The 57,513-nt window shown below is 67.4% G+C and carries 50 protein-coding genes and 1 pseudogene (1 of these 51 only partly in view); 32 read left to right on the forward strand and 19 right to left on the reverse strand.

Annotated features, from left to right (window positions below):
- Together RJ03_RS05065 and RJ03_RS35785 are read left to right on the forward strand one after the other, a co-directional pair.
- Positions 1-742 (forward strand): DUF5753 domain-containing protein (locus RJ03_RS05065; protein ID WP_036498375.1); only part of this gene is annotated, 742 nt, incomplete at its 5' end.
- Positions 742-945 (forward strand): DUF397 domain-containing protein, encoded by a 204-nt coding sequence (locus RJ03_RS35785; protein ID WP_083870603.1) that lies wholly within the window; start codon positions 742-744, stop codon positions 943-945. The genes RJ03_RS05065 and RJ03_RS35785, both read left to right, overlap by 1 nt.
- A gap of 40 nt (positions 946-985) precedes the next feature.
- On the opposite strand, the gene RJ03_RS05070 is transcribed toward RJ03_RS35785, so the two are convergent.
- Entirely contained in the window at positions 986-1,981 is a 996-nt protein-coding gene (locus RJ03_RS05070; protein ID WP_083870604.1) for an NAD(P)-dependent oxidoreductase, read from the reverse strand.
- 247 nt (positions 1,982-2,228) lie between these two features.
- Here RJ03_RS05070 and RJ03_RS05075 point away from each other — a divergent pair, with 247 nt between their 5' ends.
- From RJ03_RS05075 to RJ03_RS05150, 10 genes and pseudogenes are all read left to right on the forward strand, one after another.
- Positions 2,229-2,540: a hypothetical protein gene (locus tag RJ03_RS05075; RefSeq protein WP_157121685.1), complete on the forward strand. Its 312-nt coding sequence runs from the start codon at positions 2,229-2,231 to the stop codon at positions 2,538-2,540.
- The gene (locus tag RJ03_RS05080) at positions 2,537-4,696 is read left to right on the forward strand and encodes a hypothetical protein (protein ID WP_036498377.1); all 2,160 of its coding nucleotides are present in this window, start codon (positions 2,537-2,539) and stop codon (positions 4,694-4,696) included. Before RJ03_RS05075 ends, RJ03_RS05080 begins: the two co-directional genes overlap by 4 nt.
- Entirely contained in the window at positions 4,693-5,067 is a 375-nt protein-coding gene (locus RJ03_RS05085; RefSeq protein ID WP_036498378.1) for a hypothetical protein, read from the forward strand. Before RJ03_RS05080 ends, RJ03_RS05085 begins: the two co-directional genes overlap by 4 nt.
- Before the next feature lie 92 nt (positions 5,068-5,159).
- On the forward strand, positions 5,160-5,810 hold the full coding sequence (locus tag RJ03_RS05090) for a hypothetical protein (protein WP_157121689.1): 651 nt from the start codon (positions 5,160-5,162) through the stop codon (positions 5,808-5,810).
- Entirely contained in the window at positions 5,803-6,237 is a 435-nt protein-coding gene (locus RJ03_RS05095) for a YbaB/EbfC family nucleoid-associated protein (RefSeq protein ID WP_036498380.1), read from the forward strand. The genes RJ03_RS05090 and RJ03_RS05095 overlap by 8 nt, the downstream gene beginning before the upstream one ends.
- Positions 6,238-6,328: 91 nt before the next feature.
- The gene (locus RJ03_RS05100; RefSeq protein WP_036498381.1) at positions 6,329-6,649 is read left to right on the forward strand and encodes a WXG100 family type VII secretion target; all 321 of its coding nucleotides are present in this window, start codon (positions 6,329-6,331) and stop codon (positions 6,647-6,649) included.
- 11 nt (positions 6,650-6,660) lie between these two features.
- Positions 6,661-12,519, forward strand: a pseudogene (locus tag RJ03_RS35790) (toxin glutamine deamidase domain-containing protein); the annotation flags it as partial.
- A 100-nt stretch (positions 12,520-12,619) separates the two neighbouring features.
- Complete coding sequence (locus RJ03_RS39235; protein WP_036498387.1) at positions 12,620-13,147, forward strand: SUKH-4 family immunity protein; 528 nt, start codon at positions 12,620-12,622, stop codon at positions 13,145-13,147.
- A 1,552-nt stretch (positions 13,148-14,699) separates the two neighbouring features.
- The gene (locus RJ03_RS36960) at positions 14,700-15,092 is read left to right on the forward strand and encodes a hypothetical protein (RefSeq protein WP_157121693.1); all 393 of its coding nucleotides are present in this window, start codon (positions 14,700-14,702) and stop codon (positions 15,090-15,092) included.
- 93 nt (positions 15,093-15,185) lie between these two features.
- Positions 15,186-15,581, forward strand: a complete 396-nt coding sequence (locus RJ03_RS05150) for a hypothetical protein (protein WP_036498391.1) — start codon at positions 15,186-15,188, stop codon at positions 15,579-15,581.
- A gap of 101 nt (positions 15,582-15,682) precedes the next feature.
- Here RJ03_RS05150 and RJ03_RS05155 read toward each other — a convergent pair whose 3' ends face one another.
- On the reverse strand, positions 15,683-16,996 hold the full coding sequence (locus tag RJ03_RS05155) for a D-alanyl-D-alanine carboxypeptidase family protein (RefSeq protein ID WP_051024338.1): 1,314 nt from the start codon (positions 16,994-16,996) through the stop codon (positions 15,683-15,685).
- Between the two features lie 301 nt (positions 16,997-17,297).
- Between RJ03_RS05155 and RJ03_RS05160 the strand changes: the two genes are divergently transcribed.
- Together RJ03_RS05160 and RJ03_RS05165 are read left to right on the forward strand one after the other, a co-directional pair.
- Positions 17,298-18,758: an MFS transporter gene (locus RJ03_RS05160; protein WP_036498444.1), complete on the forward strand. Its 1,461-nt coding sequence runs from the start codon at positions 17,298-17,300 to the stop codon at positions 18,756-18,758.
- 49 nt (positions 18,759-18,807) lie between these two features.
- Positions 18,808-19,392 (forward strand): acyl-CoA-like ligand-binding transcription factor, encoded by a 585-nt coding sequence (locus tag RJ03_RS05165; RefSeq protein WP_036498392.1) that lies wholly within the window; start codon positions 18,808-18,810, stop codon positions 19,390-19,392.
- 13 nt (positions 19,393-19,405) lie between these two features.
- Here the strand turns inward: RJ03_RS05165 and RJ03_RS05170 are convergent, their stop codons facing one another.
- The 5 genes from RJ03_RS05170 to sdhC form a co-directional block, all read right to left on the reverse strand.
- On the reverse strand, positions 19,406-20,290 hold the full coding sequence (locus tag RJ03_RS05170; protein WP_036498393.1) for a phenylalanine 4-monooxygenase: 885 nt from the start codon (positions 20,288-20,290) through the stop codon (positions 19,406-19,408).
- A gap of 123 nt (positions 20,291-20,413) precedes the next feature.
- Positions 20,414-21,190, reverse strand: a complete 777-nt coding sequence (locus RJ03_RS05175) for a succinate dehydrogenase iron-sulfur subunit (protein WP_036498394.1) — start codon at positions 21,188-21,190, stop codon at positions 20,414-20,416.
- Complete coding sequence (gene sdhA / locus RJ03_RS05180; protein WP_051024340.1) at positions 21,190-23,004, reverse strand: succinate dehydrogenase flavoprotein subunit; 1,815 nt, start codon at positions 23,002-23,004, stop codon at positions 21,190-21,192. The genes RJ03_RS05175 and sdhA overlap by 1 nt, the downstream gene beginning before the upstream one ends.
- A 13-nt stretch (positions 23,005-23,017) precedes the next feature.
- Complete coding sequence (locus RJ03_RS05185) at positions 23,018-23,449, reverse strand: succinate dehydrogenase hydrophobic membrane anchor subunit (protein WP_030513572.1); 432 nt, start codon at positions 23,447-23,449, stop codon at positions 23,018-23,020.
- Position 23,450: 1 nt separating this feature from the next.
- Entirely contained in the window at positions 23,451-23,852 is a 402-nt protein-coding gene (gene sdhC, locus RJ03_RS05190; RefSeq protein WP_051024341.1) for a succinate dehydrogenase, cytochrome b556 subunit, read from the reverse strand.
- A gap of 329 nt (positions 23,853-24,181) precedes the next feature.
- Here sdhC and RJ03_RS05195 point away from each other — a divergent pair, with 329 nt between their 5' ends.
- From RJ03_RS05195 to RJ03_RS05215, 5 genes are all read left to right on the forward strand, one after another.
- Positions 24,182-24,583: a cytidine deaminase gene (locus RJ03_RS05195; protein ID WP_036498395.1), complete on the forward strand. Its 402-nt coding sequence runs from the start codon at positions 24,182-24,184 to the stop codon at positions 24,581-24,583.
- A gap of 44 nt (positions 24,584-24,627) precedes the next feature.
- On the forward strand, positions 24,628-25,914 hold the full coding sequence (locus RJ03_RS05200) for a thymidine phosphorylase (RefSeq protein ID WP_036498396.1): 1,287 nt from the start codon (positions 24,628-24,630) through the stop codon (positions 25,912-25,914).
- A gap of 147 nt (positions 25,915-26,061) precedes the next feature.
- Positions 26,062-26,586: a DMT family transporter gene (locus RJ03_RS05205; RefSeq protein WP_157163351.1), complete on the forward strand. Its 525-nt coding sequence runs from the start codon at positions 26,062-26,064 to the stop codon at positions 26,584-26,586.
- Positions 26,583-27,086 (forward strand): DMT family transporter, encoded by a 504-nt coding sequence (locus RJ03_RS34815; RefSeq protein ID WP_051024342.1) that lies wholly within the window; start codon positions 26,583-26,585, stop codon positions 27,084-27,086. The genes RJ03_RS05205 and RJ03_RS34815 overlap by 4 nt, the downstream gene beginning before the upstream one ends.
- 110 nt (positions 27,087-27,196) lie before the next feature.
- Positions 27,197-28,291, forward strand: coding sequence for an adenosine deaminase (locus RJ03_RS05215; RefSeq protein ID WP_036498398.1), 1,095 nt, complete (start codon positions 27,197-27,199; stop codon positions 28,289-28,291).
- Between the two features lie 21 nt (positions 28,292-28,312).
- On the opposite strand, the gene RJ03_RS05220 is transcribed toward RJ03_RS05215, so the two are convergent.
- From RJ03_RS05220 to RJ03_RS05240, 5 genes are read right to left on the reverse strand one after another with little or no spacing between them, the layout of a single operon-like run.
- Positions 28,313-29,575 carry a SatS C-terminal domain-containing protein gene (locus RJ03_RS05220; protein ID WP_036498399.1) on the reverse strand — a complete coding sequence of 421 codons (1,263 nt, stop codon included), beginning with the start codon at positions 29,573-29,575 and terminating at the stop codon, positions 28,313-28,315.
- A 33-nt stretch (positions 29,576-29,608) separates the two neighbouring features.
- Entirely contained in the window at positions 29,609-29,941 is a 333-nt protein-coding gene (locus RJ03_RS05225; RefSeq protein WP_030513580.1) for a YbaB/EbfC family nucleoid-associated protein, read from the reverse strand.
- A gap of 31 nt (positions 29,942-29,972) precedes the next feature.
- Positions 29,973-30,320, reverse strand: coding sequence for a hypothetical protein (locus RJ03_RS05230; RefSeq protein WP_036498400.1), 348 nt, complete (start codon positions 30,318-30,320; stop codon positions 29,973-29,975).
- Positions 30,317-31,459, reverse strand: a complete 1,143-nt coding sequence (locus tag RJ03_RS05235; RefSeq protein ID WP_036498401.1) for an NlpC/P60 family protein — start codon at positions 31,457-31,459, stop codon at positions 30,317-30,319. Before RJ03_RS05235 ends, RJ03_RS05230 begins: the two co-directional genes overlap by 4 nt.
- A complete protein-coding gene (locus RJ03_RS05240) occupies positions 31,456-31,776 on the reverse strand; it encodes a type VII secretion target (protein WP_036498448.1) in 321 nt (106 codons plus the stop codon). The genes RJ03_RS05235 and RJ03_RS05240 overlap by 4 nt, the downstream gene beginning before the upstream one ends.
- Positions 31,777-31,922: 146 nt before the next feature.
- Between RJ03_RS05240 and upp the strand changes: the two genes are divergently transcribed.
- The gene (gene upp / locus RJ03_RS05245; RefSeq protein WP_036498402.1) at positions 31,923-32,552 is read left to right on the forward strand and encodes a uracil phosphoribosyltransferase; all 630 of its coding nucleotides are present in this window, start codon (positions 31,923-31,925) and stop codon (positions 32,550-32,552) included.
- Positions 32,553-32,702: 150 nt separating this feature from the next.
- Here the strand turns inward: upp and RJ03_RS05250 are convergent, their stop codons facing one another.
- Complete coding sequence (locus tag RJ03_RS05250) at positions 32,703-34,319, reverse strand: phospho-sugar mutase (protein ID WP_051024343.1); 1,617 nt, start codon at positions 34,317-34,319, stop codon at positions 32,703-32,705.
- A gap of 9 nt (positions 34,320-34,328) precedes the next feature.
- Complete coding sequence (locus tag RJ03_RS05255) at positions 34,329-35,108, reverse strand: purine-nucleoside phosphorylase (protein ID WP_036498403.1); 780 nt, start codon at positions 35,106-35,108, stop codon at positions 34,329-34,331.
- 101 nt (positions 35,109-35,209) lie between these two features.
- On the opposite strand from RJ03_RS05255, the gene RJ03_RS05260 reads away from it, so the two are divergent.
- The 4 genes from RJ03_RS05260 (at position 35,210) to RJ03_RS05275 (ending at position 39,670) form a co-directional block, all read left to right on the forward strand.
- Positions 35,210-36,118 carry a ribonuclease Z gene (locus RJ03_RS05260; protein WP_036498404.1) on the forward strand — a complete coding sequence of 303 codons (909 nt, stop codon included), beginning with the start codon at positions 35,210-35,212 and terminating at the stop codon, positions 36,116-36,118.
- A gap of 88 nt (positions 36,119-36,206) precedes the next feature.
- Positions 36,207-36,908, forward strand: a complete 702-nt coding sequence (locus RJ03_RS05265) for an enoyl-CoA hydratase-related protein (RefSeq protein ID WP_036498405.1) — start codon at positions 36,207-36,209, stop codon at positions 36,906-36,908.
- 204 nt (positions 36,909-37,112) lie between these two features.
- Complete coding sequence (locus RJ03_RS05270) at positions 37,113-38,288, forward strand: M20 family metallopeptidase (RefSeq protein ID WP_036498450.1); 1,176 nt, start codon at positions 37,113-37,115, stop codon at positions 38,286-38,288.
- A gap of 218 nt (positions 38,289-38,506) precedes the next feature.
- Complete coding sequence (locus RJ03_RS05275; RefSeq protein WP_036498451.1) at positions 38,507-39,670, forward strand: M20 family metallopeptidase; 1,164 nt, start codon at positions 38,507-38,509, stop codon at positions 39,668-39,670.
- A 52-nt stretch (positions 39,671-39,722) separates the two neighbouring features.
- Here the strand turns inward: RJ03_RS05275 and RJ03_RS05280 are convergent, their stop codons facing one another.
- Complete coding sequence (locus RJ03_RS05280) at positions 39,723-40,205, reverse strand: gamma-glutamylcyclotransferase family protein (protein ID WP_036498406.1); 483 nt, start codon at positions 40,203-40,205, stop codon at positions 39,723-39,725.
- A gap of 201 nt (positions 40,206-40,406) precedes the next feature.
- Here RJ03_RS05280 and RJ03_RS05285 point away from each other — a divergent pair, with 201 nt between their 5' ends.
- The 4 genes from RJ03_RS05285 (at position 40,407) to RJ03_RS05300 (ending at position 45,822) form a co-directional block, all read left to right on the forward strand.
- Entirely contained in the window at positions 40,407-41,825 is a 1,419-nt protein-coding gene (locus RJ03_RS05285) for an NAD(P)H-quinone dehydrogenase (RefSeq protein ID WP_223273405.1), read from the forward strand.
- A gap of 355 nt (positions 41,826-42,180) precedes the next feature.
- A complete protein-coding gene (locus tag RJ03_RS05290) occupies positions 42,181-43,308 on the forward strand; it encodes a hypothetical protein (protein ID WP_245552188.1) in 1,128 nt (375 codons plus the stop codon).
- 73 nt (positions 43,309-43,381) lie between these two features.
- Positions 43,382-44,527, forward strand: a complete 1,146-nt coding sequence (locus RJ03_RS34820) for a DUF8176 domain-containing protein (RefSeq protein WP_051024344.1) — start codon at positions 43,382-43,384, stop codon at positions 44,525-44,527.
- A 110-nt stretch (positions 44,528-44,637) separates the two neighbouring features.
- Entirely contained in the window at positions 44,638-45,822 is a 1,185-nt protein-coding gene (locus RJ03_RS05300; protein ID WP_036498408.1) for an aminotransferase-like domain-containing protein, read from the forward strand.
- Between the two features lie 10 nt (positions 45,823-45,832).
- Here RJ03_RS05300 and glpK read toward each other — a convergent pair whose 3' ends face one another.
- Positions 45,833-47,332: a glycerol kinase GlpK gene (gene glpK, locus RJ03_RS05305; RefSeq protein WP_036498409.1), complete on the reverse strand. Its 1,500-nt coding sequence runs from the start codon at positions 47,330-47,332 to the stop codon at positions 45,833-45,835.
- 132 nt (positions 47,333-47,464) lie between these two features.
- On the opposite strand from glpK, the gene glpD reads away from it, so the two are divergent.
- Positions 47,465-49,213: a glycerol-3-phosphate dehydrogenase gene (glpD, locus tag RJ03_RS05310; RefSeq protein ID WP_036498410.1), complete on the forward strand. Its 1,749-nt coding sequence runs from the start codon at positions 47,465-47,467 to the stop codon at positions 49,211-49,213.
- Positions 49,214-49,230: 17 nt separating this feature from the next.
- On the opposite strand, the gene RJ03_RS36970 is transcribed toward glpD, so the two are convergent.
- The 3 genes from RJ03_RS36970 to RJ03_RS05320 form a co-directional block, all read right to left on the reverse strand.
- Positions 49,231-49,404 carry a hypothetical protein gene (locus RJ03_RS36970; RefSeq protein WP_157121695.1) on the reverse strand — a complete coding sequence of 58 codons (174 nt, stop codon included), beginning with the start codon at positions 49,402-49,404 and terminating at the stop codon, positions 49,231-49,233.
- Positions 49,405-49,524: 120 nt separating this feature from the next.
- The gene (locus RJ03_RS05315; protein WP_036498411.1) at positions 49,525-50,331 is read right to left on the reverse strand and encodes a DNA-formamidopyrimidine glycosylase family protein; all 807 of its coding nucleotides are present in this window, start codon (positions 50,329-50,331) and stop codon (positions 49,525-49,527) included.
- A gap of 41 nt (positions 50,332-50,372) precedes the next feature.
- Positions 50,373-55,154, reverse strand: a complete 4,782-nt coding sequence (locus RJ03_RS05320) for an ATP-dependent helicase (RefSeq protein ID WP_051024345.1) — start codon at positions 55,152-55,154, stop codon at positions 50,373-50,375.
- Positions 55,155-55,321: 167 nt separating this feature from the next.
- On the opposite strand from RJ03_RS05320, the gene RJ03_RS05325 reads away from it, so the two are divergent.
- The 3 genes from RJ03_RS05325 to RJ03_RS05335 form a co-directional block, all read left to right on the forward strand.
- A complete protein-coding gene (locus RJ03_RS05325) occupies positions 55,322-55,786 on the forward strand; it encodes a VOC family protein (RefSeq protein WP_083870610.1) in 465 nt (154 codons plus the stop codon).
- A gap of 81 nt (positions 55,787-55,867) precedes the next feature.
- On the forward strand, positions 55,868-56,815 hold the full coding sequence (locus tag RJ03_RS05330; protein ID WP_036498412.1) for a patatin-like phospholipase family protein: 948 nt from the start codon (positions 55,868-55,870) through the stop codon (positions 56,813-56,815).
- Positions 56,812-57,513: the 5' portion of an SDR family NAD(P)-dependent oxidoreductase gene (locus tag RJ03_RS05335; RefSeq protein ID WP_036498413.1), read on the forward strand. Its footprint extends 150 nt past the window's final position; only the first 702 of its 852 coding nucleotides appear in the window; it begins with the start codon at positions 56,812-56,814; its stop codon lies off the right edge, out of view. The genes RJ03_RS05330 and RJ03_RS05335 overlap by 4 nt, the downstream gene beginning before the upstream one ends.

A 57,513-nucleotide genomic window follows, 5' to 3' on the forward strand; every position in this document is an offset into this window, starting at 1 on the left:
GCGGGGGATGGTGGCCCATCTGAGGGAGGTGGACATCGATGCGCTGTGCAAGGTCTACGGATTCGAAGGCGAGCAGGTGGTTGCCATGAAAGCCCTTGCGGTACATGGCAACGCGTTGAGCTGGTGGTGTGAGTTCGGCGATGTCATTCCGGAAAACTTCGACTTCTATGTCGGATTGGAGGCCTCAGCTCGTAGTTTGAAGACTTACGAGCCCGAACTTGTCCCTGGACTGCTCCAAACACCTGCGTACGCCAGCGCGATGTTCGGCACCGCTCATCCGACCGACACCGCTGCGGAACATGCCAGGCGTGTCCAATTGCGTATGCGTAGGCAGACCAGGATCACGCGCAAGTATCAACCGGCTGAACTCGACGTGATCCTCCGCGAATCAGCCCTGCGATGCGTCGTAGGTGGACCGAAAGTGATGTCTGCACAGCTGAAGCATCTCGCGGACATGGGATGTCGTCCGAACGTCAACGTGCAAGTACTGCCCGATCGGGCCGGCTTCCCGCTAGGTGAGGCGGTGGGCTCGTTCGTGCTTCTCGACTTCGGTAACGACCGTAGCGGGCAGACCATAGAACCGCCGGTCGTCTATGTCGAAGGTTTCATCGGGGATTTGTATCTCGAAAAACCAGTAGCGGTGCAGCGGTACCATCAGGCCTACGAAGGTCTCCGGCGAAGCGTGATGGATCCGGTCGCAAGCCGATCCCTGCTCCGGCAGATAGCGAGGGAGTACGTCTGATGGTTGTCGATCTATCGAATGCGCAATGGTTCAAGAGCAGTCGTAGCGGAGGGTCGAAGAACTGCGTCGAAGTCGCGTTCTTACCGGATAATGCTGTGGGCGTGCGAGATTCGAAGGACTGCACCGGGCCGGCCCTGATCTTCGCCGCTGCTGAGTGGTCCGCGTTCACCGCCGCCGTAACAAGGGGCGACCTGGACCGGTGAGTACCGCGACGTCGAACTTACGATCCGAATCTGGCATCCATTACGGCGCGTAGAACAGGGCGATCTCGGCGAGTAGCCGTTCGGAACTGGTTCTCATCGCGTTCAGGGTCATGCCTGCGACGTGAGGGCTGAGTGTCGTATTTGGGTTCGAAGCCAGCCCCGAACTGAAAGACCGTCCCTCCGTGGCGAATACGTCGATAGCGGCGTGGCCGAGACCGCAGCTGGGGTCGCGCAATGCCGCGTCCAGGGCGTCCTCGGGCACCACCTGTTCCCGCGATGTGTTGACCAGTACCGACCCCGGCTTCATCCACCGCAGCTCCCGCGCGCCGATGAGCCCGATGGTCGCGGGGGTGGCCGGGACGTGAACCGAGATGATGTCGCAGCCGGTCAGCAGGGCGCGCAGGTTCTCGGCCCGGTATGCAGGCCATTGTGCCGCCTCTTCGGCAGTGAAGCGCGGCGACCCGTGGACCCACACCTCCGCCCCGAACGGCACGAGACGTTCCGCCACCGCCCGTGCGATCGCTCCACTGCCGACGAGTCCCACCCGCGAATCCGACAGACTCCGAACGGGCATACCGTCGACCGCTGCGCCCCAGTCGCCGGCACGAAGAGCTCTGTCCCGCTTGCTGATTCCGCGGAGAGCGTCGAGCATGAGCCCGATCGTCAACTCGGCAACGGCGTCGGCATTCGCGCCCGGGGTGGACAGGACCGTGACTCCCAAGTCGTGGGCAGCGTCGAGATCGAAACTGTCCAGACCAGAAGCGGCCTTGGCGACCAGTCGCAGTGGTTGTTCGTGCCGCTCGGTCGCCATCTGCTCGAAGACGTTGCGGCTCAGAGGAATACCCGCGCGACATTTCAGCGCGTCGTATCCGCCGCCACGATCGAAGGCGGCCAGAATCTCCTCTGAACTGGACCCTTCGAAATCGTCAGAGCCCCAGCGACATTCGATCTCTGAACGGACAGTTCGATTCACAACTCGACGTAGGTTGACCGTCGGTACGAGACCGAGCCGAGTCAAGTCTTCCAGCTCGTCCATTGCCAACTCGCTCGGCGCGGGGTCGATGACGAGGATGCGGGGGTGAGTAGGCGCCGGACAGTTCACGAGGCCACCATGCCAGGCCGGCGACCGGATCGGAGGGGTATTTGCGCGCGTTGGGCTGGTTGTCGCGATTGCCCCAACGGCTACCTGGCGACGACACCACTCCGTCTGCGATGATCGAGCGGCGGCTGCTCGACTGATGCGGGCCGCTTCGATGCTTCAGTTCGAAGACCAGGAGGGGGTCATGCGTTTCGTTCCCGAATCTGTGCTGGGTATGGCGCAGACGATAGAGCCGGCAGTCGAAGCGACGAAGGCGCATGCGACGAACATCGAGAATGTGGGGTTCGATCCGTCTCACGCGGGGCAGGACTATGGGGCCCAAGGGAAGAAGATCGCGGCAGGGGTCAATGGCATCGTCACGATGTTGCAATCGTGGTCGGAGGCATCCGAGGCAACCACGGGCGTGCTGCGCCGAGCGGTCGATATCACAGTGGGCACGGATCAGGAGAATCGCACTCGTATCGACGGTTCTGCTGACGGAGCAACTTCGGCATGACCTCCGCGCAGGAATACGAGAAACAATACCGACGTGACAACGACAAAGCGAGGTTGGACCTCGAGCGCTTCCTTAAAGAGGATGGGCGGAACGTCTTCGATCAGCCAATCTGGACCGATAAACCGCCGATCATCAACGGTGACATCAACGCTCTGCTCGACAACGGCGCATTCGGTCTCGAATGGTTTCGACTAGCGCTGGTCCGATATCACCGTGTCTGGGACATCATGAAGCTCGACGGCTTCGATCGGATTGATGTTCCTGCTCTTGCGCTCGAGCCTGGACTAGGCGCGGAGAAGATCGATGCCGCAGGGGATCCGGATGCTGAGATGAAGCGTTTGGAGGGCAAGTACTACGACCAGCAGCGCAGCATGAACCTGAATAGTCTCAGAGACCTGTCGACGGCGATAACAGGCGCTGCACTCGGAAACGACAGCCATCTGGGCGGTGGAGACCTGGCCTCTGACCTTTATGGCGTGGCGCAGGCCGTCCCGGAGGCATGGCAGGGGCGAGGAGGGGCCGCGGCGACAGATCATCTCGCCGGACTGCACGCCCACGCTGACCAACAGGCTCAGTACCTTCAGGCTGTCGCTTCGGCGCTGAATGGCCTTCCGGAAGTGCTCCGGCAAATCGTCGCGGACAAGGCAAATTTTGTTGCAGGGTTCGACTCGCCGCAGTGCCCTGTAGCCGGGCACGCGATGCGTCTCGGCGGAGCCGAGGATCTCGTCAGCGTAATGATCACTGTTGCCGCAGGTAAGGCCAGTACGCCTCTTTTTGGCGATTCCGATAAGAGAGAAGCGAAGAAACAGCTACATCTGGAGCGAGACGACCAAGCCAAGCAGGCGTGCAAGGACTGGCTGATCAATCATTTCGGTCCGGCAGTCCGCGAGGCATTCATAGCTTTCGTACACCAATGTGCGCTCGCTGACCACTACATTCGCCAAGCCTACAAGCCGGTGATGGACCTACTGGACAGTCAAGACACGACTCCGTTCCCGAAACCCCCCGGCCAGCAGGATCCGAATCAGCCATCGAATACCGGCCCAGGCCCGACTGCTACCGGGCCGGCAGCCCCAACCACACCGACGTCCGCGGCTCCGACCACGCCCACGACACCGTCCTCCTTCAACTCGGCGACCCCCGTCTCGACCAATCCTGCTGCCACTCAGTTCAATCCGGCCCAAATCTTATCGAGCTTGACGAGTCAGGTGGGCCAAACGGTTCAGCAAGGTATTACGCAAACCCTGCAGCAGGGCCTGTCCCAGATTCAGAACGTCGCGCAGCAGGGCCTCGGCGCGCTCGGGGGCAACCTTGCCGGCCTCGGTTCGCAGCAGCCGGGCGCAGCTGCTCAGCTGACAGATGTCAAGAGTCTTACCGGCGGCAAAGAGCTGGCCAATCTGAGTGCGTTCGGTGGAAACCTCACGGTCACTCAGGCGCCGAACGGCGCAATCACCGCGAAAGTCACTGGGCCCGACGGGAAACCACAGGAGTACTCGATGGGGCTCAAAGACGGTGTGCCGTTCTTGAAACCTGGACCGGCCGAGTCGACAGATCCGTCAGGCAGGGGACCGTCCGAGGGAAATGGCTCCACACCTGGTGGCGGACAGTCGGCGGGTCCGGGCCCGAGTGGTGCGTCCGCCGCTGGATCCTCGGCCCAGTCGTTGACGCCGGCGCCTGCGGGGGCCGATAAGCCGGGGTCGCTACCGAGCCATGGCGTCGAGCCTCGCGCGGACAACCCCAGCACAGGCGTGGACGCCGGGACGAACAGCCCGTCCGCGCCCGGTATGCCGATGAGCGGGATGCCCCACGCACCGGGTGGCGGAGGGAAGTCCACGCCCGAGTCCGAACGACCGCCGAGTGGGATCATCCCCCCAAAGCCGTTGTGGACCACAGTGCCCGGTGGGGACGGCCACATTCCCGACGGGCCCACGGGGTCGGACGTGCCGGGCCCTGAATTGGCGACTGTCGGCCCCTTGGACGGCGGTCCGCTGCAGGCACCCGGGCAGCCTGGTCCCGAGTTGGCGACCGCAGGTCCGCTGGACAGCACTTCCCCGGTGTCGGACGGCCCGAGTCGAATCTCAGGCCCCGCCGATTCGCCGCCGCGACCCTCCCCTACCGGGGTGAAGATCGAAATCGACACCGGTGATGCGAAATGACTGACTACGCGGCAGAAATGGATCGAATTCTCGCCGACTACAGGGCCGGATCACACGGTATCCGAGAGCAGTTCCTGGAGGCGGACGCGCGGACCACGAGGGGAGGTGCGGACCTGTTCGCTGAGTTGCGGGAACAGTTGCGAGAGAACGAGTCCCAGCATCCGGAGGCTTCCCGAGACGCGACGGGCCGCGAAGAATCGGCCGAACGTGAACAGTGGCAGCGCGAGGCTGCCGAACGCGCGAATATGGCGGCCGACCGCCGACGCCCCAAGACCAGCGGACGGGATGCAGTTGTCCTACCTTCGGACTGGACCGACGAGGACGAAGCCCGGGCTGAGGGCTACGGTCCGCCGAAGTCGTGGCTGACGTAGGCCGCTAGAGTGCAGACGACGGACCGGTCGGGGATGTATAGGAGGGGGCTTCGATGCGTGGTTTGAGTGTCCCGGCGGATGTCGATGGTTCGATGAGCATCTCCGATTTTCCGGGGCCTCGCTCACCGATCCTGCCCGAACCCAAGGAGGCCGATCTCGCCTGGGCGCGTGCGCATCCGGGCGAGTGGCGGTACTTCGTGGATCCGAGGGTCGACAAGGCATCGGCCACCGAGGTCAATGTCATCGGCGGTTGGTATGCGGACGAGAAGGGCGCAATCGAACCTTGGTTGAATCCAGCGTTCACGCCCTCCCCAGGATATGACTCATACGGCATCGCAAGCCACTTGGAGCTGGCGATTTGGCGAGTCGATTACGGATTCTGCGAGCTGGGCCACTTCATCGACGTTTTCAGCCGCAGCGATGTGATCATGGAGCTGCCCGACGACGATCCCGAAGGGCAGCGAGGTTGGCCGCTCGAGCCGTTCTACACCGGTGAGGAGATACTGCGCATCTATACCTCCGCCGGGCACCTGCCACCGACGACCAATCCATGGCTTCGGCGGACCGTTTCCGGCCGCGCGATCCTCGAAGAGGTATGTCCGCGCGAGCGCACCGTCGTGGTGATGAACGGTGGCAGCGCTCCGGGCCTCGAGTTACAGGGGTCGTGGCTGACGCGCTGGTGGCGGGAATGGCAGGACGCTGAGCGGGCTCGCCGCGCCGAAGGACCGAACTCGGATGGATAAGTGGGAGCGGGAACAGATCCGGGCCGCCAATGATGGTCTGCGATCGACCTTGGACTCCATTCAAAGCGATTTCGACCGTGAGATAGGCGAATTGGCGGAGCTCCAGCACAAGCTCGCGGCGCTGAAGGTACGTGCGACTACGCCGAGCGATCTTGCCCGGGTGACGATCAACGGTTCGGGGATGGTCACGGAGATAGAGATCGTCGACGATGCGTATCGGCGTAGCACTCCCCGGCAGTTGACAGAGGAGTTGAACGCGGCGATCCGTGCCGGCGTCGAGGCTGTGACACAAGCTCGGGCAAAGCTCCTCGAGCCGGTTCAATCGGTGATCGACGGTATGGCGGATCTCGACGAGGTCATGCCCGGCATGCCCAGTATGCGAGAACTTCGGCGACAGTTCTCGGAGTTTCCGCAGCCGGAGCAGTAGAGCCTGTTGCGCCGCTACAAGTTTCGTGGAACCCGACGCGGCACCGCTGCGTCCAAGTCGAGGACGGAGCAGCTGATGAGGGAGCGTGGGCGTGGTTGACTTCTTTGCCGACCCCGAGCGGTTGCGCGCGATCTCGCCCCAGTTCGAACAGTTGGGGGAGGAGGTCGAAACCGCCTTGGAGAAGCTGAGACAAGGTCTGGATGCCGAGGGGCGCTGCTGGGGCGGGGACCGTCCGGGCACGGAGTTCGAAAAGAACTATCCGCAGGAAGGCGATGGCAGTGTCAAACAGACGCTCGACGAGTTGGGCGCCCTCGCAGCCAAACTGAAGTCGACCGGCGACAAGATCACCGGTACGGCCGGCATCGTCCAAGACCAGGATCGCGCCAATGCGGACGGGATCGGGAAGGCATAACGGGGGTTGTCGTGACATTGTGGCGGCCGCCGCAAATTCCGTACCTGTCGGATTTCCTCTTCGGTCACTGGCCCGATGGTGACGAAGACGCCATGCGACGAGCGGCAACGCACTGGTCGGATATGGCGAATGCGCTGAAGGAGCTGCAGAAGCCGGCCGATCAGTCGATGGTCGACGCTCTCGATGCGATCGACGGTAAAGCCCACCAGGCGATGGCGAGCTACTGGGCGGATATCTCCGGTGGTGACGGCAGCGACCTGCAACGCCTCATCAATACGTGTGAGTCCTTCGCCGAGCAGCTCGAGCACGGTGCCACCGACATCGAACACACCAAGCTGACCATCTATATCTCGGCGATGGTCATGGTCGCGATGACCGCGTGGTCGTGGGTTCCCGGCGCCGGGCAGGTAGGCGAGGTGGCGGCCGCCGCTGCCGTCAAGGTGACGATTCGTGCGGCGGTGGAGAAGCTGCTGACCGAGATCACCACCAAGGGCGCGGCCTTCGTCGCCCGGCGGCTCGCAATGCGCGTGGGCGCCAAGGTAGCTACGCAGGCGGTGATCGGCGCCGGTATAGGTGCGGGCACCGATGCTGCGGCACAAGGCATTCAGCTGGCGGCGGGCCACCGCCAGGACGGGTTCGATCTGGCCGGCTTCTTCCGGGCAACGGGAGCCGGGGCCGTCGCCGGAGGTGTGGCCGGGCCGATGAGCGAAGGCATCGGCGGCAATCTCGCCGGGCGGCTCGCCGGCGGGGCCGAACCCGGGCTGGTCGCCGGATTGGTCGGCAAGAATGTGGCGGAGGTGCCGGCCAACGTCGTCGGCAACGCAGCGGCTCAGCTCGCGACCAACCCCGATCATTCGATCGACTCCAGCACTTTGCTGGAGGGCGCCGGGGGCGGCCTGGCCAGTAAGCCGGGGCCACACAACACGCCGCACGGTGATGCTACGACCGGTCCCCATGCCGATTCGCCGCCCGAGAAGCCTGCCGCGGGCGGTTCGGAGCATTCGGCGAGCGCCGATCCGCCTCCGCGGCCTTCACCTTCGGAGGTGGGGACTCCGTCCGCGGCCGACGGCACGCATCCATCCGGCACCCATCCGGATCCGGGGGCCATGCAGGCAGATGCCCCTCCCTCCGCGCACCAGGGAAACGGTACCGATCATGCGGCCACTGTCGCGGCCGGGCACGAGACATCCGTTGCGGCTCAACCCGACTCGAACGGCGCGAGCCAGGCCGGTGATGCCAAGCCTCCGACCGAAGCGCGGTCGAACGCCGGGCCGCAGACTCCCGAGCCGGGATCGACGAATCAGCCGGCACCCGCACAGGCGGCGACGCCGTCGCCCGATCGTTCCGCCCCACCATCGCAACCGCAGGCTCCGAACGCCGCGCCAGGGGATCGGCAGATGCCCGCAGCGCGCCCGGCGCCGGACGTAGCAGCGCGACCGGATGCACAAACTCCTGCTCCGGATCGCAATGCACCGCAGCGGGTTCCGGAATCTTCGCGCCCCCCGATCACCGATGCGCCGGTGCACCGGACAACCGAACCCCCGACCGCCGGCGCCACACCGCGCCCAGAGGCCACGCCCACTCGACCAGGCCATTCCGATGCGCCGCCTCGGCCGGATGCCGCCGTCCGACCGGTTCCCGACTCGTCGCATCGTCCGCCGGTTGGCACCGAGCGGCCGTCGGGCACGCCAGGGCGTCCGGACAATCCCCACACACCGCCTCGCTCAGCTCACCCGTCGGGCGCGCGGAATCCAAAAGACCTACAGCACACTGGGGATCCCGCTCATCGAAACGACGCGTCGGCGCCGCACGAGCCAGGCAGGCCCGCCGATTCTCGTTTTCCGGAGCCGGGCAGTGCACATCCGGATTCTCCGCGCGGCGATCGTGTGCCCGGAGATGCTCCGCGACAGGATGTCTCGAACGGAAACCGTCGGCTCGATCAGCCGGCCGGGCGACCGGAGGGCGTCGATACCCCGACGGGCGCCCGCGCCGATGGTGCGCAGCAAGCACAAGCGGTGCCGGTCGGTGTACCGACTCCCGCTCGCGACCGCGGGTCGGATCACCACACCGCCGCGCACGAGGAACCCGGTCGCCCGACGGATCATCGACACAGTTCCGATGGTGACAACGCCGGTCTGGAGCAGTCGCAGAGCGGCGGCGCTATCCGCCCGCGCAACCCCCTCGATGTCGCGGCACAGGACAAGTGGGCCGGCGAGGCCTACGACACCATCCGCTCTTCGCGCAGCGACGTGCACGACATGGTCGAGAATCTTGCACAGGTGCCGCGCGAGGATGGTTCGGTTGGCTTCACCGAACACGAAATCGGCCAGGTGAAGCAGCACCTGTTCGAAGAGGAACACAAGCTGAGTGTGTTCGACGACAACGGTAACGTCGTCGGCCACGAGAACCGTCGCTTCGATGCCGACCCTGATATCGCCGAGGCATGGATGCGTCTGTCTCGCGGCGAGCCGCTACCCGCCGACATCAAGCTGCTGGAACACGAACTGGCGGAATCGAATTACCTCCGTGAACACCCGGATGCCAGCTACCGCGAGGCGCACGCTCACGCCAACACCAAAGCCGACTGGGAAAGCGACATCCCCGAGCGCACCGGCGAGAACTACCAGAACTGGGGAGAAAAAGATGGCCCTGTACGTGATCTACCGGAAGACGGCGGAAACCGAGACCGAAGTGACCTACCGGTTCGGGAGCAGCGAGACGGAGCTGAACCGCGAGCTGGTGATCGAGAAGACCGGCCCGGCCGTCAAAGCGGCGGACGGAACGAACGACCCGCTGGTGATGAAAGTAGCCGGACGCATTCTGGCGCGGAAGGGCAGCGACCCGAACTGGCCGGGCGGGGGCGGGATTCAGGCCTGAGCGACCGGTCGACGGAGCCTGCGCCGCCTGGTCGAGTCAGTGATTCACCATCGGTTGCAGGACATCCGGAGGGTGAGCGGCAGAGGCATCCTCCGAGCGCGGAAGATGCGCGTGGACGTGGCGGCGCACACAACCCATGGGAGCCCGGTCGTGGTCCGCTCGATTTGACGGTCGGAGAAGAACAACTCGTCGCGAGATACGCCGAAAAGAAAGGTATGACCTTCGAGGAGGTCGTCCGTGGTATCCACGACGGCAGCCTGAAAATTGGTCAATACGAAGTCTATAAACGTCAGGCCGAACGGCCGGTACTGCAGACACCAGATGAACTCACCGCCGAGTATCTGACCGAGGCGATCGTCCACAAACTGCAGAACCCTCTTGCACTGCGCAGATACGCGAATCTCGAACCTGACGTTTTCCGCCCGGGCTGCCCCGACGACGAGCTGCCGAAGCACCTGACCAGGTCGATGCCTGATGGAGCACTCGACAGCGCCGTAGATCGGGTCGATGTCAGTCGCATGTTCGTAAGCACTCGGGATGACGGATTGCGCCCGATGTGGCGTGACCTGGCTGCAGGGGATGAGTACCTCGACGCGAAAAACGCGCTGTTTCGAATGGACTCGCGAGGGCCTGAGATATTCGGACCCGGCTTTTCGTCTCGCGACCCGAGCAACCTCAACATCGGCTCTCACGTCGGACACACCGGTGGCGGGCAGGCCGACGGGTTCGTATCACTGTCCGAAAGTCCCGAGCGAACTGTCGCGCGGGAACGGCACATTGCAGCTGACGACCTGGACCGGCTCGCAGATCTGGGACAACTGGAGCGGCTGCCGGACGGCACCTTCCGGCAGATGCGCTACATGCACGAGCTGTACCACCCGGGCGGCATCGATGTGGATGCCACATTCCATGACGCCACGGCGGTCAGCCCCCTGCATGCCGGCGGGCACACGGAAGCGGAAATCCTCGCGCCCGGGGGTATCTCCGGTGATGCCATCTTCCGTGTGTGGCCGCGCGAGATCATCGTTGATGCGAGCGGCGATCCGGTATCGGTCAAGGTTGGCGAACCCATCTACAACCCGCGGTTTGCGCACCTCGAGAATCCGCGCTTCGCGGCGAGCCATGAACTTTCTGGTCGCGAACGCCTTGCATCGCAACACAATCCGACCGAACCAGTGCGCGCACGCGACCGGCCGTCCGAGCCGTGGTTGTCGTCGCGTGCACCCGAATCCGATTCGCCGATACCGCCACACGAGCCTCGTCGCGACGCGCCGACACCTCGACAGGAGCCACATTCCGTCGGCCCGAATCCTGACCGAGCTCCCTTGTCCAACCGTCCGCCGGAGCACTTCCGCGCGCCACACACCGGCGAATCGGCAACGCGCGCACCGCTGCACGAGGGGCCGGGACCGCACCAACCCGTGCATGCGCCGAGGCAGCCCGACCCGCGCACTCCCGCTCCGCTACCGGATAATCGGGCACCGGAGTCGAACCCGCCCGACCACGACTACGGTCGTGGATCGAGTCCGACCCCACCATGGGTCAACAGCACGCCACCTCGTCCGGTAGAACATCCCCGGCCGGCACCGGGCCCTGTGCATCCTCATGCGGAAGCTCGCTCCCCCATGCAGCTGAGGCCGGATATGCATGGGTCCACCGACCATGCGCATCCGAATCCGACGCCGCCGCATCACCCGATGGATCGGCCTCCGACTCGCTCGGTTCCGAATCATGAGCCTCGACGATCTGCTCCTCGGTCGAACGAGGGCGCGTCGAATCACGCGCCGCCGCATGATCCGCGGCAAAGATCAGCGCCGGCGCCGCGGGAGAGTTCCACCAGTCCGCACGGTCCGCGAAGCGAAGGGGCGCACCCGCAGCAGCGGCCGCCGTCCCCGGAGGTACAGCGTGCCCAACAAGCGCGTCGCGAGCGTGAGTTCTACCGGAACCAACGGCCAGAGGGCGATCGGGTCACCCCGGTCCGTCCCGACCGCGACAGTCCACGCCCCGCCTTCGACGTCCGGCGCTATCCGAATGCCCCGGGTGGCCCGGTAACCGTCGTGAGACTGCGGGTCAATGTCACGCACGACGGTCACATCTCACCGCACGACGTTCAACGCCTTTGGGAGAACGCTCAATTCGCGACCGACCGAGCTTTCAACACTGGCTGGCGGTTGCTCTCCGGTGATCGGGTGCTTGTGGATCTGGTCCATACGGCCGACCCCAACGTGGCGAATATTCATATGCACGTGAGCGATTCGCCTGGCAGCTGGCATCCGGGAACCCCGCCCGAGGCGATCGCGCGGCAGCTGCACCAGCAACTCGGGCTTTCACCGGAATCACATCTCGGCCTCGGGCCGGGCAGTGTGCGCGAGATGAGCAACGCTATCGCTCATTCGAATACCGATTCGGCAGTGGAAAGCCCGGCGCAACACCGCAATTACGGTCGTTTTCGGCTCCAGGGTGTCGAGCATCCCGAGTATCAAGCTGCGGTGGAAGATGCCCTGCGTCACGGCGATCGCTTCGTTGCAGGCGCCGACCCGCGTACGAATGCCTATGGGAGGCTGATCAACGACGGCGGGATCGAAGTCCAAGGGCGGAGCAACAACTGTCTAGATTGCTCTTTGTCCGCACTGGCATCGTTCCAAGGGAGGCCGGAGGTGGCCGCGCCTCGATGGCCCGACAGCCGCCCGGACGGCACCCTCGATAACGAAAGCGGTGAAGTAGGCGGGCTCGAGCGTGCCGCCGAGTGGATCGGCGACGGTCTGCACCAACTGAATGATGGCCGGTCAGTGCCTGCACAATTTGCCGGCCTGCACGAGATTGTTCGAAACATGGGCCCGGGGTCGTCGGCGCTCGTGATCAACGAATGGCATGCCCGCGACCCGGCAACGGGCCAACTCCTCTACAACGCGGACGGCTCTCCTCGCCCGGGCGGTTCTCATGCCACGGTCATCGTTTATCCGCGCGACGCGAGCGGGCCGGTGTGGTGGGATCCGCAGTCGGGCGCGATGTCGGAGTACCCGCCTGGACATATGACAGGCAGGTCCACTCGTCTCTGGTTCACACCTATTCCACCACCTGGAGGAGAAGTACATGGCGGAATACCGCACCCGGGAGCAAGCGGAGCAGTATCTGGCGCGAATCTTCAACCCAGACCGCAGATTTCACCTGTACGAACTGGACAGGGGCTGGCTGGTCCAGTCGATCCTCACCCAGGAGGAGATCGACTCGGGACGGGGCTTGGGAATGACGAGCCTGGTGATCGACGCGGACAACGGAGTGGTGTACCAGTATCCGAGCTGGAGCACGGACATGATCGCGGACGCGTTCCAGGAGGCGAAGCGGGCGGGCGAACGCCCGAAGGCCCTGCAGATCTATCCGCCTCAATGGCGGCTGAGCATCAGGCGCATCCAGGAGGATCCGAACACGATCCAGTACGACGTCCAGATCCAGTCCCTGACCGATCCCCCGCAGGAGAACGCCGAGTACCAACTGACGATCGACAAGACCACCTTCCGGTACCAGCCGCCGGCGCCGATGGCGGGCAACGTCATAGCGTGGGCGGAGATGCGGAGCAGTCAGGACGGGATCTGGCCGAGCGAGGGGACCTGGGAGATCTAGGGGAGAACGACGGGCAGGCGCCATCGGCCGATCCGCGTGCGGGCGACCACGAAACACCACACGCGGGCGACGGAATGACCGAGCAGGCTCCGAGGCTGCCCGAAGGACCCCGCCTGGAGGAACTGTTCGGCGCCGACGGCGACTACACCCCGCGTGCAGACGAATTCCGTGCTGCCACAGTTGAAGATCTTGGAATGGGTGACCTCGCGGATCTGCCGATCGAGGAGCGAACCCGCATCCAACAGGCACTGCAGGTAACGGCGATGGTGCCACCCGAACAGGTGCGATTCACCCAACGCAGTGTCAGCCGTGCGACCTCGGATGGATTGTCGATTCCCGATTTGGCGGATGCGATGGCCGCAGGTGGGTGGCGCGGTGGCCCCGTGCATGCAGTGACGTGGGCCGACGGACGTATCGCCAGCCTCGATAATCGCCGCGTAACCGCCGCGCGCATGGCAGGGCTCGACCACGTACCGACGGCGTTGCACGCTCCCACTGACCGATTGGCTGACTGGCCGCACGAGTGGGACTCCGATCGTCGTGCGCGTAATGCGCTCGGTGTCGATATTCGCGAACTGCCGGATGGCCGACTGCGAGTCGGTGGCGACGAAGGAGTCGTTCGATACCGCCGCGGCCAGGTAGCCGAGACGTGGGGCGAAATTGCCCTCTTCAGGGCAGCGGAGCAGCGCAGTCTATTGCCCGGCGAGCTCGGCGGCTCGGATGAGGCACCGGTCTACGCGGCGAAACCCGCCAGGGCAGTCGACGTGGAGCTGTCCGCGGACGAAGTGAATGAGATCGCAACGGCGGTTCGCGATGCACAACCTACTGCCGACCGAGTGCTGGATGATTTGCAAGGCATCCTCACCGAAGTGACCGATAGCCTCGGTCTGCGGTCGGATCCACCGGAGATGCGTGGCGAAGACCACCGAGTCAAATCGCCGGAATCGCTTGGGCGGAAGTACTTTACCGAGCGAATGCCCGAGGAGAGTGTCACGGGCTTTCTCGACCGGGTCAACGATGTTGTCCGTTTCTCCGTTCGGTTGCCGGAGGAGCGCTACCTCGAGTCGTTCGAGGCTACAATCGAACGATTGAAGGAGCATGGTTACGAGATGGTCGACATAAAGAATTTCTGGCGCGAGGGAAATCGCTACTACGGGATGAATACGACAGTCAGGACCCCTGAGGGGCGGCTGTTCGAGTTGCAGTTTCCGACCGATGCCAGTTGGCGGGCGAATAAACTGACCCACGAATACTACGAGGTGTTTCGGCGTTTGGACGAGCCGATCGAGCGTCGCGTACATGCACTTTTGAATACGCTTCAAATCAACAGCAATCTCGGTCTAGGTCAGAATCTACCAGCCCGCCAGGATGGCACACCTTCTCCTGTTGACACCGGGTTCGCCAAGTGGCTTAGGAAGAACCCAGATGAATGGCAAACCTACTTGATATGGCTTAACGAGAACGGGCGCTCATTAACCTGGGTGGTCGACCAATTCGGCCTCGATGTGCGAGCTCTGACGGGGGATGCGTTCTATCCCGGGAAGGAATAGGCATGCTTTATTACAAAGCTGTATGCGAGGGGGATTACGGCACGACGCGTCCCTTCACGATGTTCGTTACTACTGACAGATCGAACGACGCGCTTGTGTGGAATCAAGCTATCCAATCATGGCAATACGATCCGGCACGCGTTCGCGAATTCACCTCCGATCACCGAAATTGGGATCGGTACGAACCGGTTGACCGGTCCACGGCAGAGGACTTTTCGCGCCGTCTTGCGGTAGACGGCTCTGCGGCCAGTGAGTTGCCCAGTGAAGACTGGATCGAGTGGTTCTTTTCGTGGAAGGGTGATCCGCCCGAGCGCGAAGACGTCTCCTGGAATGACGATCTATATGTAAAAGAGGCGAAAGAGGCACAACAGCGCCGGTCCAGCGAATCCGACTGAACTGGGCAGCATATGGACGAGAGGTGTCGATCAAGCCGGGATGGGAGCGATGATGAACCTCGGTGGGTCCACTTTCGCTTCTGCAACCGGACGATGCGCCTTATCGAACCGCCCGGCGGGGTTGTATCGGGGCAGAAGCTATGTTTGCGTACGGGCTTGTTCGGGCCGGCTACGCCGGAGGATATCGACAAGGTGCTGAAGGCCGGCTCGGGTATGGGTTTCGTGGAGCTTTCAGAAGAGGAGTTCATACGCGAGACCGAGGATGCGCGTAGTTGCTATCTGCGAGGATCTGGCCCGATTTTCGATATCTATCGCGAAATCGACGCTGTTTACGATGAGGCGAAACAGTCTGGCCGGAAACTTGATTCGGTAGCGAGGGATCGCATTCTGTCTCTGTGTCGGCGAGCTTTCGACATGTGGGAAGTCGACGCGGCACGCCGGGCCGCCGGTTATCCGCCTTCTTTCGAATACGAACCGGTAGGCGCGTGACCGCGGCGAAGTTCGAACCCACAAGGTTCAACGGGGTTCGTTTGCTCATCTGACCGTCGGAAGAACGCGAGCCCGGCGGCGGCCGCAATTTCCCGGGCGACCTACCGCCGCGACCGTCCCATCCGTGACCACCCGAACAAACCCAGCGCGATCGCCAAGCCCAACGCGCCGATGATGCCGATCGTCCGCAGGTTCGAGTTGCCGTGGGTTGTTGTCGGCGCGGCGGCGGTCGGGGTGTCGTGGGCGGGTGGGGAGGCCAGGGCGACGTTGGTGTTCGAGTCCTCGCCGGTGTTGCGGTCGGGGAGGGAGCCGATGGCCGCGCCGGCGGGGAGGGCGAAGGCGTAGTCCAGGAGGCGGGCGGCCTGCTCCGGTGGGCGGATGGGCAGGACGTCGGCCTTGAGCAGGGTGACGACCAAGCGGTGGCCGCCCCGTTCGGCGGCGGTCACGAAGGTTTGTCGCGCGTCGTCGGTGTAGCCGGTTTTGCCGCCCAGGTCACCGTCGTAGTCGTAGAGCAGGTGGTTGTCGTTGGCGATCGGGAAGCCGGGGTAGTCCTTGTCGTCGGGGATCGCGGGGTTCGCGGGATAGCCCGGGAAGTCGTACTGCTCGGTGTGGATGATCGAGGCGAAGGTGGGGTTCTGCATGTCGTGGCGGAAGATCGTCGCCAGATCGTAGGCCGAGGTGCTCATCCCGGGGCCGTCCAGGCCGGAGGGGGTGGCGGCCCGAGTGTCCATGGCCCGCAACTGTTTCGCCATCGCGTTCATCTTCGCGATCGTGGCTTCGTCGCCGCCCAGTTGGGTGGCGATGGCGTGGGCGGCGTCGTTGCCGGAACACATCAGCAGCGCGTGGAACAGCTGGTCGTTGGTGTAGCGGCCACCGGGACCGATGCCGACGCGGGTGCCGTCGGCATTCGCGTCGTCCTGCGTGCCGATCACGACCTGGTTCGGGTCCAGTGCGGGGAGTGCGACGGCGGCCAGCAGCGTCTTGATCGTCGACGCGGGCCGGTAGCGGCCGTGCGGATCCTTGGCGGCCAGCACCTTGCCGGTGTCGAGGTCGGCCACCAGCCACGCGGTCGCCGAGATGTCGGCGGGCAGCGGTGGTGCTCCCGCCGGAACCACCACTCCGCAGCGCCCGAGTTTGTCGCCGCCGATCGGATCCGATGGCACCGGTAGCGGCGACGGCGTCGTACTGCCGGGCGCCGGCACCTCCGAGGTGTCGATCGGCGGCGGCGGAGCCGTCTTGTTCGGGCACGAATCCGTATTCGGCGTGGTGAACGGCGTAGGGGGCGGCGCGGGGGCCGCGGCTGCCACACCGAGCCCGGTGACCGTGGTGGCGCCCAGCAGCCCGGCAGTCAGTACGGCGCCCGCCAGCGCGCGGGATCGGCGGAAGCGGGCGGTGCGGGACAGGCGGGTGTTCATCGATATGCAGCTTATGCGGCGTGGCGCGATGGTGCCGCGAACACCCGCGGCCGGAGTATTGACAGAGACCATGAAATGAGAGTTACTATCAAAATATAGACACAACCAACTGAATGGACATGTCATGAACTTGCGGAGATCATCGGAATCGCCCGCACTCGCCGAGACCGCGGCGCGAGAGAACGCGACCGGCAGCCCGGAACCCAGCGGGCCGTCGGCAGCGAACCGCGAAGCGCACACTGCCGATGCGCCGGGCGCCGGGCGGGCGCGCTGGCTCGCCCTCGGTGCGCTCGCGCTCGCGATGCTCACCATCGGGCTCGACACCACCGTGCTGGTCGTCGCCCTGCCCACCATGGCCATCGACCTGCACGCGAATACCGCTGCGCTGCAATGGTTCACCACCGCCTACACGCTCGCGCTGGCCGCCGTGATGCTGCCGGCGGGTGCGCTCGGCGACCGCTACGGCCGCAAGAAGTTCCTGCTGGCGGCGCTGGTCGTCTTCGGCGGGGCGTCGCTGTGGTGTGCGCTGGCGACCTCGGCGGGGATGTTGATCGCCGCCCGCGCGGTATTGGGCATCGCGGCGGCCGCGATGATGCCGCTGTCGATGTCGGTGCTGCCCAGCCTGTTCCCGGCGCAGGCCGAACGCCAACGCGCGCTGACGATCTGGGTCAGCTCCACGGCCCTGGGTCTGCCGCTCGGCCCGATCGTGGGCGGCTGGCTGCTGAACCATTTCTGGTGGGGATCGGTCTTCTTGATCAACGTTCCCTTGGTCGTGGTCGGGCTGATCGCGGTGGCGCTCCTGGTCCCGGAGACCCGCAGCGATTCGGCCTTCCGCATCGATCTGCCGGGTGTGCTGCTCTCGGGCGCCGGCATGCTGGGATTCACCTACGGATTCATCCGCTTCGGCGAACAGGGGTGGGGCGACGGCGCGGCCTGGGCGGCGGTGGCCGCCGGTGCGGCACTGCTGGCCGGCTTCGTGTGGTGGCAACGGCGGATCGCGCATCCGCTGGTCGATATCGCACTGTTCACCAACCGTGGCTTCCGTTGGGGCACCGCGTATTCCGTCTTCGTGAACTTCGCGATGTTCGGCATGTTCTTCACGGTGCCGCAGTACTTCCAGGCGGTGCTCGGCGTCGATTCGCTCGGCAGCGGGCTGCGGTTGCTGCCGCTGATCGGCGGGCTGGTGGTCGGCACGCGCGCGGTCGACAAACTGCTGCCGAAACTCGGCGCGCGGATCGTGCTCAGCGGCGGCTTCCTGATCCTCGGCGCCGGTCTCGCCATGGGCGCCATGACCCAGGTGAGCAGCGGCTACGGCTACCCCGCCGCCTGGACCACGATCCTGGGCTTCGCGATGGGCCTGGTCATGCCGGCCGCGATGGGCATGGCGATGGGGCAACTCGGCGCCGAGCGCGCCGGCTCGGGATCGGCGCTGTTGCAGGCGCTGCGCCAGGCCGGCGGCACCATCGGCGTCGCGGTGCTGGGCACCGTCCTCGCCACGCAGTACCGCTCCGACCTGGGGTCCTACAACCACGAGCCGATATCGGACGGCGTGAACGCGGGCGTCGCGGTGGCCCGGGCCACCGGCAACGGTGACATGCTCGCCCACGTGCAGACGGCCTTCGTCTCCGGGATGGGCGCGATGCTGTGGCTGTGTGCGGGGGTGTGCGCGGTGGCGGCGCTGCTCGCCGCGATCCGGACCCGAAGCGGGGAGCCGGACCCGCACGCGCGCGCCGATGCGGGAGAATCGGTGCATGTCGGCTGAGTCGAAGGCACCCGCGCGGGCCCATTCCGGGGCGACCACATCGCCCCGGATGGGTCTGCGCGAACGCAAGAAGCAGCGCACCCGCCGCACCATCCGCGCCGAAGCGATGAAACTGTTTCAGCGACAGGGGTATTCGGCGACCACGATCGAGCAGATCGCCGAGGCCGCCGATATCTCGCCGAGCACGTTCTTCCGCTATTTCCCGTCCAAGGAACAGGTGGTGCTGGCCGACGACGTCGATCCGATCATGATCGACGCGCTCGAATCCCAGCCGCCGGAGCTGTCGCCGCTGGCCGCCTTCCGCCAGGCGATGCGCGACACCTTCGACAATCTGGACCCGCAGGACTGGCAGTTCGAACAGGACCGGATGAGGCTGATCTACAACGAGCCCGAGCTGCGCAGCGTGATCATGCAGGAGACCGAGCGCAACGTGGATCTGGTCTCCGCGCTGCTCGCCCGCCGAGTCGGCCGCGAACCGGGCGACTTCGAGGTCCGCGCCTTCTCCGGGGCGATGATCGGGGCGATGATGACCGCGTTCGGCCGGGAGGGGCTCGATCTGGACAAGATCGACCGGATCGTGGAATTCATGGAGGCGGGCATGCCGCTGGCGCCCCCTGCGGAATCCGGCGACTGACGGCAGCCCGTGCTCAGGACGTGGCCAGTTCGGCGGCCGCGCTGTCGTCGGTCATGGTGGCGAAGAATCCGCCGATCACGTCCTCGATCTCGGAAATCGACTCCGCGCAATACAGAATCGGCTGATAGTGCGTGATGTCGTAGGTGGCGGTGCCCATGTCGTGAATGTTCAGCGGACGCAGCCGGGCGTGCCGGAACTCTTCGATCTCACCGAACGAGGACAGCAGACCCGCACCGTAGCAACGCACTTCACCCTTCTCGCGCACCACGCCGAATTCCATGGAGAACCAGAACACGTCCGCCAGGAATTTCAGCGCCGCCTCGGTCTCCAGCCGGGCCACCGCGGCGCCCACTTCGGCATAGATCGCGGCGAACCGCGGCGACGCCAATTGATTTGCGTGCCCGATGATTTCGTGAATCGAATCGGGCTCCGGCGTGTACAGCGGTGCGGAATGATGGCGAATGTACTGGGTGGAGTGGAAAACTCGATCGGCGAACGAGCCGAAGAATTCCCGCAACGGCACCAGTCCTGCCGCCGGTACATACCGAAAACCGGTGAGCGGCACCAATTTCGCGGTCACCTCGTCCAACTGCGGAATGTGATCGGTGGGCAGGGCCAGCCGCCGCGCGCCGTCGAGCACCTCTGCCGACGCGTAGGTCCGATGTTTGCGCGTCAACTCCGCCGACACGATGCGCCACACCCGCTGCTCCTCCTCGGTGTAGTCGATGCGCGGCAGCGCCTCGCCCGCCCGATAGGCCAAGGCCAGCGCGGCGATAGCGTTGCGCCGCGCCCGATACTCCGGATCGTGCACACCCGGATGCTCGGCACTCAAATGCACCGTGACATCGCCGTCGCTACCCGTGGTAACCGGCGAATACAACTGAGCTTCGGTGAACATGCCTCCAGGCAAGCACCCCCACCCCGATCCGACAACAAACCCCCAGCAAACTGAGCAAATTGCCTAGGAAACGAAAAGCCGCCCGCATCGGGTGATGCGGGCGGCTTCGGTTCGGCTGCTACCTCAGGGCCGGGCGAACAGGAGGGCGCGCTTGACCTCCTGGATGGCCTTCGTGACCTCGATGCCGCGGGGGCAGGCGTCGGTGCAGTTGAAGGTGGTGCGGCAGCGCCAGACGCCTTCGACGTCGTTGAGGATGTCGAGACGCTCGCGGGCGCCCTCGTCGCGGCTGTCGAAGATGAAGCGGTGGGCGTTCACGATCGCGGCCGGACCGAAGTAGCTGCCGTCGCTCCAGTACACGGGGCAGGAGGTGGTGCAGCAGGCACACAGGATGCACTTGGTGGTGTCATCGAAGCGGTGCCGGTCGGTCTGGGACTGGATGCGCTCGCGGGTCGGCGCGTTACCCGAGGTGATCAGGTACGGCTTCACCGCGCGGAACGCGTCGAAGAACGGCTCCATGTTCACCACGAGGTCCTTCTCCACGGGCAGGCCGCGGATCGGCTCGACGGTGACGGTGAGCTCCTTGCCGTTCTTGGGCAGCATGTCGCGCATCAGCACCTTGCACGCCAGCCGGTTCACACCGTTGATGCGCATGGCGTCCGAACCGCACACACCGTGCGCGCAGGAGCGCCGGAAGGTGAGCGTGCCGTCCAGGTAGGACTTGATGTAGATGAGCACGTTCAGGAAGCGGTCGGTCGGCAGGACCGGCACCTGGAACGAATCCCAGTGCGCGCCCTTGTCGTCCTCCGGGTTGAACCGGGCGACCTTGACCGTCACCATGGTCGACCCGTCGGGCACGGGGGCCGGCTTCTGCCCGGCCGGGGCTTCGGCTACAGCAGTCATCAGTACTTACGCTCCATCGGCTCGTAACGGGTCTGCACGACCGGCTTGAAGTCGAGCTGGATGTCGGCGATCAGCTCCGCCGGCTTACCGGGCTCGACCTGCTTGTACGCCATGGTGTGGCGCATGAAGTTGACGTCGTCGCGGTCGGGGTAGTCCTCGCGGGCGTGGCCGCCGCGCGATTCCTTGCGGTTGAGCGCGCCCACGACGGTGACCTCGGCCAGCTCCAGCAGGAAGCCGAGTTCGACGGCCTCGAGCAGGTCGCTGTTGTAGCGCTTGCCCTTGTCCTGCACGGTGATGTGCTGGTAGCGCTCCTTGAGCGCGTGGATGTCGGTCAGCGCCGTCTTGAGGGTCTCCTCGGTGCGGAACACCGCGGCGTTGGCGTCCATGGTGACCTGCAGGTCGGTCCGGATGTCGGCGACCCGCTCGTTGCCGTGGTCGCTCAGCAGCAGCGCCAGCCAGTCCTGCACCATCTGCGCCGGGTTCTCCGGCAGCTCGACGAATTCGGTGCGGGCGGCGTACTCGGCGGCGGCGATACCCGAGCGGCGGCCGAACACGTTGATGTCCAGCAGCGAGTTGGTGCCCAGGCGGTTCGAGCCGTGCACCGACACGCAGGCGCACTCGCCGGCGGCGTACAGGCCGGGGACCACGTCGGTGTTGTTGCGCAGCACCTCACCGCGGATGCGAGTCGGGATACCGCCCATCACGTAGTGACAGGTCGGCATGACCGGCACCGGCTCCTTCACCGGGTCCACACCCAGGTAGGTGCGGGAGAACTCGGTGATGTCGGGCAGCTTCTCCTCGAGCACGTCCTCACCGAGGTGGGTCACGTCGATGAAGACGTAGTCCTTGTTCGGGCCGCCACCGCGTCCCTCGAGGACCTCCTTGACCATCGACCGGGCCACGATGTCGCGGGGCGCGAGGTCCTTGATGGTGGGGGCGTAGCGCTCCATGAAGCGCTCACCGGAGGCGTTGCGCAGGATGCCGCCCTCACCGCGGACGGCCTCGGAGATCAGGATGCCCAGGCCGGCCAGGCCCGTCGGATGGAACTGGTGGAACTCCATGTCCTCCAGCGGCAGTCCCTTGCGGAACACGATCGCCATACCGTCGCCGGTCAGCGTGTGCGCGTTGGAGGTGGTCTTGTACATCCGGCCGGAACCGCCGGTGGCGAAGATGATCGCCTTGGCGTGGAAGACGTGGATCTCACCGGTGGCCAGCTCGTAGGCGACCACGCCGGTGGCGACCGAACCGCGGTCGGTCTCGGTCATCACCAGGTCGAGCACGTAGAACTCGTTGTAGAACTCCACGTCGTGCTTGACGCAGTTCTGGTAGAGCGTCTGCAGGATCATGTGGCCGGTGCGGTCGGCGGCATAGCAGGCGCGGCGCACGGGCGCCTTGCCGTGGTCGCGGGTGTGACCGCCGAAGCGACGCTGGTCGATCTTGCCCTCGGGCGTCCGGTTGAACGGCAGGCCCATCTTCTCCAGGTCCAGCACCGCGTCGATGGCCTCCTTGGCCATGATCTCCGCGGCGTCCTGGTCGACCAGGTAGTCACCACCCTTGACGGTGTCGAAGGTGTGCCATTCCCAGTTGTCTTCTTCGACGTTGGCCAGCGCGGCGCACATACCGCCCTGAGCCGCGCCGGTGTGGCTGCGGGTCGGGTACAGCTTGGTCAGCACGGCGGTGCGAGCCCGGGGGCCGGCCTCGATCGCCGCGCGCATCCCCGCGCCACCGGCACCGACGATGACCACGTCGTAGCGGTGTTCCTGGACAGAACGAGATTCACCGACGACTGGAATTCGTTCGCTGCGCTCACTCATCGCGGAGGCGTTCCTAACTGATGTTGGGGTCGAAGGTGAAGATGACGTAGGTGCCCACGCCCATGATCAGGATCATGGCGACGGCCAGCAGGGTCTTCAGCCAGAAGCGGGTGGAGTCCTTGCGGGAGTAGTCGTCGATGACCGTGCGCAGGCCGTTGCCACCGTGCAGCTGCGCCAGCCACAGCATGGCCAGATCCCAGCACTGCCAGAACGGGCTGGCCCAGCGGCCGGCCACGAAGCCGAAGTTCAGCCGCTTCACGCCGCCGTCGAGCATCAGCATGATCGTCATGTGGCCCAGCACCAGCACGATCAGCAGCAGGCCGGAGAAGCGCATGAACAGCCACGCGTACTTCTCGAAGTTGTTGCCGGAGGAACGGCGCGGGGTGCGCGGCGAGTCGAGGCTGGCGGGCCGGTCGTAGGACTTGCCGAGAACAGGTGCGGTCATATCAGTGCTCCGTCAGCAGGTAGAAGAACTGGCGGCCGACGCCGGCGGCGGAGACCAGAACCCAGATGGTGAGCACGATCCACAGCATCAGGCGCTGGTACTTGGGGCCCTTGGACCAGAAGTCCACCAGGATGACGCGGACGCCGTTGAGCGCGTGGAACAGCACGCAGACGACCAGGCCCATCTCCATGAGGGCCACGACCGGGTTCTTGTAGGTCTCGATGGCCCGGTCGTAGGTGTCCGGGCTGACCCGCACCAGAGCGGTGTCGAGTACGTGGACGAACAGGAAGAAGAAGATCGTGACACCGGTGATCCGGTGCATCGCCCAGGACCACATACCCGGGTCGCCGCGGTACAGGGTCTTCCGCTTCGGCTGGGCCGGAGCTTCCAGTGTGGTCGTCATAGAGTGCGGTGCCTCCAACGTCGTTGATGGACACGCCGGCGAGCCGGCAGTCGGATCCGGTCGCAGCTTCGGCATACGCCGAGCATGTGAATCTGGAGAAACACCAGCTCATCTCGGGCGCTGACATCCGGAGGCGGTGGCCGGCGGTGCGTTGCCAAACCTGGACCGATCTGTGGAGAACTCTAATCCCCGGCGATTCGCGGAACTAATTCGGCGTGCCGTGCGTTGACCCTCCGAGCGGGGAGTTAGGTTTGCCTTGCCTGAATATTCGACAGCGTCACGATGCCATTTCTACGCTGTCATATCTACCATTCGAGCGGAGGTCCGATATGCCGGAAATTGATTGGGATTCCCTGCGTCACAACGCATTTCGAGTAATGCGTAATGCGTATGCACCGTACTCCGGCTTTCCGGTCGGCGCCGCCGCTCTCACGGCCGGCGGTTCCATTGTGAGCGGTTGCAATGTGGAAAATGTCTCATACGGGCTCGGCGTCTGCGCCGAAACTGTACTCATCGGTAACTTTTGTTCTGCCGGCGGCGGCCGTTTGCTGGCGATCGCGGTCTGTGATTCGCACGGGGAAATCCTGATGCCCTGCGGACGGTGCCGGCAGGTGCTCTACGAGCACGGCGGGCCGGAACTGCTCGTCGACCATCGCGACGGCCCGGTTCCGCTGGCGAGGTTGCTGCCGGACGCCTTCGGGCCGGACGATCTGGCCGCCGGCCGGACATGATGTGAATTTCCGCACCCCGAACGGGATCTGGAAGGCTTTTCGCCATGACCCATACGGCGGTGTCGGTGATCGCGGCCAAGCGCGACGGTGCGGAACTCGACGACGAGCAGATCGACTGGGTGGTCGACGCGTTCACCCGTGGCGAGGTCGCCGACGAACAGATGTCGGCCCTGGCGATGGCGATCGTGCTGCGCGGCATGACCCGCCGCGAACTCGACCGGTGGACCGCCGCGATGATCGCCTCCGGCCGGCGGATGGATTTCACGGACCTGCCCCGGCCGACCGTCGACAAACACTCCACGGGCGGGGTCGGCGACAAGATCACCCTGCCGCTGGCGCCGCTCGTGGCCGCCTGCGGGGCGGCGGTCCCGCAGTTGTCGGGCCGCGGCCTGGGCCACACCGGCGGAACTCTGGACAAACTGGAGTCGATTCCGGGCTGGCGTGCAGATCTGGACCCCGCGCGGATGCGCTCGATCCTCACCGATCCGGAGATCGGCGCGGTGATCTGCGCGGCCGGGGCCGATCTGGCGCCGGCCGACAAGCGCTTGTACGCGCTGCGCGATGTGACCGGCACGGTGGAATCGGTTCCGCTCATCGCCAGTTCGATCATGAGCAAGAAGATCGCCGAGGGGACCGGCGCGCTCGTCCTGGACGTGAAGGTCGGCAGCGGCGCGTTCATGAAGAACTTCCGCGACGCCACCGAATTGGCCACGGCCATGGTCGAATTGGGGACCGACGCCGGAGTGCGGACCGTCGCATTGCTGACGGCGATGGACACTCCGCTGGGGAATACGGCGGGCAATGCGCTCGAGGTCGCCGAAGCGGTGGAGGTGCTGGCCGGGGGCGGCCCGGCGGATGTCGTCGAACTGACGGTCGCCCTGGCGCGAGAAATGGTGGCGCAGGCAGGAATTCACGATGTCGACCCCGCCGACGCACTGGCCGACGGCCGTGCGATGGATCGCTGGCGGGCGATGATCGGGGCCCAGGGCGGCGATCCCGATGCGCCACTGCCGCGGGCGCTGCACACCGAAACCCTGGTGGCGCAGGAGTCGGGCGTCCTCACCCGGCTGGATGCGATGGCGGTCGGCCTCGCCGCCTGGCGGCTCGGCGCTGGACGCGCGCGTCAGGGCGATCCCGTCCAGTTCGGCGCGGGCATCGAAATGCATTGCAAGCCGGGTGATTCGGTGACAGCCGGGAAGCCGCTGTTCACGCTGCACACCGATTCCGAAGCGGCCGTTCCCGCGGCGATCGCGGCACTGCGGGCGGGATTCGACATCGGGCCGGTCGCGCCGGTCGCGCATCCGCTGATCCTCGGCCGGATCGGGCTCTGAGCCGGTATCGATGACCTGTCTATTGTGCCAATAACTAACGGCACGTCGTCTGGGTTGCTATTCTGTGCTCGCACGACCGCAGAATCCGGCTGGTAGCACCGCCTGCGTGCGGACGGCATTCGATTGCCTAGCGAAGGACGTGTGCTCGTGGGTGCTGTCGCTCTCGGACTCATCTTCGTGTTCATCCTGGCCGCCGGCGGATTACGGTCCGTCGAGGTCGGCTGCCAGAACACGCAGAAATTCCATCTGAAGAACATGTGGCTGTGCGCGGTGGTGTCCTACGCCGTCGCGCTGGCCGGATTTTCCGTCTTCCTCGTGATCTCGACCGTGGTCTCACACTCGCCGTGGCCGACATGGGCCGACGTGGAACGGATGCCCTGGTGGGCGCCGTTCGGTGGGCTGATCGGCGGTGTCGCGGTGCTCGGCATGATCACCGTGGCCAAATATGTCGGTGTCGCCACCTTCAACGCCGTCGTCATCGTGGCCGAAATGCTGGTCGCGCTGGTGATGGACGACGTGGGTGCGATGGGGTTCGCCGAACGGCACGCGACCCCGCCCCGCCTGCTGGCAGCCGCGCTGATCGCCGTCGCCGTCTATCTCATGGCCGGCGATTCCCGTGAGGCCGAGCCCCGGCAACCCGAATTCGTGCCGGCGGGGGAGGCGGTGCGATGACCGCCCGCACCGCAGTCCGGCCTGCGACCCTCGGCCGCGGGGCGATGATTCTCGTCTTCGTCCTGATGCTCGTCGGCGGCGCCCTGCGCTCGGTCGAGGCCGGATGCCAGAACTCACTGAAACTCGCCCTGCACAACGTCTTTCTGTGCGGCGTGATCTCCTACGCGGTGGCGCTCGCCGGTGTCGGCGCGATATTCGCTGTGACACTGGCGATTTCACCGCGTCAGCCGTGGCCGTCCCGGGCGGATCTGAAGGCGATGCCACGGTGGGCTCCCTTCGGCGGGCTCACCGGCGGCGCCGCCATCTTCGCGATGATCACCGTGGCCTCCAGCGTCGGAGTCAGCACGTTCAATGCCCTGATCATCGCCGGTCAGATGCTGCTCGCCGTGGTCATGGACCACTTCGGCGTCATGGGGTTCCCGCGCCGGCCGGTCAGCGCGCAACGACTGGCGGGCTGTGCGCTGATCGTCGTGGGCGCCTATCTGATGGCGAAGTACTGAGCCGGGTCCGGCTACGCGCGGGCGACCATCGGGCAACGACAGCCCGGCGGGTAGATGCACACCGGGGCAAGTTGCCTGCGCGGGCCCGCGAATGCGGATAGCGTCGTTACATGACTGGACCGATGCCTTTGACTCTCGCCTCGATCCGCCAGGCCCCCAAGGCCGTGCTGCACGACCATCTCGACGGTGGCCTGCGTCCCGCGACCGTGCTCGAACTGGCCGAGGATTGCGGATACGACCAGCTACCCGCCACCGATGCGGAGGCGCTGGCGCACTGGTTCCGCGAAGCGGCCGACAGCGGATCGCTCGAGCGCTACCTCGAGACCTTCGCCCACACGGTGGCGGTGATGCAGACGCCGGAGGGGCTGCGGCGAGTGGCCCGCGAATGCGCGCTGGATCTGGCCGCCGACGGCGTGGTGTACGCCGAGGTCCGCTTCGCGCCCGAACAGCATCTCGAACGCGACCTCACCCTCGACGAGGTCGTCGAGCACACGCTGGCCGGGTTCCACGAGGGGGAACGGCTGGCCGCCGAAGCCGGCACTCCGATCCGGGTGACCTGCCTGCTCACCGCCATGCGGCACGCCGCCCGCTCCCGTGAGATCGCCGAACTGACGGTGCGCTTCCGGGACCGCGGCGTCGGCGGATTCGACATCGCCGGCGCCGAGGCGGGGTATCCGCCCTCGCGGCATCTGGACGCCTTCGAATACATGCGGGCCAATTGCGCGCAGTTCACCATTCACGCCGGGGAGGCGTTCGGACTGCCGTCGATCCACGAGGCGCTGGCGTTCTGCGGCTGCGATCGGCTCGGGCACGGGGTGCGGATCACCGACGACATCTTCGACAGCGACGGCGCCGAACCCACCCTCGGGCTGGTGGCCAATTACGTGCGCGACAAGCGGATTCCGCTCGAGCTGTGCCCCTCGTCGAATGTGCAGACCGGCGCGGTGCCGGCACTGGACAAGCATCCGTTCGACCTGCTGGCCCGGTTGCGGTTCCGGGTCACGGTCAACACCGACAACCGGCTCATGAGCGATACCGACATGAGCCGCGAGATGCTGAAGCTGGTGGAAACCTTCGGCTACGGCTGGAGCGATCTGGAACGGTTCACCATCAACGCCATGAAGTCGGCGTTCATCCCGTTCCCGGACCGGCTGCGCATCATCGACGAGGTGATCAAGCCCGGTTACGCCGTGCTGATCGGATGACGACCGCGCCTCGGGAGCCGGCTAGCCCTTCTCCAGCCGGTTCTCGAAGGCCTGTTCCAGGGCCCGCCAGCTCTCGGCCTCGGCGGTGAACGGCGGACTCGGCGCCAGCCGGGTCGGGTCCGGCTCCAGCAGATAGGAGACGTACCAGCCCAGCGGCGTCGACTTCGCCAGCGCCTGCTCGACCGAGTCGTCGCCGACGTAATCGGCTGCGTCGGTGAACAATTCGACCGCCAGATCGAGCTGATCGATGTCGACCGACTTGGGGCCCTGCCCCAGATCGTCGGCCAGCCCCGGCAGCACGTAGACGTTCTCCTCGGTGACCTCGACCTCGAGCGATCCGTCGACCGCCGCCGTGCGGACCTCACCGTAGGTGCTGACCCGCGCCAGATCGTGGTCGTGATCGTCGGCCAGGTAGCGGGCCAGCGCGCGTTCGGAGGGGAAGACGGTGATGGTGCCGTTGCTGCCGAGGAACACCGGCTCGTCGTCCAGATAGCAACGCAGGGTGAAGAATTCGCCCTCGGAGGTGACGATCTTGACCGGGTCGATGCCGACCTCGTGCCAGAAGGTCTCCTCTTCGTCCTCGTCGTCTTCCTCGTCGGTGTCCTCGTCCTCGTCGAGGTCGACCGGTTCGATGTCGTCGTCGTCGGTGTCGGCGACGTCCTCGGCATCGACGACGTTCTCCTCGGCGGCCAGTAGTTCCGCCTCGGCCACGGCCAGCGCTTCGGCATCGACCTCGGGTGAGGCCACCACCGAATCGATGGCGTCGACGACCTGGTCCCAGTCCTTGGCGATCGCGTTGCCGACCTGATCCCACAGCTGTTCGCCGTCGCGGCCCACGAACGCGGTCACCCCCGCCGGCAGTGCGCCGAGGACGGGGTGCGAGCCGAAGAACTTGGTGACCACCTCGAGTTCGCACACCTCGCCGATGGTGCGGACCATCTCGAGGGTCTCTTCCAGTTCGGCGATGGTCTCCGGGTCGGGTTCACCGGCCGCGAGCTCCGGGACGCCGACCAGATCGAAGACGTGCTCCTCCTGGGGCTCCAGCTCGGCGGCGGACAAACCGACGACGACCTTCCAGGACGGATGGTCCACGAGATCGTTGTCGTCGTTGGTCCGGATGAACGCGGCGAGCTCCGCGGGGGAGTCGAATCCGTAGAGCTCGTCCTCGTGACCGAGGAATGCCTCCCACTCGTCGTCACCGTCTCGCCAGCGCGGTGCCCACAGGGTGACCAGATCGCCGTCGGTGAGACCGAGCTCGATCGGGACGATGTCTCCAGAAGCCATGAACGGAAGCCTATCGAGCCGTTGCCTTCGGCACTATTCGGCCCGCCCCCCAACGTTTCCCGATTCGGGTGCGGTGAAGGCGGAATTCAGGGTGGCGACCACCTCGGAGCGCTGCTCTCCCGCATTCTGCGCAGCTTGCTGGCACGCCCAGATGATCAACTGGCCCACCTCGGCCGGAGAATGCGAGGTGACGGCCTCGGACAGATCCAGGCCCACCAGGGCGCCGTCGCTGTCGACCTCGACGCTCACCGAACCGTCCTCGGCGGTGAAACGACCGCGCACGTTCTTGAGGTTGTAGAGCGCGGCCTCGAGGGCCTCGAGTTTATTGGTCGCCGCGGCGACGAGGGCATCCATTTCCGCGCTCACAATGCGTCCTTTCCGGCATACGCGCTGACGCTCATACGGGCCTCATCCAGCTGGTGGGTCCGGTGTCCTCGTCGTCCATGCGATCGAGTTCGTCGACGGCTTCCTGGCGGGTGGGCAGGCCCAGTTTGTCCAGGATCTCGGTGGGCATGCCGGATTCGGCGAGCAGTTCGCGCCGGCGGGCCTTGGCGACGATCGCCGACCGCTTGGTCAGCCGCAGGATCTCTGCGGCCAAAGCCTGTGCGCCGTAACGGTATTCGCTGCGCTCGAATTTGATCTCCACCGGAATGCCCTGATCGGTGGCCCGCACGCTGATGGTGCCGGCGCGATTGGTGCTGGCGGCGACCGTGACGCTCGGGATCTGCTGCTGCGGCTGGCTCATGACGTCGGCCTGTAGAACCCGTGGAACGCCATTCCCATGTTCTCCGTTCGAATCGAGTCGATCTGCACCGGATCACCGGCCTCGACCATCTGTCCGTTACCGACGACCATCGCGACGTGACCGTCCCAGATGGCCAGATCGCCCGGCATGACATCGCCCGGGCTCACCGGGGTCGCGCCGGCGCTCTGATCGCAGGCGAGGCGGGGCAGATCGACGCCGGCCTCGCCGTAGGCCCACTTGGTCAGGCCGCTGCAGTCGAGCCCGGCCCCGGGGGTATTACCGCCCCAGACGTACGGCGTGCCGCAGGCGCTGATCGCCGCCTTGACCGCGGTGGCGGCCTTCTGATTGGGCGCCTCGACCTGGCTGCCGTCGGGCAGGGTGATCATGACGCCGCCGTGGCGGCCGGGCTTGTCGGCACCGGACTGCTGAGCTCCGGGGGTTTTCGTCGCACCCGAGCTCGATCGCGACTGCGTCGCCGCCGAGGCCGGGCTGGTCATGCTGCTCATCATCGAACCGCCGCTCGACACCAGCCCGCCGAGCAGTGAACTGGCCGTCTGCGCGCCGGTGCTCAGCGCGGGCGCGGCGACCGAGGCCGCGGCCACCGGAGTACCCGACATGGACGGCGTCGGCGGGGGCGGAGTCAGTTCGGTCATCGAGGTGGTGTGCGTGTCGAGGTCCGACCGCACCCGGCCGACCACACTCAGGGCCTGGCCGAAATGGTCGATCGCGGAGTTGACCACGGTGATCAATCCCGGAGGAGTCGTCAGCGCGGGCCCCAGCGCCGTCACCGACTGCACGAACGACTGGACGATTCCGTCGAGTTCCTTCTGCCCCGTCTGCACCGTGGCGGCGGCCTGGCTGACCACGTCGGCCATATCGTTGCCGCGATCCGACATCGTGGCTGCCGAGGTCTGCACCTTGAGCGCCTTGTCCATCGCGGCGTCGCCACCACCGCCGTTCCAGGCGTTGGTCATCTGATTGATGCTCGCGCTGCCGGCCTGGTGGATTCCGTCGAGGTGGGTGGACACCCGGCGCAGCGCGTCGGCGGGGCCGCCGGCCGGCAGCACACCGGAACCGAAGCTGGTGAGCAGATCGATGAGTGGTTGGGCGAGTGCGTCGAGATCGATGACGCCCGTCATCCGATCGGGCCTTCCGCGGCGCGCAATGCGGCGGCGTGGGCGGCGTCGGTTTCGGAGTAGGTGGCGGCGGCGCCCGTCGCGGCGGCCCCCACACTGCCCATCACCGCGGACAATTCGCCGATCCCCGCGACATGCCCGGCATGGGCAGCGGCATAGGCAGCGACGAAATCGCCCCCCACCAGTCCGAAGATCGGGCCGAGCAGGAGCGGGTCGGCCCCGGCGGCGCCCGCCGCGGCAACACCCATTTCACCGGCCAGTCCCGCGGCTGTGGCACCGTAGGCGGCGACGCCCTCGGTGTCGACCGAGATCTTGTGCATCAACATCCCCCATCGTGCTGGTCTGGTGGCAGATTACGTCATCCGAGTAGTTCGACGCATGCTCCTGCGCAACGGTTCCCACTCCGGTTGCGGAAATCCGCCCTCGGTTGGCGAATTCGAAGCCCGACAGACCTTATCGTTCCCTCATGCGTACGCATATCGTGGAACACCCGCTGACGGCCACCCTCCTGACGGCCATGCGCGATGCCCGCACCTCCAACGCGGGTTTCCGGGCGGCACTGGCCGATCTGACCGGATTCCTCGTCTACGAAGCACTGCGGGAAGCCCCGACGCACACCTTCGACATCGACACCCCGGTCGCGCCGACCCGGGGCACCCGGCTCGCGAAACCACCACTGCTCGTTCCGGTGTTGCGCGCCGGCCTCGGCATGGTCGACGCCGCCAGTGCGCTGATCCCGGAATCCCGCGTGGGTTTCGTCGGCGTGGCGCGCGACGAGCAGACCCATCGTCCGGTGCCGTACATGGAGTCGCTGCCCGCGGATCTGTCGGGCCTACCGGTCTTCGTTCTCGATCCGATGCTGGCCACCGGCGGATCCATGCGCCACACCCTGGAACTGCTGTGCGCCCGCAACGCCACCGACATCACCGCAGTCTGCGTCGTTGCCGCCCCGGAAGGTATTGCCGCGCTGGAGAAATCGGGCCTGCCGGTGCGATTGGTGACCGCCGCGGTCGACTCCGGACTCAATGCCGACGCCTTCATCGTGCCGGGGCTCGGCGACGCCGGGGACCGGCAATTCGGTCCGCGCCACGACTGAGGTCGCCCGCCGCTGGGCAGCGCAACGATGGTGCGCGCGGGTCACCGATCCGGCGTGACAGCCCGAAGCCGGGCCGAACCGCCGACGATCGCGCGGTGGTTTGCGCCGGAGCGGATCCCGGCGCGGAATGGGGTCGGGCGGCTCAGCGGCTCACAAATTTTCGCAGAAGTCACGGAGCGCCGAGAGTCGCTCTGCTGCAACCGCTTTCGATCGGGCCAGTGCGTCGCGGTCGCGAACCGGTTCGACGACCTCCAGATAGCATTTGAGTTTCGGCTCGGTACCCGAGGGACGGACGACGATGCGCTGCCCCTCGCCCTCGAAGACCAAGGCGTCGGTCCGCATCCGGCCGCGAACCGTCGACAGATCGGTGCAGGTGACGGGAACGCCCGCGATGATGTCGGGCGGCGTATCGCGCAGGCGGGCAACGGCGTGCGCGGCGGCCGCCGGATCGGCCGGTCGCAGCGACACCTGGTCGCCGGCGTGCAGGCCGAACTCCACGGCGTAGTCGTCGAGGACGTCGAGCAGGGAACGCCCCTGCTCCCGCAGCCGAGCGGTGAGGTCGGCGGCGGCCACGGCGGCGGTGATGCCGTCCTTGTCGCGCACGGCGGCCGGGTCGACGCAGTGGCCGATGGCCTCCTCGTAGGCGTACACGAGCCCCGCACCGGCGCGGGCGAGCCACTTGAAGCCCGTGAGCGTTTCGGCGTAACGGGCGCCGAGTGCGGGCGCGAGCTTCCCGAGCAGCCGGGACGACACGACGGTGGTCGCCACCAGTGCGTCCGGCGCCGTATTGCGCAGCACGTAATCGGCCAGTAGTACGCCTGTTTCGTCGCCGCGCAGCATGCGCCACCCGTCCGGTCCGGGCACCGCGATCGCGCAGCGATCGGCATCGGGGTCGAGGGCGACGGCCAGGTCCGCATCGATCTTCTCCGCCAGAGCCAGCAGCAGATCCGCGGCGCCCGGTTCTTCGGGATTCGGAAATGCCACGGTCGGGAAGTCGGGATCGGGGTTGAATTGCTCGTCGACCACGTGGACGTCCGGGAATCCGGCGGCGGCGAGCGCGGCCACCGCCGTCTCGCCGCCCACGCCGTGCATGGGCGTCAGCGCGATACGAATATCAGGGCGCGGCAGCGTCATTCGGTCGCCGTCGGGTTCACCGGCGTGGCGTGCCGCGTGGTCCGCATGGACCGGAACCGTTCGCGCGCCGCCGATCGTCTCGGGCACGGCGGCGGCTCGCGCCAGATAGCGGCGAACGAGTTCCTCGCCGAGGTCGGCGCGGGTGGCATCGGCCGGCAGCGACAGGATCGACGGCGAGGGGGCGTCGTTCGCCGGATCGGTGCGCGCGATCGGTTCGGTGACCGCATCGATGCAGCGTTCGATCTCGGCGTCGGCGGGCGGGATCAGCTGCGAACCGCCGTCCAGGTAGAGCTTGTAACCGTTGTCCGTGGCGGGGTTGTGGGACGCGGTGATCTGCACGCCGGCCACCGCCCCCAGCTCCCGTACCGCGAACGCCACGATCGGCGTCGGCAGCGGGCGTGGCAGCAGCAGTACCGAAAAGCCCGCTGCCGCGAACACTTCCGCGGTGACGGTGGCGAACTCCGCGGAGCCGTGGCGGGCGTCGCGGCCGACGATCACCAGGCCGCCGCCCAGGCAGCGGTCCCGAAGCCAGGCCGCCACACCGGCGCTCGCGCGCGCCACCGTGCCGACATTCATCCCGTCCGGCCCGTCCTGCAGGGGGCCGCGCAGACCTGCCGTTCCGAATCGCAACATGGTGCCCGCCTACAGCCGTTCCAGCACACCGCGCAGCAGTTTGCCCAATCTCGGTGCGGCGGCCTGCCCTTCGGCGAGCACCTCCTGATGCGACAACGGCGCGCCGGTCACGCCTGCGGCCAGATTGGTCACCAGCGAAATGCCCAGCAGCCGCAGGCCCAGCGAGCGGGCCGCGATCGCCTCCAACACGGTCGACATGCCGACCAGATCGGCGCCCATGGCGCCCAGCATGCGGATCTCGGCGGGTGTCTCGTACTGCGGACCGTTGAGGCCCGCGTAGACGCCCTCGGTCAGCGAGGGGTCGATTTCCCTTGCCAGCGTGCGCAATTCGGGATCCCAGGCATCGACCATGTTCACGAACGCGGCGCCGGTGAGCGGGGTGCGCCCGGTGAGATTGAGGTGATCGTTGATCAGTACCGGCTCGCCGACCCGCAGGCCCGGGCGGATCCCGCCCGCGGCGTTGGTGAGGATCACCGTTTCCGCACCCGCCGCGGCCGCCGCGTGGACCGCGTGCACCACCCGGTGCGGTTCGTAACCCTCGTAGAGGTGCTGGCGGCCCATCATCAGTAGCACCGGCACCTCGCCGACCTGCACCGAATGCACGATGCCCTGATGTCCCTGGGCCGTCGGCGGTTCGAAGCCGGGCAGTTCGGTCATCGGAATCGATGCCCGCGGCGCCCCGATCTCGGTGGCGGCGGACTGCCAGCCGGATCCGAGTACCACCGCGACCCGATGACGCGTGACTCCCGTACGTGTGGCGATCGCCTCGGCGGCCTGTTCGGCAAGCATGCGCCCACGATAGTGCGCCGACGGGCCGGTTGTGCGCGTCGCGGGCCGGACACGGGTGCCGCCGCCGGGCGCGGTCGGCGGGGCGAGGGCAGGATGGTGCCGTGCGTGAACTCGTGGTCCTCGGGACGGCCAGTCAGGTGCCGACCCGCCGGCGCAATCACAACGGATATCTGTTGCGCTGGGACGGTGACGGCCTGCTGTTCGACCCCGGCGAGGGGACGCAGCGGCAGATGCTGTTCGCGGGGGTTTCGGCGAGTGGCATCACCCGGATCGGGCTGACCCATTTCCACGGTGATCACTGCCTCGGCCTGCCCGGGGTGCTGGCGCGGCTCAATCTGGACCAGGTCACCCATCCGGTCGACATCTGCTTCCCGGGATCGGGCGCGGAACTGCTCACACATCTCCGCGGCGTGGTGCCCGACTTTCCCGGTCTGCGCGAGCATCCGATCGATGCGGACGGCCCGGTGCCGCTGCCGGACGCGCCGTTCACCTTCGAGGCGGTGCGGCTGTCGCATCGCATCGACACCTTCGGCTATCGGCTCGTCGAACCCGACAGCTATCGGATCCTGCCGGAGCGGCTCGCCGAATTCGGCCTGGCGGGTCCGCTGGTCGGGACGCTGCAGCGCGAAGGCGCGGTCCGGCTGCCCGACGGTCGCAGGGTCACCGTGGACGAGGTGTCGGTGCCGCGGCCCGGGCAACGCTTCGCCTTCGTGATGGACACCCGAATGTGTTCGGGCGTAGCGGAATTGGCCGAAGGCGCCGATATGCTCGTCATCGAGGCGACCTTCCTGGAGGCCGAGGCGCAACTGGCCGACGATTTCGGCCACCTCACCGCCGGGCAGGCGGCACGCGTGGCCGCGGAGGCAGGGGTGCGAACGCTCGTGCTCACCCATTTCTCGCAGCGCTACGGCGATCTGGCCGGGCACCGGGCGGAGGCGCAGCGGTATTTCGACGGGGACCTGGTGATCGCCGAGGACCTGATGCGGGTGCCGCTCCCGCCGCGTCGCTGACCTGTGCACCAGCGGTGATCACAACCCGCCGGTAACTTGGCCGGGGGTGTGATGCGGGCGTTCATTCGGAGCTGCATATTCTCTGCGTATGCCGTACTTGGACCGTGACGGGGACGTATTCGTGCTCTACCTCGGCAACGAGGGTCAGACCGACAGCGAGAACCGCTTCCATCCCGACTGGATCGACGCCATCCACGCGAAACTGGACGAGGTCGAGGCTGCCGAGGGGCCGGCGGCGCTGGTCACGGTGGCCACCGGAAAATTTTTCAGCAACGGCCTGGACACCGACTGGCTGTTCGGCAACATGGACAGGATGCACTGGTACCTGGACCGGGTGCACACCGTCTTCAGCCGGCTGCTGGCCTTCGAGATGCCGACCGTCGCCGCGTTGAACGGGCACGCCTTCGGCGCCGGCGCCATGCTGGCCACCTCGCACGACTTCCGGGTGATGCGCTCGGATCGCGGGTACTGGTGCCTGCCCGAGGTCCATCTGGGAATGCCGTTCACGGTGGCGATGAACGCGCTCGTCACCGAGCGGCTGACCAATCAGGTGGCGCTCGAGGCGATGACCACCGGCCGCCGCTACAGCGCCGCCGACGCGATCGCCGCGGGCATCGTCGACGAGGCGGCCGAGGCCGACGGTGTGCTGGCCGCGGCGGTCGCGCGGGCCGCGGCACTGACCGGCAACCGCAAGCCGAATCTGCCGGTTATCAAGCGTGCGCTGCACGGACGGGCGCTCGCGGGCCTGAATACCCCGACGACACCGGAAAATCTCGCCTTCGGCTCCTGAACACCCGATGATCATCGCGTGGCGCAGAGTGCGAGACTGTGTGCCATGCCACGCAGCGGGGACGAACGCAGCTGGAGTCGCACGGACCGGTCGGCGCACCGGGCCGCGGCATCCGGCTGCGCCCCCGCCGACGCCCCCCGTGCCGACGCCGATGATCTCCGTGCCGACGAGGCCGATGCCTCGGTGGACCCGGCGGATCCGGCCCTGCTCGCCGCCGCCGATGCCGCCGTCACGGCGGCCGAATCGGAACTGATCGCCCTCTCGCATTCCATCCACGCCGAACCCGAGCTGGCATTCGCCGAGCACCGCAGTGTGGCCAAGACACTGGCACCGCTGCGCGAGCGCGGGTTCGCGATCGAGATGCCGGTCGCGGACCTGGAGACCGCCTTCGTCGCCACCTTCGGCAGCGGCGAGCTGGTGGTGGGCATCTGCGCCGAATACGACGCGCTGCCCGAGATCGGTCACGCCTGCGGCCACAACATCATCGCCGCGGCCGCGGTGGGCGCGGGGCTGGCGCTGGCCGAGGTGGCCGATCGGTGCGGTCTCACCGTGAAGGTGTTCGGCACGCCGGCCGAGGAGAGCGGCGGCGGCAAGGTGCTGATGCTCGAGCGCGGCGTCTTCGACGGGGTCGCGATGGCCCTGATGGTGCATCCGGGTCCGCTGGACATCGTGGGTGCGCGGTCGCTGGCCCTGGCCGATCTGTCGGTGTCCTTCCACGGCCGCGAAGCACATGCCAGCGCCGCGCCGGAGTACGGCCGCAACGCCGGGGACGCCGCCACCGTCGCGCAGGTCGCGCTGGGTCTGCTCCGTCAGCATCTGCGCCCCGGCCAGCAACTGCACGGTATAGTCGAAACGGGCGGTGTTGCCCCGAATATCGTGCCCGGCCATGCGGAACTGTTGTATTACCTGCGGGCAGACAATTCCGCATCCCTCGACGATCTGCTGCAGCGCGCCTCGGCCTGCTTCGAGGCGGGAGCGCTGGCAACCGGATGCACTCATGAAATCCGGGCGCTGGCGCCCACATATACCGAGCTCACGCCGGATTCCGCACTACTGTGTGCTTACCGCGAGCAGATCATCGGTATGGGTCGCATGCCGCTCGCGCCGGAACTCGAGGCAGCACGGCCGCTGGGCAGTACCGATATGGGCAATGTCACCAACGTCATTCCCGGCATCCACCCGGTTATCGGTATCGAGGCGAACGGCGCGGTGACACACCAGCGGGAGTTCGCCGCGGCCTGTGTGACGCCGTCGGCCGATCTCGCGGTGACCGACGGGGCGCGGGCGCTCGCCCGTACCGCAATCCAGGTTGCGGGCGATCAACTACACAGGGACAGGTTGTTGGAGCGCAGTATTCAGCGACAGGAGGAAATTCGGTGAGCACGATCGGCCGGTCATCACCGGCGGGCCGCGAGGGAGACGCCGCGGCGGGTCGCGACGATGACGCGACCGGTTCGGAGGACGACTCCGCGACCGGTTCGCGCCCTTCCGCGGCGGCGGGCCGCAAGTCTGCCGGTACCGGCCTGCAGAGCAAGGCGGTAGGCCCGGAGGCCGGAACCTGTCGGCACACCGGACTCGCGACCGGTCGACAGGCGGAGATCGCGGCCGGACAGGCCGCGGTCGAGGCGTGGCTGAGCGAGCACGGTGACGATCTGATCGGCTGGCGCCGCCACATCCACGCCAATCCGGAACTGTCCCGCGCCGAGCACGGCACCACCGAATTCGTCGAATCCTGGCTGGTCAAGGCCGGTCTGGAACCGCGCAAACTGCCTACCGGCACCGGCCTGATCTGCGATATCGGCCCGGCCGGTCCGCGCCTGGCGCTGCGCGCCGATATGGATGCGCTGCCGCTGCAGGAATACACCGGCCGCCCGTTCGCCTCGACCGTTCCCGGCGTCTCTCACGCCTGTGGTCACGACGCGCACACCTCGATCCTGCTCGGCACCGCCCTGGCCCTCACTGAGATCGGCGACCTTCCGGTCGGCGTCCGGCTGGTCTTCCAGCACGCCGAGGAGGTCATGCCCGGCGGTGCCATCGACATGGTCGCCGCCGGTGCGATGGACGACGTCTCGCGGGTCTTCGCGCTGCACTGCGATCCCCGGCTCGAGGTCGGGCGGATCGGAGTGCGGGTCGGCGCCATCACCTCGGCCGCCGACACCGTGGAACTGGTGCTGGACTCGCCGGGCGGGCACACCTCCCGGCCGCATCTGACCAGCGATCTGGTCTACGCCATCGGCACCGTCATCACCGGCCTGCCGGGTCTGCTGAGCCGCCGCATCGATCCGCGGACCAGCACGGTGATGGTGTGGGGTGCGGTATCGGCGGGTAAGGCGCCCAACGCGATTCCGCAGACCGGCATGCTGACCGGGACCGTGCGCACCGGTGACCACGCCACCTGGTCGCTGCTCGAGCCGATGGTCCGCGAGATCGTCGACGGGCTGCTCGCCCCGACGGGGGTGCGGTATCAGCTGAACTACAAGCGTGGCGTGCCGCCGGTGGTCAACGACGAATTCTCCACCCGGATGTTCGAGGACGCGATTCTCGGTCTGGGTCCGGACGCGCTGTCGGATACTCCGCAGTCGGGCGGTGGCGAGGACTTCTCCTGGTACCTCGAGGAGGTTCCGGGTGCCATGGCGCGGCTGGGCGTGTGGTCGGGCGAGGGCCCGCAACTGGACATCCACCAGCCGACCTTCGACATCGACGAGCGCGCGCTGGCGGCCGGCGTGCGCGTGATGACCAATCTGGTCCTGCAGGCACGCTGATCGCACGGCCCGTCGGGTGGCGAACCCGGCGGGCTGTCCGGCTCGGTCCCGGCTACATCGAGCCGAAGGTCCCCGGGCCCACGTTGCGGCTGTTGCGGGTGCGCAGCGCGTGGACGTAATCGGCCGGAGCCCCGGCCTTTTCGGCCGCGTCGGCGATCACGCCGATATAGCGGGCGGAGGGCAGCCCGCCCTCGTAGGCGTCCAGCACGTACAACCACGCCAGCACCGGCTGGGTACCCGTCCCCGTATTGGGCGATACCCGGAGCCGGATCTTCTTGTGGATACCGAAATCCGAACCCTCCCACCGGTCGAGGCTCTGCTCGTCCTCGGCGGAGACGTCGTACAGCACGACGAACACCCGGGAGCCCGGATCCTCGACCACCGTCGCGAGCGGGCCTTCCCAGCCGATGTCGTCGCCGGCGAAGGTCAGGCGCCACCCTTCCAGCCAGCCCGTTCCGTAGACGGGGGAGTGCGGACAGCGCTTGAGCATCTGCTCCGGGTCCATATTGGATCCGTAGGCGGCGTATATCGGCACCTGGCAAGAGTATCGAATGTAGGGACCGCTTGTTTCGATCCGGCCCGGTTCGGGCCGTGCCTGTCTCCGGTGGGGCGGGCGGATGTCCGGAGAATTACCGGCAGGTGACACGCGCAACGTCACCCATGACGCGGTCAAAACGATGAGGAGCAGGACCGATAACGTTGACGGCAGTGCCGGAGATCCCGGCCGCACGGCTCGATAGCGGAGGTACACATGGCCCGCATTGCAATCATCGGGGGCGGCCCCGCCGGCTACGAGGCGGCGTTGGTGGCAGCTCAGCACGGAGCCACGGTCACCGTGATCGACTCCGACGGAATCGGTGGCGCATGCGTGCTGTGGGACTGCGTCCCGTCCAAGACCTTCATCGCTTCGACCGGTGTGCGCACCGACCTGCGCCGCGCGCGTGATCTGGGTATCACGCTGCATGTGGCGCAGGCGCAGGTGCGGCTGTCGGAGGTGAACTCCCGGGTGAAGGCGCTGGCGCAGGCGCAGTCGTCCGATATCCGCTCCAAACTGCAGGCCGCCGGGGTCACCATTCTCAACGGCCGCGGTCAGCTGATCGACCAGATCGCCGGTCTGGCCACACATCTGGTGCGCGCGACGCTCGCCGACGGCACCGAACGGGTGATGGAGGCCGAGATCGTCCTGATCGCCACCGGCGCCAGCCCGCGGGTGCTGCGCGGCGCCGAACCCGACGGGGAACGCATCCTCACCTGGCGTCAGCTCTACGACCTGAAGGAGCTGCCGGAAACGCTCGTCGTCGTCGGCTCGGGTGTGACCGGCGCGGAATTCGTCTCGGCATACACCGAGATGGGTGTGCAGGTGAAATTGGTCTCCAGCCGCGACCGGATGATGCCGGGGGAGGACGCCGACGCCGCGCTGGTCCTGGAGGACGCCCTGGCCGAACGCGGGGTGGAGCTCGTCAAACAGGCCCGTGCCGACGCTGTCGAGCGGACCGCGGACGGGATCGTGGTCAAACTGTCCGACGGCCGCACGGTCACCGGCTCCCATGCGCTGATGACGGTCGGTTCCACGCCCAACACCCAGGATCTGGGCCTCGAGCGCATCGGCATCGAACTCGACCGCGGCGGTTATCTGCGCGTCGACCGCGTCTCGCGGACGGCGGCGACCGGAATCTATGCCGCCGGTGACTGCACCGGGCTGCTGCCGCTGGCCTCGGTCGCGGCGATGCAGGGCCGGATCGCGATGTATCACGCGCTCGGCGAGGGAGTGCAGCCGATCCGGTTGAAGACGGTGGCCTCCGCGGTCTTCACCCGGCCCGAGATCGCCACGGTCGGTGTCAGCCAGACGGCGATCGACAACGGTGAGGTGCCCGCGCGCACGGTGATGCTGCCGCTCAACACCAATCCGCGCGCCAAGATGTCGGGCCTGCGCCGCGGCTTCGTGAAGATCTTCTGCCGGCCGGCCACCGGTGTGGTGATCGGCGGCGTAGTGGTCGCGCCGATCGCCTCCGAGCTCATCCTGCCGATCGCGATCGCGGTCCAGAACAATCTGACGGTGAACGACCTGGCCCAGACGTTCTCGGTGTACCCGTCGCTGTCGGGATCGGTCACCGAGGCGGCGCGCCAGTTGATGCGTCACGACGATCTGGACTAGTGGGCGGCGGCTGTTTCAAATGCGCTGCCGCGCTTGATCTTTTGCCGGACCGAGTGCGGCTTCCCACAGCCGGGTAGCACCGGTTGCCTGAAACTTGTTCGTGTGGTTCACTTCCGGCAGAGATGTCAGTGGTGGTCGACTGGCAGGTTCACGTGGCGGGGGGAATGCAATCTTTCCCGGGCCGGGAATCCGCGAGCGGCTCGCGGACCGCAGCAGGGTGCGGGCCGGACATCGATGAGGGACCAATGGAGACGGCCCCGTCGAGCGGCGTTCGTCGGTCGATGGCACTGGCCGAGCTCGGGAAAGGGATTGCGAGACAGTGAAACATCGTAAGCCGAGTCGGGCGCAGCGAGCGATGGCCACGACGTCGTTGCCACTGGCCACCGCAGCCGCCGTGGCGACCATCCTCGCGTCGGGTACGGCGAGTGCGGCGCCGGCCGATCAGCCGAGCGTGCCGACCACTCCGGCGCAGCCGGGCGCCACCAACGAGGCACCCGCGCAAGGCGACAACAACGGCCAGGGTCAGAACGCGCCGGGCACGCAGGAGAACGCTCCGCAGAACGGGCCGCAGCAGAACGGGACCCAGCAGAACGGGACCCAGCAGAACGGTCCCCAGCGCAACGGCAATCCGCAGCCGGGCGTCACCACCCCCAATCAGCCGGGTGTCACGACTCCGAACCAGCCGGGCGTCACCACCCCGCAGCCGGGTGTCACCACCCCGAACCAGAACACGCCGAAGCCGGACCAGAACCTGGCCTCGCCGACGCAGCCGGGTGTGACCACCCCGCGTGTCGCGCCGCTGCCGGTGCCGGGTCAGGGTGGTCAGGTGCAGCCGGCCGTCGTTCCGGACCAGCCCACCCCGAACGGTCAGGCCGACCAGCTGAAGCCGGGTCAGCAGTCGCCGGACCAGACCGTCGGCACTCCGAACAAGCCGCAGTCGCAGAACGGCGGCAACGCAGACACGCTGCGTAGCCAGCAGGGCAACTCGACCCCGTCGCCGCAGGCGCAGTGGACCTCGCCGAGCCTGCAGGCCGCACCGGCCGCTCCGGTCGTCCAGATGAACGGCCCGCACACCGAGGTCGGCGCCAACGTCGACGGCGGTGGACTGCTGCCGGGCTACGTGGCCAACACCCACCACTTCAGCAACCTCGACGGATATGTCGGCACGGTGGGTTACAGCACTCCGAACGGAGTGGGCGACGCGGGTGTGTCGGTGGAGTTCGTCGAGGCGAACAAGGTCAAGATCACCTCGTACACCCACGCCACCGGCTTCGACGATCTGAAGTCCGAGAACTACGTCGACACCACCGAGGCGAATGCGGCCAAGGCCGCCGTCGAGGGCTGGATCAAGCAGCAGCCGGGCGGCGCCGCAGCACTGGATGCGGCCGCTCAGATTGGTAGACTCCCGCAGGGTGATTTCGCTCCGCAAACGGTGAATGTCGCTGGTGCGACCACACAGTGGGGTGGCACGGTCCAGTACTGATACAGACTGAATCGACGCGTGGGGCGGTCGTTCGCGACCGCCCCACGCGTGTGTCTCGGGGAAGGAACGGGTGATGGCCTCCGGCGACGATCAGGACCGGGACGAAGGCGAGTCGGGATTCGGCCCGCCGGTTTCCGGATTCGGACCACCGCTGAACGATTTCGGGCCGCCGACGGGTGAAACGGGTGCGATCGGCTGGGCGCCGGTCGGGGAACCGGAACGCCCCACATTGGGCTGGCAGCCCGCCGACGCACCCGCGACGCCGTCCGTCCCGCCGCCGCCCCCGCAGTACCGTGCGCCGGATTCGACCGCGGCGCAGGAAACCGTCCGCCATCCGGCACCGGAGGCGCCGCGCGCGGCCGACACCACGCGCGTGCCCGCGCCCGAGACACGCCGCATGCCCGAGCCGCCGCGCGCCCCGGATGCACCGCGCGCCCCGGAGACGGTGCGATACCCGGACGCGGGTGGTGCCGAGGCCGATCGTGGAACCTGGTGGCGCGCAGACGATTCCGGCTTTCCACCCACTCCGCCGCGGGAAACCACGGGATCGCTGTGGGATGACGACGAACTCGCCAAGAAACTCACCGTGCCGCGCGGCGGCGAGCAGAAATCGGGTTCACTGTGGGACGACGACGAGCTGGCGAAGAAGCTCGTGCCGTCGCGGCCCCTCGGGCAGCCCCAGCCGGAGGCCCGGCCCGACCGCAACATTCCGGTGATCCTGGCCGGTGCGGCGGGTGCCGTCGTGATCGTGATCGCGCTGGTGCTGATCATCGTGTTCGCGACGCGCAGCAGCGATGGCGACGGAACCGTCGCCGGCGGCAAATCGTCACCGCCGTCGGTGGCCGCGCTGAGCTGTCCGGCACGTACCGACGGCAATGTCGTGATCGGCAACGGCCCCGGCGACACGAACAGCGGAGCCGCGGCGATTCTGGGATTCCAGCACGCGTTCTATGCCGACCGTAGCGGTGCCAAGGCGCACGACTTCGTCGCGCCGGACGCGTCGAACGTGTCGACCGCCTCGACCATGCAGCAGGCGATCGACAGCCTGATCCCGCAGGGCACCACGTATTGCTTGCGTGTGGAAACGGTCACGCCGGAGCAGTTCAACGTGGACCTCACCGAACATCGGCCGGACGGTACGACCACGCTCTACAAACAGCTGGTCAAGACCGTGAATCGCGAGGGGAAGAACCTCGTCTTCTCGATCGATCAGCGCTGATCGCGCGGGCTCGCGCGCTGTCCCCAGATCTCAATATCTGGGAAAACAATTTCATATTCTGGGTACCGATATGCGATAGTTGCCGTGATCCGCAGCTATCGGAGGTCTCCATGTCGCCGCATACTCCACCCCTGTCCCGCCGGCTGGACGGTCTGCAGAGTTCGGCGATCCGGGATCTGCTCAAGCTGACCGCCCGGCCGGATATCGTCAGCCTGGCCGGGGGTCTGCCCGACGAACAGCTGATGCCGCGCGATGCCATCGCTCGCGCCGCGGAGTCGGCGCTGGCCGATCCGTCCCGGTTGCAGTACACCGAGTCCGCGGGCTGGGGGCCGCTGCGCGAGGTGCTCGCCTCCCGGGAGTCGGTGCGGCTGGGCCGGCCCGTCCCGCTGGAGGAGATCTTCGTCACCCACGGCTCGCAGCAGGCCTTGTCGCTGCTGGGTGAGGTGCTTCTCGATCCGGGCGCTCTCGTGGTGGTCGAGGATCCGGCCTACGTCGGCGCGTTGCAGGTCTTCCGCGCGGCGGGGGCGCGAATCGTGGCGATCCCGCTGGATTCCGACGGTATGCGTGTCGACGCGCTGGCCGAGCTGCTCGAGCGCGGCGAACGCCCGGCGCTGGTGCATACGGTGAGTAATTTCCACAATCCGCGCGGTGTGACGCTGAGCCCGCAGCGCCGGCGGGAACTGGCGGCGCTGGCCGAACGGTACGGCTTCTGGGTGGTCGAGGACGACCCGTACGGCGAGCTGTGGTTCGACCGCCCCGCGCCGCAGGCCGTTGCCTCGTACTCGCCCAACGTGATTCGGCTGTCGAGCGCCTCGAAGATCCTGGCGCCGACGCTGCGGGTGGGCTGGATGATCGCCCCGAACGCGGTGTGCCGCGGCGTGGAACTGCTGAAGCAGGGCGCCGATCTGTGCGGTTCGGCGCTCACCCAGCAGATCGCCGCGGACCTGCTGGCCGACGAGCCGTGGCTGGGCGCCCACCTGGACAAGGTGCGTGGCATCTACGGCGAGCGCGCCACCGCCCTGGTGAGCGCGGTTCGCGCCCGCTTCGGCGACCGGGTGGTGAGCACCGACGCCGCCGGCGGCATGTTCGTGTGGCTCGATTTCACCGACGGCACCGATACCGTCGAACTGCTGCCGCGCGCGATCGACCACGGCGTGGCCTACGTCCCGGGCTCCGCGTTCGCGGTCTCGCAGCCCTACCGCGGCTCGATGCGCATGTGTTTCACCACGTCGGATGCGGCCGTGCTCACCGACGCGGTCGATCGGCTGGGCCGCGCGGTCGACGCGGCGGGGTAGCGCGGCGAATCTACTGCGCCCACCCGTAGGTGCGTTCGACGGCCTTGTTCCATTCGCCGTAGAGGTGATCGCGGTCGGCGTCGGACATCGTCGGCTGCCACACCTTGTCCTCGGACCAGTTGGCGCGGATGTCGTCGGTGCCGGACCAGTAACCGACCGCCAGTCCGGCCGCGTAGGCGGCGCCGAGCGCGGTCGTTTCGGTGATCACCGGCCGCACCACCGGCACATCCAGGATGTCGGCCTGGAATTGCATGAGCAGTTCGTTGGCGACCATGCCACCGTCGACCTTGAGGGTGGTCAATTCGACGCCCAGATTCTCCGCCTCGGCGTCGGCGCGCATCGCGTCGATCACCTCGCGGGTCTGAAATGCGGTGGCCTCCAACACCGCTCGGGCCAGATGCGCCTTCGTGACGAAGCGGGTGAGTCCGGTGATCACGCCGCGCGCGTCCGGCCGCCATCGCGGTGCGAACAGACCGGAGAAGGCGGGGACGATATAGGTGCCGCCGTTGTCGTCGACGCTGCGGGCCAGCGGTTCGATCTCCGCCGCGGATTCGACGATGCCGAGATTGTCACGCAACCACTGCACCAGGGATCCGGTCACCGCGATGGAACCCTCCAGCGCGTACACCGCGGGCTGGTCGCCGAGCCGGTAACACACCGTGGTCAGCAGACCGTGCTTGCTGAACACCGGCGTGGTACCGGTATTGAGCAGCATGAAGTTGCCGGTTCCGTAGGTGTTCTTCGCCTCGCCCGGTGAGAGGCAGGCCTGCCCGAACGTCGCGGCCTGCTGATCGCCCAGGATGCCGGCCACCGGAACCCCCGCGAGCGGACCGTCGGAGATCTCGGCGTACACCTCCGAGGAGCTGTGGATCTGCGGCAGCATCGAGACGGGAACGCCGAATTCCGCGCAGATCTGCGAATCCCATTGCAAGGTCTCGAGATTCATCAGCATGGTGCGGGAGGCGTTGGTGACGTCGGTGAGGTGGCGGCCGGTCAGCTTCCACAGGATCCAGCTGTCCATGGTCCCGAAGCACAGGTCACCGGCCTCCGCGCGGGCGCGCACACCGTCGACGTTGTCGAGGATCCAGCGCAGCTTGGGACCCGCGAAATACGTGCTCAGCGGCAGCCCGGTCCGGTCGGCATAGCGCGCGGGGCCGACGTCGCCGGCCAGCTCCTCGCACAGCGCCGCGGTGCGGGTGTCCTGCCAGACGATGGCGTTGGCGACCGGCCTGCCGGTGGCACGGTCCCAGACCACGGTGGTTTCGCGCTGATTGGTGACCCCGACCGCGGCGATGTCATCGGCGCCGATCCCGGCATCCTCGAGCGCCGCACCGATCACGAATTCGGTATTGCGCCAGATGGTTTCGGCATCGTGCTCGACCCAGCCCGGCCGGGGGAACAGCTGTTCGTGCTCGCGCTGCCCGAGGCCGGCGATGCGGCCGGAGCGGTCGAACACGATGCACCGGCTCGAGGTTGTCCCCTGGTCGATGGCGGCCACGAAGCGTCGCATCCGTGCAGGCTACTAAACCTCGCACGCGCCGCGCATCACATCGCCGCACGCCCGGCGGTGGACTAGGGTGAAAGCGATTACCGACGGGTAACGCAGGACGATCCCACCGAACAGTGCGGAGGAAGTCGAGCGATGAACGAGAAGTCACACGGTCAGCACACCGGCGAACTGGGTCCCGAGCAGCGGGAGGCCAGCTGGGAAAGCTTGGGCGCCAAGCATTTCGACGTCATCGTGATCGGTGGCGGGGTCGTCGGCGCGGGCATCGCCCTCGATGCCGCCACCCGGGGCCTGGAGGTGGCCCTGGTGGAGGCGCGCGATCTGGCATCGGGCACCTCGAGCCGTTCGTCGAAGATGTTCCACGGCGGTCTGCGCTACCTCGAGCAGCTGGAATTCGGGCTGGTCCGCGAGGCGCTGCGGGAGCGTGAGCTGAGCCTGAAGACCTTGGCTCCGCATCTGGTGAAACCGCTGCGGTTCCTCTACCCGCTGACCCATCGCGGCTGGGAGCGGCCCTACGTCGCCTCGGGCCTGGTGCTCTACGACACCATGGGCGGAGCGAAATCGGTTCCGGGCCAACATCATGTGACCCGATCGGGAGCGCTGCGCCTGGCGCCGGGTGTACGCCGGGACGCGCTGATCGGCGGTGTCACCTACTACGACACCGTGGTCGACGACGCCCGCCACACGATGACGGTGGCTCGCACCGCCGCCCACTACGGTGCGGTGATCCGCACGTCGACCCAGGTCGTGGATTTCCTTCGGGAGGCCGACCGGGTGGTCGGAGTGAAGGTGCGCGACAGCGAGGACGGGCGCACGACCGAGGTCCGGGGACATGTGGTGATCAACGCGACGGGCGTGTGGACCGACGAACTGCAGGCGCTGTCGCATGTTCGCGGCCGATTCCATGTGCGCGCGTCCAAAGGCGTGCATATCGTGGTGCCGCGCGATCGGATCGCCAGTGACGCCGCGCTGATTCTGCGCACCCAGACCTCGGTGTTGTTCGTGATTCCGTGGGGGAGCAATCACTGGATCGTCGGTACGACCGACACCGATTGGAATCTGGATCTGGCCCACCCGGCCGCCACCAAGGCCGATATCGACTATCTGCTCGAACGGATCAACGAGGTACTGGTCACCCCGCTCACCCACGACGACATCCAGGGTGTGTACGCCGGGCTGCGACCGCTGTTGGCCGGGGAGAGCGACGAGACCTCCAAGCTGTCGCGCGAGCACGCGGTGGCGCAGATCGCTCCGGGTCTGGTCGCCATCGCGGGTGGTAAATACACCACCTACCGGGTGATGGCCTACGACGCGGTGGATCTGGCCGTCCACGACATCCCGCAGCGGGTGTCGTCCTCGATCACCGACAAGGTGCCGCTGCTCGGCGCCGACGGCTACTTCGCCCTGCTCAACCAGACGCCGCAGCTGGCGCAGACCTACGGTGTGCATCCCTACCGGATCGAACATCTGCTCAACCGGTACGGCTCCCTGATCACCGATGTCCTCGATCTGGCCGAGGGCAAACCCGAACTGCTGCAGCCGATTACGGACGCGCCCGGTTACCTGCGGGTGGAGGCCGTCTACGCGGCGGTCGCCGAGGGGGCGCTGCATCTGGACGACATCCTGGCCCGGCGCACCCGGATCTCCATCGAGTTCTCCCATCGGGGCACCGAATGCGCCGACGAGGTGGCGCGGCTGGTGGCGCCGGTGCTGGGCTGGGACGAGGAGCAGATCCGGCGCGAGGTGAGTACCTACAACGCCCGGGTCGATGCCGAGATCCGGTCCCAGACCCAACCCGACGACGTGTCGGCCGACGCTCTGCGCGCCGCCGCACCGGAACCTCGCCCGGAGATCCTGGAGCCGGTGCCGCTGCCTCAGGCATAGCGCCGCGCGCGGTGCGGCTAGGGGGCGGTCGACGTGGGCGCCGAGGTGTGACCGGAATGGACGGGGCCCGTACTCACCGAGTGCTGCAGCGCATAGGTGAACAGGACGGTGGCCGCGATGGCGATGGCCGTGATCAGCAGCTGGGTGACAAGCCGTGTGCTACGCCGCATCGCGGTGCTCGCATATGTCATCTGCCCTGCTTCCCGACCGGTGACGATCTGTGTCGCCCTTATGTCGCATTCGCGCTCCGAAGTGTTAGCGGCCGAAAGAAATATAGCTATCGATCGGCAAACATCACGGCTCGTGCCCGGTCAGCGGCGAGTCCGGTCAGCGGCTCTCGGGTCCGGTGTCTCGGGTGCGGGCTGACAGCGGGGACAGAAGTAGATCCCGCGTTCGGTGGCCGGGGCGGAAGCGGCTTCCGGGCCGAGCATGCGGACGAGGATCATCGATCCGCAGCGAGGGCACGGTTGACCGCGGCGGCCGTAGACCACCGCGGGCCGGGGTGGATGGTGTGCGGCGCGGCCGAGGATGCGGTGTGCGGCGTCGACGAGCCCGGGGAGATCGGGTACGGCGGCGACCGGGATGGCCGGGTGGACCCGCTCGGCGAAACAGATCTCGCTGCGGAAGATGTTGCCGACTCCCGCCATGGTCGTCTGATCGAGCAGCGCGAGTCCGATCGGCCGCTCCGGATCCGCGCGCAGCCGCCGGACCGCCTCGGCCGCATCCCAATTCGGGCCCAGCAGATCAGGGCCGAGATGGTCGACGGCGGTGTGCTCGTCGGCGAGGCGTAGCACCTCGACCAGGCCGAGGGAGAACCCGACGGCTTCGGTGTCGGCAGTGGCGAGAATCAGTCGTGCGGTGAATCCGGGTTTGGTCCACCGCTGCCCCGGGCGGTAGACCCGCCAGGTGCCCTCCATCTTCAGATGGGTGTGGATGCTGAGCTTCTCGGTGCGCACGAACAGGTGTTTGCCGTAACTGCCGACGCTGTCGACCCGGCTGCCGCGCAGATCGAGCGTGGCATAGCGCGGGACGCGGAAATCACTGCGCGTCAGCGTCTTTCCCGCCAGCGCGGTTCGCAGCCGCGCCGCCGCGAGATAGACGGTATCTCCTTCCGGCATCGGCGTTCACCACCGGTGCCGGCGGACGAGGCGGACCGGTCTCATGCTGTGCTCCGCAGCCGGAAGCCCCGGGGAGTGGTGTGGAAACCGGCGTCGGTGAGGAAGGTGGCGAAGGTGTTGCCGTGCACCGATTCCCCGTCGACGCGTTCGACGACCAGGGAGTCGATCCGGCGGTCGTGGACCAGGGCCGCGAGCGCCGCCGCGGCCTCGGTCCGGATTTCGGGGTCCTCGGTGAAGGTGAGCAGCGTCTTACCGCCGCGTTCCAGGTACAGGGCCAGTTCGCCCGCGGCCAGGACGACCAGAGCCCCCGCCTTGCGGCCCGGGCGATGTCCGGCACCCTCGCCCGCGTTCTTCGGCCACGGCAGGGCGGCGCCGTACGGATTGGCCGGATCGCAGGCGGCGAGTGCGACCGTGCCGACCCGGCCGGTGCCGGCGCCCGCCCGGTCGGAATCGTAGGAGCGCAGCCGATCCACCACGTCGGTAGTGGAGAACTGCGCGCCGCCGAGGGTGTCGACGAAATAGCCCCGCCGGCACCGTCCGCGATCCTCGAATTCGGTGAGCACCCGGTATATCAGCGCGAACCCGCCCGGAATCTCCTCGTTCTGCACCGAACCGCGGGTCAGCACGCCGTAGCGCTCCAGCAGCAGATCCGCGGTGGCGTGGGCGCGAATCGTGTTGTCCGGCAGGCGCTGTGGCAGCAGCGACCATCGCCCGGCCACGGCGGGAGGGCCGGTCCGGGTCGGCATCGCCGGTCGCGGCAGGTACATGCGCCCGCGCGGAGTGCGCCGCGGGGTGCGATGGGCGGTGGTGCTGCGGGTGGTGCCGGAAATCCGCGCCCGGACCGGAGCGAAGGTGTCGCCGGACAGATATCCGGCCCATACCAGTTCCCACAGTGCCGCCGCCACGGCCGCGTCGTCGAGCACGCCGGTCGCGTCGGACAACTGCCGGAAGAAGTAGGCGCCGCCCGCCACCACGACGAGCTGATTGCCGGCGGAGGCGCCCGATTCGGAAGCGGCCGTGCCGTCGGCGTCGAGCGCAATCGCGTCGGTGGCCGCCGCGGTCATTTCCGCACCCAACGCCGTCAGCAGCCGCAGCTGCACGTCGGTGAAGTCGATCTCCTGCGGCGGCCCCAGCGTGACCGGCGCCTGATCCGCCGGATGCAGGGCGATCCAGCCGTCCTTGGCGGTGATGGCGCCGTGACCGGACCACAGCACCTCACCGGAGGCGGTGAGTTCGTCGAGCATCGCCGGTGTGTAGTCACGCACCCGCGAGGGCAGGATGAGCGACTCCCACGCCGAAGCCGGAATCGGTACGCCCGCAAGCTGTTCCACCACAGCGGCCACCCCGTCCACGCCGCGCAGTGTCGAGGTGCCGATATGCTGCCACGCCGGCAGGAACCGGCCGAACGCGCCCGTGGATACCGGCTCGACCTCCTTGCGCGCGGCGGCCAGCGACCGGCGCCGCAGCCGGCGCAACACCTGCGCGTCGCACCATTCCGCACCGGCCGAACCCGGCGTGAATTCGCCTTCCACCACTCGCTTCTCGGCGCCGAGCCGATGCAGTGCGGTGGCGGCGACGGCCGGGCCGATCCCGAAGCGCCGGGCGACGGCGTCGAGCGTGAACGGGGCGTGGGTGCGGGCGTAGCGGGCGACCAGATCACCCAGCGGATCGGCGACCGGTTCGATGAAGGCCGCCGGCGTGCCGATCGGCAGCGGGACGCCCAGGGCATCGCGCAACCGGGCGGCGTCTTCGATCGCCGTCCACCACCGCGATCCCGCGAACGACACCTCCAGAACCCGCCTGGCCTGCAGCAATTCGGCGAACCACGGGCCCGGGTCCGCGGTGCAGCGCTCGGCCGCCTCGGCCGGGGTGAGTGGGCCGAGCAGTCGCAACAGGTCGGCGAGCCCTTCCGCGTCGCGGGCATGGCGTTCGGGAGTGAGCCGTTGCAGTTCGCGTTCGGTCAGTTCGAGGACCGCGGCGTCGAGGAGTTCGCGCAGTTCCACCCGGCCCAGCAGTTCGGCGAGCAGGCTCGAATCCAGCGACAGCGCGGCCGCGCGGCGCTCGGCCAGCGGACTGTCGCCCTCGTACATGAACTGGCCGATGTAGTCGAACAGCAACGCGTTGGCGAACGGCGAGGGGGAGGCCGTCTCGACCTCGACCAGTCGCAGTTTGCGCCGCGCCACATTCGTCAGCAGATCCCGCAGGGCGGGCAGATCGTAGACGTCGCGCAGACATTCGCGCACCGTTTCCAGCAGGATCGGGAAATCCGGGAATTTCCTTGCCACATCGAGCAATTGGGCCGCGCGCTGGCGCTGCTGCCACAGCGGCGCGCGGCGGCCGGGATCCCGGCGCGGCAACAGCAGTGCCCGCGCCGCGCATTCGCGGAAGCGGGAGGCGAACAGTGCCGACCCGCCCACCTGCTCGGTCACCACGTCGTCGATCTCGTCCGGTTCGAAGACGAACAGTTCCGCCCCCGGCGGATCGTCGGTGGTATCGGGCAGCCGGACCACGATGCCGTCGTCGGAGGCGGTCGGCGCGGCATCGACCCCGAATCGCTCCCGCAACCGCGCGCCCACGGCGAGCGCCCAGGGCGCGTGCACCGGTAATCCGAAGGGCGAGTGCAGGATCAGCCGCCAATCGCCGAGCTCGTCGCGAAAGCGTTCGACCAGCAGGGTGCGGTCGGTCGGCAGATGGCCGGTGGCTCGGCGCTGTTCGGCCAACAACGTGACCAGATTCGCGGTCGCGAAATCGTCCAGGCCGGCGGCGTAAACGAGCTGTTCGAGTTCGACCAGTTCACCGCCCTTCCTGCCGGCCGTGGAGTCCGTGGCTGCCGCGCGGGCGCGGGAGGGCGTGCGCCGGGTGGCACCATTTCCGCTGGGGTCGGGGGCCGCACCGTCGAACGCCGAATCGAAACCGCCCGCATCCCGCACGAGTTCCTCGATCCGCCCGGCCGGTGCGCGCTCGACGGCCTGACCGGCCGTGCGGACGAATTCACCCAGGGCCGCTCCCAATTCGGCCGGCCGCCCGAGGGAGTCACCGTGCCAGAAGGGCAGCCGGCCGGGCAGACCGAAGGCGGGGGAGACGAGAACCCGGTCGTGGGTGATGTCCTCGATGCGCCAGCTGGTCGCGCCGAGAGCGAACACATCGCCCACTCGCGATTCGTAGACCATCTCCTCGTCGAGTTCACCTACCCGCGAGGCCTTTTCGCCGACCATGAACACCGGGAACAGTCCGCGGTCGGGAATCGCGCCGCCGGAGGTGACCGCGAGGCGCTGCGCGCCGGGACGCCCGGTCAGCGTGCCCGCATCGCGATCCCACACCAGGCGCGGACGCAGTTCGGCGAATTCGTCGGAGGGGTAGCGGCCCGACAGCAGGTCCAGTACCGATTCGTACGCCGAGCGCGGCAGGGCGGCGAAACTACCTGTGCCCCTGACGGTTTCGAACCATTCGTCGACATCGATCGGTTCCAGCGCGCAGGCGGCCACGGTCTGCTGGGCGAGGATGTCGAGGGGATGGGCGGGGATCTTCAACTCCTCGATCTGTCCCGCCGTCATCCGCATCGACGCCACCGCGCAGTGGATCACGTCGGTGCGGTGTTTGGGGAAGATCACCCCGCGTGAGATCTCACCCACCTGATGTCCGGCGCGACCGACCCGCTGCAGCCCGCCGGCGACCGACGGCGGCGCCTCGACCTGCACCACCAGATCCACCGCGCCCATATCGATACCGAGTTCGAGGCTGCTGGTCGCCACCACGCAGCGCAACCGGCCGCTCTTGAGGTCGTCCTCGATGATGGCGCGCTGTTCCTTGCTCACCGAACCGTGATGGGCCCGCGCCAGCAACGGCGCCGCCCCGTGATTGACCTCGGTCGGTGACCCGAGTTGTGCGGGCGGCGCGTGCTCGCGGCGTCCCGCGACCTCCTCCGCCTCGTCCGGTTCGGCGATGCGCTCGGCGTATTCCTCGTTCAGCCGCGCGGTCAGGCGTTCGGCCAGCCGCCGCGAATTCGCGAACACGATCGACGAACGATGCGCCAGCACCAGATCCACGATCGCGGCATCCACATGCGGCCAGATCGAACCCGGCTGATCGGATTCGCCCGGCTCGGTCATATCCGCCACCGGCACCCGCACCGACAGGTCGAACGTCTTCGGCGCCGGCGGCGAGACGATCGTGATCGGCGCCGAGCCGACCAGGAAGCGCCCCACCTCCTGCGGCGGCCGGACGGTGGCCGACAACCCGATGCGCTGGGCGGGCCGCTCGGTGAGCTGGTCGAGCCGGGCCAGCGACAGGGCCAGATGTGCCCCGCGCTTGGAACCGGCGATCGCGTGCACCTCGTCCACGATCACGGTGCCGACCTGCGACAACGTCTCGCGTGCCGCCGAGGTGAGCATCAGGTACAGCGATTCCGGCGTCGTGATCAGGATGTCGGGCGGCCGGCGCTGCAGGGTCCGCCGGTCGGCCGGGGTGGTGTCGCCGGAACGCACGCCGACGCTGATCTCCGGGGCGGGCATACCGAGCCGGGCGGCCGTGCGGGTGATGCCTACCAGGGGTGCGCGCAGATTGCGCTCGACATCGACCGCCAGTGCCTTGAGCGGGGAGATGTAGAGCACGGCGGTGCGCTGCGGACCGTCCGTGGGTTCGCGGGTGGCGAGCCGGTCGATCGCCCACAGGAAGGCCGAGAGCGTCTTGCCCGACCCGGTCGGCGCGATCACCAAGGTGTGTTCTCCGGCGGAGATCGCCTCCCAGGCCCCCAGCTGGGCGGTCGTGGGCGCGGGGAACGCACCGTCGAACCACTCCTGGGTCGGCCGGGAGAACTGCTGCATGGGTTCAGTCTGCACCCGGGCACCGACATCGAGTCCCGACGGCGATGTGTGCGGGGGTGTTTCCCCGGCCGCACCTCGCCGGACGAGGTGGCCGGATCGGCGCCGGTCCACGGCTCGTCCCGATAGGCTGGCCGCGAACGCGGTGGATACCGACGATGGGACCGACCATGAGCGAGCGCCCCGACACTGTGACCGAGATTCCGGCCGACCCCGCGCAGGTCACGAACGACCCGGACAATCCGCCGGTCCCGCCCGGCACGCTGCTGCTGGAATTGGTGCCGGTCCCGGTGCGCGATATCGACCGGGGGATCGAGTTCTATCGCGATCGGGTCGGATTTCATCTCGATGTCGACGTGGCTCCCGCACCGGGTGTGCGCATCGCGCAGCTGACACCGCCCGGTTCGGCCTGTTCGATCCTGCTCTCCGAAGGCGTCCCCACCACCGCCGGCGCGGTCGGTTCCCTGCGTGGACTGCATCTGGTGGTGGCCGATATCGGGGCTGCCCGCGCGGACCTCGTCGCGCGCGGCGTCGCCGTCGGTGAGGTCGAAGACGTCGGCGGGGGTGTGCTGTACGCGCATTTCGCGGATCCCGACGGCAATACCTGGAGTTTGCAATACATGCCCTGGCGGTAGCGGGCGCGTTCATTGCCGAACGGTTGCGATCCGCCGAACCGGGCCGCACCTCGCACCGCGCGCCCGCTAGTGTTTGAGACTATGCGTAACAGTAACGGGTTACAGCGGCGTGGCCTGGCGATCGGATGCGGCGGCACGGTGGGGGCGGCCTGGATCGTGGCGGCGCTGGCCGCGGTGCGAGACGTGCTGCAGTGGGATCCGCGCGAGGCCGACGCGCTGATCGGCACCTCCGCCGGTGCGGAGATGGTGACGATGCTGGCTTCGGGGATCTCCGTCGACGATCTGGTGGCGATGCAGCGCGGCACCGTCGCCGATCCGATCCTGGCCCGGCACATGGCCGACGAACCGGGCCGCTTCCCGCCGCTGCCCCGCCCCCGCCTCGGTGCACCGCGAATGGCGTTGCACGGCAATCGTTCCCGGCAAGCGCTGCTGAGCGCGAGCAGTCGGCTGCTGCCGGTCGGCGGCGGCGATGCGAGCTGGTTGCAGCGCCTGGCCACCGACCTGAACCACGATCGCGACTGGTTCGCCCATCCGGCCGCATGGCTGGTCGCGATGGACTACGACTCCGGCGAGCGGGTCGCCTTCGGCGCACCGCAGGCGCCGGCCGCCACGGTCGGCCAGGCGCTGCGAGCCTCGTGGGCGGTTCCGGGCTGGTTCCCGCCGGTGCCGATCGCGGGCCGGCGATTCGTCGACGGCGGTGCCGCCTCCACCGCTTCGGTGGATCTGCTGCTGCCGGTGCACCTGGACGAACTGGTGGTGCTGACGCCGATGGCCTCGGCGCGGTCGGTGCCCGCGGGCGGGCCCGGGCACTGGCTCGAGCGTCAACTCCGCAGGCCGATGAGCGCGCAACTGGACTCCGAGATCGCCGCCGTGCGCGCGACCGGAACCCGCGTGCTGCGACTGGCCGTGACCGCCGCCGACCTCGCGGTCATGGGCCCGAACTTCATGGACGGCCGCCGCCGCGGCGAGACCTTCGAACACAGTCTGCGCAGCACCCGCCGCGCCATGGAACGGAGTGAATTCGCATGAACCTGTTCGGTAACGGCTATCCGCCGATCGACCTCGCCGCGGCCCGCGTCCTGGTCACCGGCGCCGGACGCGGTATCGGCCGGGCCACCGCGGAAATGTTCGCGCACAAGGGATCCGAGGTCGTCCTCGCCGATGTGGACGTCGCGGCCGCCGCCGACGCGGCGGCCGGCCTCGGTGCCCGCGCCGTCGAACTCGACGTGCGCGACCGGGAGCGGTGGGACGAGGTCGTCGCCGACCTGGGCCGGATCGACATCCTGGTGAACAACGCCGGAGTGATGCCCGCGGGCCCGTTCCTCAGCGAACCGGATGCGGTGGGGCACACCACGATCGATGTGAACGTCTGGGGACTCATCCACGGCATGCGGGCCGTCGCGCCGGCGATGATCGGTCGCGGCCGCGGTCATATCGTCAACGTCGCCTCGCTGGCCGGCAAGATTCCGCTGCCCGGTCTGGCGGTGTACAACGCGAGCAAATTCGCCGCCGTCGGGCTGTCGGCCGCGACCCGGCTGGAATTCGCCGAATCCGGGGTCAGCGTGAGTTGTGTGCTGCCCGCCGCGGTGCGCACCCGGCTGTCCTCGGGGCTGACCCTGGGCCGCGGGCTGCCCACGGTCGACCCGGTCGACGTCGCCGGCGCGATCGTCAAGACCTGCCGCACCCGGCGAGCCGAGGTGGCGGTACCGCAGTACCTCGACCCCGTC

This window comes from Nocardia aobensis NBRC 100429 (genome assembly GCF_000308375.1).
GTDB classification, from domain to species: Bacteria; Actinomycetota; Actinomycetes; order Mycobacteriales; family Mycobacteriaceae; genus Nocardia; species Nocardia aobensis.

Bases quoted from the DNA above. Each gene is read 5' to 3' on its own strand.
- RJ03_RS05290 (WP_245552188.1), top strand. From the start codon at position 42,181: ATGGCCACGACGTCGTTGCCACTGGCCACCGCAGCCGCCGTGGCGACC.
- RJ03_RS05325 (WP_083870610.1), top strand. From the start codon at position 55,322: ATGAGCGAGCGCCCCGACACTGTGACCGAGATTCCGGCCGACCCCGCG.
- glpD (WP_036498410.1), top strand. From the start codon at position 47,465: ATGAACGAGAAGTCACACGGTCAGCACACCGGCGAACTGGGTCCCGAG.
- RJ03_RS05240 (WP_036498448.1), bottom strand. From the start codon at position 31,776: ATGCACAAGATCTCGGTCGACACCGAGGGCGTCGCCGCCTACGGTGCC.
- RJ03_RS36970 (WP_157121695.1), bottom strand. From the start codon at position 49,404: ATGACATATGCGAGCACCGCGATGCGGCGTAGCACACGGCTTGTCACC.
- RJ03_RS34815 (WP_051024342.1), top strand. From the start codon at position 26,583: ATGACCGCCCGCACCGCAGTCCGGCCTGCGACCCTCGGCCGCGGGGCG.
- RJ03_RS05200 (WP_036498396.1), top strand. From the start codon at position 24,628: ATGACCCATACGGCGGTGTCGGTGATCGCGGCCAAGCGCGACGGTGCG.
- RJ03_RS05220 (WP_036498399.1), bottom strand. From the start codon at position 29,575: ATGGCTTCTGGAGACATCGTCCCGATCGAGCTCGGTCTCACCGACGGC.
- RJ03_RS05155 (WP_051024338.1), bottom strand. From the start codon at position 16,996: ATGAACACCCGCCTGTCCCGCACCGCCCGCTTCCGCCGATCCCGCGCG.
- RJ03_RS05150 (WP_036498391.1), top strand. From the start codon at position 15,186: ATGCGCCTTATCGAACCGCCCGGCGGGGTTGTATCGGGGCAGAAGCTA.
- RJ03_RS05070 (WP_083870604.1), bottom strand. From the start codon at position 1,981: ATGGACGAGCTGGAAGACTTGACTCGGCTCGGTCTCGTACCGACGGTC.
- RJ03_RS05095 (WP_036498380.1), top strand. From the start codon at position 5,803: ATGGATAAGTGGGAGCGGGAACAGATCCGGGCCGCCAATGATGGTCTG.
- RJ03_RS05090 (WP_157121689.1), top strand. From the start codon at position 5,160: ATGAGCATCTCCGATTTTCCGGGGCCTCGCTCACCGATCCTGCCCGAA.
- RJ03_RS05230 (WP_036498400.1), bottom strand. From the start codon at position 30,320: ATGAGCCAGCCGCAGCAGCAGATCCCGAGCGTCACGGTCGCCGCCAGC.
- RJ03_RS36960 (WP_157121693.1), top strand. From the start codon at position 14,700: ATGCTTTATTACAAAGCTGTATGCGAGGGGGATTACGGCACGACGCGT.
- RJ03_RS05175 (WP_036498394.1), bottom strand. From the start codon at position 21,190: ATGACTGCTGTAGCCGAAGCCCCGGCCGGGCAGAAGCCGGCCCCCGTG.
- RJ03_RS05315 (WP_036498411.1), bottom strand. From the start codon at position 50,331: ATGCCGGAAGGAGATACCGTCTATCTCGCGGCGGCGCGGCTGCGAACC.
- RJ03_RS05185 (WP_030513572.1), bottom strand. From the start codon at position 23,449: ATGACCGCACCTGTTCTCGGCAAGTCCTACGACCGGCCCGCCAGCCTC.
- RJ03_RS05250 (WP_051024343.1), bottom strand. From the start codon at position 34,319: ATGTTGCGATTCGGAACGGCAGGTCTGCGCGGCCCCCTGCAGGACGGG.
- RJ03_RS05300 (WP_036498408.1), top strand. From the start codon at position 44,638: ATGTCGCCGCATACTCCACCCCTGTCCCGCCGGCTGGACGGTCTGCAG.
- RJ03_RS39235 (WP_036498387.1), top strand. From the start codon at position 12,620: ATGGCGGAATACCGCACCCGGGAGCAAGCGGAGCAGTATCTGGCGCGA.
- sdhC (WP_051024341.1), bottom strand. From the start codon at position 23,852: ATGACGACCACACTGGAAGCTCCGGCCCAGCCGAAGCGGAAGACCCTG.
- RJ03_RS35785 (WP_083870603.1), top strand. From the start codon at position 742: ATGGTTGTCGATCTATCGAATGCGCAATGGTTCAAGAGCAGTCGTAGC.
- glpK (WP_036498409.1), bottom strand. From the start codon at position 47,332: ATGCGACGCTTCGTGGCCGCCATCGACCAGGGGACAACCTCGAGCCGG.
- RJ03_RS05170 (WP_036498393.1), bottom strand. From the start codon at position 20,290: ATGTTCACCGAAGCTCAGTTGTATTCGCCGGTTACCACGGGTAGCGAC.
- upp (WP_036498402.1), top strand. From the start codon at position 31,923: ATGCGTACGCATATCGTGGAACACCCGCTGACGGCCACCCTCCTGACG.
- RJ03_RS05255 (WP_036498403.1), bottom strand. From the start codon at position 35,108: ATGCTTGCCGAACAGGCCGCCGAGGCGATCGCCACACGTACGGGAGTC.
- RJ03_RS05330 (WP_036498412.1), top strand. From the start codon at position 55,868: ATGCGTAACAGTAACGGGTTACAGCGGCGTGGCCTGGCGATCGGATGC.
- RJ03_RS05265 (WP_036498405.1), top strand. From the start codon at position 36,207: ATGCCGTACTTGGACCGTGACGGGGACGTATTCGTGCTCTACCTCGGC.
- RJ03_RS05235 (WP_036498401.1), bottom strand. From the start codon at position 31,459: ATGACGGGCGTCATCGATCTCGACGCACTCGCCCAACCACTCATCGAT.
- RJ03_RS05075 (WP_157121685.1), top strand. From the start codon at position 2,229: ATGCGTTTCGTTCCCGAATCTGTGCTGGGTATGGCGCAGACGATAGAG.
- sdhA (WP_051024340.1), bottom strand. From the start codon at position 23,004: ATGAGTGAGCGCAGCGAACGAATTCCAGTCGTCGGTGAATCTCGTTCT.
- RJ03_RS05165 (WP_036498392.1), top strand. From the start codon at position 18,808: ATGGGTCTGCGCGAACGCAAGAAGCAGCGCACCCGCCGCACCATCCGC.
- RJ03_RS05320 (WP_051024345.1), bottom strand. From the start codon at position 55,154: ATGCAGCAGTTCTCCCGGCCGACCCAGGAGTGGTTCGACGGTGCGTTC.
- RJ03_RS34820 (WP_051024344.1), top strand. From the start codon at position 43,382: ATGGCCTCCGGCGACGATCAGGACCGGGACGAAGGCGAGTCGGGATTC.
- RJ03_RS05215 (WP_036498398.1), top strand. From the start codon at position 27,197: ATGACTGGACCGATGCCTTTGACTCTCGCCTCGATCCGCCAGGCCCCC.
- RJ03_RS05160 (WP_036498444.1), top strand. From the start codon at position 17,298: ATGCTCACCATCGGGCTCGACACCACCGTGCTGGTCGTCGCCCTGCCC.
- RJ03_RS05085 (WP_036498378.1), top strand. From the start codon at position 4,693: ATGACTGACTACGCGGCAGAAATGGATCGAATTCTCGCCGACTACAGG.
- RJ03_RS05195 (WP_036498395.1), top strand. From the start codon at position 24,182: ATGCCGGAAATTGATTGGGATTCCCTGCGTCACAACGCATTTCGAGTA.
- RJ03_RS05080 (WP_036498377.1), top strand. From the start codon at position 2,537: ATGACCTCCGCGCAGGAATACGAGAAACAATACCGACGTGACAACGAC.